The organism is Pseudomonas sp. dw_358 (assembly GCF_018449655.1).
GTDB lineage: Bacteria > Pseudomonadota > Gammaproteobacteria > Pseudomonadales > Pseudomonadaceae > Aquipseudomonas.
In genome coordinates this window covers 1-55,932 of record NZ_JAAVUX010000027.1, presented here as the reverse complement: position 1 = coordinate 55,932, position 55,932 = coordinate 1, and the positions used below count along the sequence as shown (strand labels likewise).

Here is a 55,932-nt window from a genome sequence, read left to right as displayed (position 1 = left end):
CTTCTACAGGAGGCAGGAACGCATCAATCACACCTATCACAAATCGTTTAACCCCCCGTGAGGACTCGGCGACCGACGCTCCCCTAATCTGCAAGCCATGGCAGTCACGCACGTTTGAGGAGATCAGCATGTTTTCACGGCGCAATTTTCTGGTAGGCAGCTTGTTCGTGGGCGGCGGCCTCGGTGTGGCGGCGCTGACCACTGGCATACCGACGGCCTTTTCGGCCACCCCGTTGACGGACGACCCCACCCAGACCTTCCCGGTGGCCCATACCGAGGCCGAGTGGCATGCAATCCTTAACCCGCAGCAGTTCAAGGTCCTGCGCGAACAGGACACCGAGCGACCGTTCACCAGCCCACTGAACGACGAGCACCGTAATGGCACCTTTGCCTGCGCCGGCTGCAATCAGCCGGCCTTTGCCTCGGCGACCAAGTTCGACAGCCATACCGGCTGGCCGAGCTTTTGGGCGCCAATGGAGAATGCCGTGGGCATTCATCAGGACCGCTCGTTCGGGATGCTGCGCCAGGAGGTGCATTGCTCGCGCTGCGGCGGGCACTTGGGGCATGTGTTTGACGATGGGCCCAAGCCCACCGGTCTGCGCTATTGCATGAATGGTGTGGCGATGACGTTCACCGCTCAGGGCTGAAAAGGGTGAGCCCCCCATGGCCGGGCCATGAGGGGTGTGGTTGTCAGAAATCGTACGCGACCTTGGTGTACCACGACCCGCCACCGGGGTAGAACGGCGGGTTGCCGTACGGCGCCAGGCCGAGGCTGCTGTAGACCGCGTTCTTGTCCGGGCGTACATCCAGGATGTTGGAACCGCCCAGGCTCACCGTCAGGTGATCGAAGAAGGTGTAGGACACGTCCAGGTCAGTGATCCATTTGGCGCCGAAACTGCGGTCGCCCGAGGGGTTGACCGCCAGAGTCGACACCGAGCCATAACGGGTGGTGGTGAGGTTGGAGTTCCAGTTACCGACCTTCCAGTTGGCGCCGAGGATCCATTTGGTCTTGGGCGTGGCGTCGGTGAGGTCGCCTTCGCGGTTGCGGCCCACCAGCACCACCCCGGAACTGGCTAGGGAGGCGGGGGTGTCCTTGGCGTCCTGGATGGTGGTCTTGTTGTAGTTGAAGCCCAGGCTCCAGCGCACGTCGCCATATTGAGCAAATGGCGTGGTGTGGTCGGCCACCACGTCCAGCCCACGGGTGCGGGTGTCGAAGGCGTTGGTGTAGTAGTCGACCCAGGTGCCGGCGGCCACGCCCTGGGAGGCGAGGATGCTGTTGACCACGCCGTTGCCGTTGTCATAGATGGCGCTGGTCAGGGCGATGCGGTTCTGGATGTCCACCAGGTAGGCGTCGGCGGTGACGGCGGTCAATGGGTCGGGTTGCCAGGTCAGGCCAAGCCCTGCGTTCTGTGATTTCTCCGGTTTCAGGGCGCTGCCGCCCAGGGCTTTGGCCAGGCTGCTGTCGGCGGCGGTGAGGCGGGTGGTGGCCGGCACCACGTTGCCGTTGGCGTCGGTGTTCACTCGGCTGTCGGTGGTGGTGTAGCCGCCTTGGGTCAGGGACGGTGCGCGCACGCCGGTGCCCAAGGTGCCACGCACGGCCACGGTGTCGGTCAGCTTGTAGCGGCTGTTGAATTTCAGGCCCAGCTTGTCCCCCGAATAATCATCGAAGTGTTCCACACGCGCGGCCACGTCGGCGTACCAGCGGCTGGTCAGGTCAAAGCCCAGGTCCAGGTAGGTCGCGTAGGTGTTGCGGATGAGGTCGACTTCGTCCTGGGGCCGGATGATCACCGAGGCTTGCGCCCCGACCGCCGCAGGGTAGCTGCCGGCTTCGTAGGAGTCGGCCTCGCCGGCGAACGTGCTGAAACGCTCCCATTTGTGCTCGACCCCGGTGGACACGGTCACCGGCACGCCCAGGTTGAAGGGGTTTTCGAAGCGCCGGGTGAAGTCCAGGTTGTTGACCCACTGGTCCGAGCGGAAGGTGGCCAGGTTGCCGAAGTGGGTGGGCGAGGCGTCACCCAGTGACGGGTTGAGGTTCAGGTCGCTGGAGTAGTGCAGGGTGTCGCGGCCATAGCTGGTGCTCAGGTCATAACCCCAGCCGGCGACCTCGCCCTTGCCGCCGAAGACGAATTGGTAGTCGGTGTCCTTGAGGTTGTTGAGGGGGTAGTAGCCGTTCGGATAGATGTCGGGCACCGAGGCGGTGCCGTTGGGGAACCGGTAGTAGTTCTGGATGACGGCCTTGCGCTGGCCGTAGGTGCCGAAGGAGTAGAGCGTCACGTCGTTCAACGGCAGTTCGGCGTTGTAGCCCAGGTTGAAAGCCTTGAGCTCGGGGTCGCCGTTCTTGATCGCCACTCGGTCCCAGGACGCTTGCTTGATCGGGTCGTTGTAGGCTTTGACGGTGCTGTCGGCCTTGCCGTCCCATGAGGCGTAATCGCGTTTGCGGGCGTCGGCCGACAGGTGCAGGAAACCGCCGTCGCCGAGCTTGAAACCTTCATCGGCGGCGATCTTCTTGGTCGCACCCTGGCCTGAAAACAGCTTGCCGTAGCTGCTCTCGACATGGCCGCCGGAGTCCTGGGACTTGAGCACGATATTGACCACGCCGGCCACCGCGTCCGAGCCGTAGCGGGCGGCAGCAGCGTCCTTGAGCACCTCGATATGGTCCACGGAGCTGACCGGGATCATGTCGATGTCCACCACGTTGGCGCCGCTGTTGTCGATCGAACCACTCTGGATCGCCGCGCCGTCATGTCGGCGTTTGCCGTTGACCAGCACCAGGGTGTATTCCGGGCCCAACCCGCGAAAGCTCAGGGGGCGGGTGGTGGAGTTGTAGCCGGCGATGTTGCTGCCGAAGTTGAACGAAGGCAGCAGCTTGGCGATGGCTTCCGACAACTCGGCGCGGCCGGTGCGGGTCAGCGCTTCATTGCTGATGATGTCGATGGGCGCGGAGCTGTCGGTGATCGTGCGTTGCTGGGCACGTGCGGCGGTGGCACTGGTGGTGACCGTGACCGTCTTGAGCTGTGGATCGGCGCTGGTGCTGCTGTCGTCGGCATGAGCCAATCCGGCGCTGGCCAGGAGCACGGCGGTGGCCAGGGTCGACAGCGGGAAGGCCCGGGCAGGCCTGGACAAGTGGGTGAGTGGCATGGCGGGCGATATCCATTGAATCTGGTACTGGCCCGTGGTGTGGGTACAGGTTCCATTCCTGAAAATAGGGGTGATGACGGCAACCGTGCCGTCGTGCTGAAGGATCCTATTTGCATAACAAATGAAACGGAAAGTCTATTTTGGAATAAGTTTATTATCACTTTCAGGTATATTAATTCATTTCAAAATGACTGGATCAGATGTTGGCTTTCGCCCTCGGTCGGGCCGCCAGAGCAGCCAGGGGCCTTGGGCAACGGATGACCCGACTGGCCTTCGAGCACGAAGTTGGCGCGTTGCCGGACTACGGTATCGCGCAGCGCCTGGTAAATCCGGCTGCTGGCGCAGCTGGCCGGTGACCGGGAGCAATTGAAGTGGTGCTGTCCCCGGGACGCCTGGCGCGCGCCGGGGGCAACAGGGTGGGTCAGGCGACCGCTGGGCGGCGTGCGTACCAGCCGTAGGAGGCAATGATCGCGTAGCACACGGCCGGCACGGCCAGCGACAGGCTCAGGGTGCTCAGGTCCGCCGCAAACCCGGTCAGCGGTGGCACGATGGCGCCGCCGACGATGGCACAGCAGATCAGTCCCGAGCCTTGCGCGGCGCGCTTGCCCAGACCTTCACAGGCCAGGGAGAAGATGGTGGGGAACATCACCGAGTTGAACAGCCCGATGGCCAGAATCGACCACCCGGCTACAGCGCCGTGGTTGTTCGCTGCGCTGCCGATCAGCACGATGGCGATCAGGGCCGCGCAGGCCAGCACCTTGCCCGGTGCGAAGGCGCGCAGCAAGGCCGCACCGATGAAGCGCCCGACCATGGCACCGCCCCAGTAGAAAGCCACGTGCTTGCCGGCCAGCTGTGCGTCGAAGCCGAAGGTGGTCGGCTGTTCGAGAAAGTTGGTCAGCAGGCTGCCGATGGACACTTCCGCGCCCACGTAGCAGAAGATGCAGGCGGCGCCGAAGGCAAAGCGCGGCTGCTTGAGCAGGCTCAATGCCGACAGCGGGCTGGTGCGCTCGGTGACGGCATCGTTGGCGTTGGCGCTGGTGCCCGGCATGTGCTTGCGTTGCTGCCAGACCAGCACGGCGACGACGATCAGCGCCACGGCAATGCCGGCGTAGGTGTTGCTGATGACCTTGGCTTCTTCGGCCAGGTAGCTGGCCAGCGCCGAGCCGCTCAGGGTGGCGGGATCGACGTGGCTCAGCGAACCGAGAATCAGCATGGCGCCCAGGTAGGGGGCGATGGTGGTGCCCAGGGAGTTGAACGCCTGGGCGAAGGTCACCCGGCTGTGGGCCGTGTTCGGTGCCCCCAGCAGCGAGATCAGTGGGTTGGCCACCACCTGGACCACGGTCACGCCGATGGCCAGCACGAACAGCGCGATCAGGAAGGCACCGAACAGGCCCGCCAGCGCGGCGGGGATGAACAGCAGGCAGCCCACTGCCATGGTCAACAGGCCGACGGAGGCGGCGCGCATGTAGCCGATGCGGTTGATCAGCTGTGCGGCCGGGATCGAAATGATCGCGTAGGCGAGGAAGAACGCTGACTGCACCAGCATGGCCTGGGCGTAGCTGAGGCTGAAGAGGCTTTTGAGTTTCGGGATGAGGATGTCATTCAGGCTGGTCAGACCGCCGAAAATGAAAAACAACGCGAAAACGAACAAGCTTAAACGTTGGACGTTGGCGATACCTGGAGGGGATTGTTCTTGTGTTGCTGCAACGGTGCTATCCGTCATGGCCGCGTCCTGTGTTCTCTGGGAATGGTTTTGTTTTGTGATCAACGCCGAGACGACCGGCGCCGACATTCACATGCCTGAGCCGGAACATCTTGAGATGAACTGAAAGCCTGCGTGCATGAAAGTTCACCCGCCAAGATGAAGAAATGGCTCTAACTCGCGGTTTTTGGCAGTGCTAGGGATTGGGTGACCGGATGAGACGGCGGTTTTTGGTTTGAAGACACGAAAAAAAGTGGCTTAGTGCCAGTGTGGAAGCTCGATGGACCATACCCTTGCGAACAGGCTGTCCAGGTCACAAGCCTGAGGGTGACTCTGCAGGACCGAGCTGCTCGGGAAGAACAGTGCACGGTGCCTGTTCCCGAGCAAGCTCGGTCCTGCAGGAAAAGCCCGGCGCGGTGATCGTTGTGCTCAACTCGCCCGCTCGAGACTCGTCAGCAAATCCACAAACTGCATCGACAGCTTGTGCCGCGGCGCCAGATGAATCAGCGGCGTGCACACTTCGTGGGACTCCCTGACCTTCACCGTGCTGCCCAGATACACCGGGAGCACCGGTACGCCTTCGGCCAGCAGTTGGTCGATCAGGTGCTGGTGCAGGTGGGTGCGCTCGACGAACTGGTTGACCACCACCCCTTCGATGACCAGCGACTCGTTGTGGTCGGCCTGCAGTTCGTTGACGTTGGCTATCACGCTGTACAGCGCCTGCCGGGAAAAGGTGTCGCAGTCGAAGGGGATCAAGACTCGGTCGGCTGCGATCAAGGCGCTGAACGAGTAGAAGTTCAGGGCGGGAGGGGTGTCGATGTAGATCCGCTCATAGTCTTCGGAGAGTTCCACCATCAGCCGCCGCAGCTTGTTGATCTTGAACTTGGCCTCCAGCCGCGACTGCAACTGCGCCAGTTCCGGGCTGGCCGTGATCAGGTGCAGGTTGTCAAAGCGGGTAGGGGTGACATTAACCCGGCTTTTCTTGCTGCCCGACGTGCTGGCCAAGGTCTGTTTGAAGAAATCGGCGATGCCCACCGGCGCCTCGTCCGGGGCCAGGCCGGTGAGGTAGTGGGTCGAATTGCCCTGTGAGTCGAGGTCCACCAGCAGCGTTCGGTAGCCCTCGGCGGCACTGACAGCGGCAAGGTTGCAAGCGATGGTCGATTTGCCGACCCCGCCTTTCTGGTTGAACACGACACGACGCATGAGAAGGACAGACCGCTGGAAAAGGGCGGGCACCATAGCAGTCAAATATGACAGTTTTGCTATCGGCCGGATTTATTTCAGAAATCGGATTCGATACTTGCGGTCTGCATGAAACCCTTGATCCAGAGCCTTGCGGCGACTTTCCAATGCACCAAAACCGAGCTACTCTTGCGCACCAAAATCGAACACGGATGAGAAGATGGACGTCAAGATCGAAGTCAATGGCCAGGGCAATGGGTGCAAAGTGTGGCTAGGCGAGAGCGCGGTGTCGTTTCAGAACCTCGACGACGCCCAGGCCTATGTGGCCAAACTGCAAGAGCGCATCCGGGCCACGCCGGTCTCCTTCGTCCCCGATGCGCCGTCCGGCGCTCAGGGCGACAGCGCATTGAAAAAGACCTTCTGCAACGCCTGAGGCGGCTGCCCGAACGCCCTCAGGAACGCCTGACGCAAGCGCTCGCGATCACCGAAGCCGGTCTCCCGGGCAATCACTTCGATGGGGTGGCGGCTGGTCTCCATCAAGGCCCGCGCAGCTTCGACCCGCAACGCTTCGATCGCCTTGGCCGGGGTCTGCCCGGTTTCCTCGCGAAACACCCGGCTGAACTGCCGTGGGCTGAGCCGTGCGACCGCCGCCAGGGCTTCGACGGACAGGTCTTCGCGCAGGTTTTCCCGGGCGTAGGCCAAGGCCAGTTGCACGCGATCGGATTTGGGGTCCAGTTCCAGCAAGGTCGACAGTTGCGACTGTTCGCTGCCCCGGCGCTGGGCAATCACCAGTTTGCGCGCCACCTGCCGGGCGAGGTCGTGGCCCAGGTCGTTTTCCACCATGGCCAGCGCCAGGTCCACGCCGGCGCTCATGCCCGCCCCGGTCCATACCTGACCGTCGACCACGAACAGCTTGTCCTCTTCCAGCTCGATCTCGGGGTAGCGTTTGCGAAACGCCGGCGCATGCAGCCAGTGGGTGGTCACTCGCCGTCCTTCGAGCAGCCCGGCGTCAGCCAGCACGAAAACCCCCATGCACAGCGACACCACTCGCCGTGACTGCGCGGCGGCCGCACGTACGAGGTCCAGCAGGCTGGCCTCCGGCAAGCGGAACTCCAGGTAACCACTGACGATGGTCGAGTCGTAACCTTCCGGGCGCAAGGTGGTGGTGTTGACCGAAAAGCCCTGGGAGGACATCACCGCGCCGCCCGTTTCCGAGACCAGATGAAACCCATAGGCCTGCTCGCCACGCAGCAGGTTGGCGCACTCGAACACCGAGCCGATGGACAAAGCCAGGGATTGGAAACCGGGGTAAACGATCAGCGCGACGCTGTGCATGGGGGACTCCGCTTGCAATGCCCGCGATTGTCGGCGTTGCCGGGTAGGCTGGCAACGATCTTGTCGTCGGCCGGGCCATGGCCGGAATCCTTGCGGATACGACATTGTGGCAGTCGGCTGTGGCTCCTACCATTCACTTCAACGCACTAGACGACTGGTCTACTGGCAGGAGAGGCAGGATGGTCACCCACGACAGCAAGCACGCCAGACAACACATCCTCGCCGTCGCCCAGCAGATCGTCGGCAGGAAAGGTTTTTCCGCCGTAGGCCTAAATGAGGTGCTGCAGGCGGCGCAAGTGCCTAAAGGTTCGTTCTACCACTACTTCAGCTCCAAGGACGCGTTCGGTCAGGCGCTGCTGGAGGATTATTTCGAAAGCTACTCGGCCGATATGCAGCAGCTGTTCAGCAGCGATCAGCCGGAAAGCCGCAAGTTGCTCCTGTATTGGCAAAACTGGATCGCCAGCCAGACCGCCCCCGGCGACTGTGGCAAATGCCTGGCGGTCAAACTCGGCGCCGAAGTCGCGGACCTGTCTGAAGCCATGCGCCAGGCCCTTGAGCAAGGCACCTCACGGATCATCGCTTGCCTGGCGGCGGCGTTGGCCCGGGGCCAGGCACAGGGCAGCTTGAACCTCGATCAGCCGCCAGAGCCTCTGGCCGCGCAACTCTATGCCCTGTGGTTGGGCGCCAGTGTGATGGCCAAGATTTCCCGTACCGATACACCGCTTCACGAAGCCTTGGCGCTGACCCGTCAAGTGCTGGGCAGCGCGACTGCCACCCTTCAAATCAATGCTTGACCCAGACAGCCCAGAGGAAACAGCAATGAAAATATTGATGGTATTGACCTCCCACGACCAACTCGGCGACACCGGCCGCAAGACCGGTTTCTGGCTCGAAGAATTCGCCGCGCCGTATTACGCCTTCAAGGATGCCGGCGCCGACGTGGTGCTGGCCTCGCCGAAAGGTGGCCAGCCGCCGCTGGACCCCAAGAGCGATGAGCCGGACTTCCAGACCGCACTGACCCAGCGCTTCAAGGCCGACCCCGCCGCGCAGCAGGCGTTGGCCAGCACCGTGAAACTGGACAGCGTCAAGTCTGAACATTTCGACACCGTGTTCTACCCCGGTGGCCACGGCCCGCTGTGGGACCTGGCAGAGTCCAAGGTGTCCATTGCGCTGATCGAAGCCTTCGAGCGGGCCGGCAAGCCCATCGCCTTCGTCTGCCACGCGCCGGGCGTGCTGCGTCATGTCAAGGCTGCCGATGGCCAGCCGTTGGTCAAGGGGCGCCGCGTCAGTGGTTTCACCAACGCCGAAGAGGCGGGCGTGGGCCTGACCGATGTGGTGCCGTTCCTGGTCGAGGACGAGTTCCTGGCATTGGGTGCCCTCTACGAGAAAGGCCCGGACTGGCAACCGTTCGTGGTCGAAGACGGCCTGCTGATCACCGGGCAGAATCCGGCCAGCTCGGAGCCGGTGGCCCACGCGCTGCTCAAGCGCCTGGCGTGACCTGACCCCGCGATCTATGCCCTCGTGACAGTTGCTGTTCACTCATTCGAGGACGGTGTTGATCAGGAAGCAAGCGTCACTGCTGCGCCAGGACGGCACTCAGCAAGCCGGGAAAGCGGCTGTCCAGCACTTCCCGGCGCAACGAATTCATGTGCGTGGTGCCCACGCTGCGGGTGTGCACCAGGCCGGCATCGCGCAACACCCGAAAGTGATGGGACATGCTGGACTTGGGCCGGCCGCCGTCCAGTTCGCCGCACGTGGCTTCGGCGACGTCGGCCAGGCAGCGGACGATTTCCAGGCGCACAGGGTCGCTCAACGCATAAAGCAGGCGTTCAAGGCTGAAGTCGTCAGGGTCAGGATGAAGAAAGTTTCGCATACCGCGAATGATAACAAGGCTTTCGCTGATTACCATAGTTCGATTAAGATCGAACAATATTTTACGGTCATCACTGGAGTGCTCTTATGTCGGCCCTGTTCCAACCCTACACCCTCAAAGACGTGACCTTGCGCAACCGCATCGCCATTCCGCCGATGTGCCAATACCTCGCCGACGACGGCGTGGTCAACGACTGGCACCACGTGCACCTGGCCAGCATGGCCCGTGGCGGTGCCGGGCTGGTGGTGGTGGAAGCCACGGCGGTCGCCCCCGAGGGCCGTATCACCCCGGGCTGCGCCGGGATCTGGAACGATGCCCAGGCCCAGGCCTTTGTGCCCATGGTCAAGGCCATCAAGGCCGCCGGTTCCGTGCCGGGTATCCAGATTGCCCATGCCGGGCGCAAGGCCAGCGCCAACCGTCCCTGGGAAGGCGACGACCACATGGCCGCCTCCGACCCGCGCCACTGGGAAACCCTGGCACCGTCGGCCATCGCGTTCGGTGCCAACCTGCCCCAGGTGCCCCGTGCCATGAGCCTGGACGACATCGCCCGGGTCAAGCAGAACTTCGTCGATGCGGCGCGTCGGGCCCTTGAGGCCGGTTTCGAGTGGATCGAGCTGCATTTCGCCCACGGCTACCTGGCCCAGAGCTTTTTCTCCGAACACAGCAACCAGCGCACCGATGCCTACGGTGGCAGCTTCGATAACCGCAGCCGTTTCCTCCTGGAGACCCTGGCCGCCGTGCGCGAAGTCTGGCCCGAGCATCTGCCGCTGACCGCACGCTTTGGTGTGATCGAATACGACGGTCGTGATGAACAGACCTTGGCCGAGTCCATCGAGCTGGCGCGTCGCTTCAAGGCGGGCGGCCTGGACCTGCTGAGTGTCAGCGTCGGCTTCACCATCCCGGACACCAACATCCCGTGGGGGCCTGCGTTCATGGGCCCGATTGCCGAGCAGGTACGCCGCGAAGCCGGCCTGCCGGTGACGTCGGCCTGGGGCTTCGGCACCCCGCAATTGGCTGAAGACGCGGTCAAGTCCGGACAGCTGGACCTGGTCTCCGTGGGCCGCGCCCACCTGGCCGACCCGCACTGGACCTATTTCGCTGCCAAAGAGCTGGGCGTGGACAGAGCCTCGTGGACCTTGCCGGCGCCTTACGCTCACTGGCTTGAGCGGTATCGCTGAAGGCCGGATTCAAGCCTGAGGCCCAGCCTGTGCGCGATTCCAGGGTTGCCTGCGATGGCATCACTGCGCAATAGCGGCGGACCGGGTCGCAGCATCAGCCCTGCGGGTTCGGGTTTCAGGTCCCCAGGGTGTGATCCACCAGGCGCACGCTGTTGCGCCCGCCGCGCTTGGATTCATACAGTGCCGCGTCACCTCGTTCGAGCAGGTCCGCCAGGCTCTCTGGTGGCTGGTCGAACAGGTTCGCACCGACGCTCAAGGTCACCGCCTGCGGGGTCTCGAAGGCCTCGGCAGCGGCTTGGTGAAACTGCTCGCGCAGTGCGGTGCTCAAGGCGACGATGCGCTCGCTTGAGGCATTGCTCAACAAGATCACGAACTCGTCCCCACCCAAACGCGCCGCCAGCGCGCCTTCTGGCAGCCGCGCGCGGATGATTTCACTGAGCGCCACCAGAACCCGGTCCCCGGCCGAGTGGCCGTGCAGGTCGTTGACCGACTTGAAGTGGTCGATATCAATCAACAGCAAGGCGCCGGGTCGCGCGCTGGACACCTCCTCAAGCAGGCGCTGGGCGCGGTTTTCCAGTTCGCGGCGGTTGTACAGGGCGGTCAGCGGATCGCGGGCCGCCAGCCGGGCGATCTGCTGTTCACGCCGGTAGCGTTCGGTGCCGGTCATGGACAGGGCAATCAACATGATCGCCATGGACCCTTCGATCAACGATACCTGAATGATCTCGCCGCGAAAGGCCGTCAGGTCGATCAAACTGCCCGGCAACAGCGCCGGCAGCGTCTTGGCCATATAAAACAGCCCATGGGCCAGCAACACATAGCGCAATTGCACCGCGCCCACGCTCAGCGAGCGACCATGGGGCCGCAGCAGCAGGCTTGCCCTGAGGGTCAGCAGCGCCACCAGCAGCGAGTTGATCACCAGCAGGGTTCTGGACCAAGGCACGGGGCCCGGCAACAGCAACATTGTCAGCCACACCGCGAACACCAGGTACCAGGCCCGGGACAGCCGCGTCAGGGTGAACCGCGCCACGCCCCGCAGAAACAGCCAATGGGCGGTGACCAGCAGGCCGTTGGCAAACCAGATACCGATAAACAGCAGGCCGTTGCTGCGCAGCAGTGCCAGCAAGGAGCCGATGCTGATGGTGGCAAAGCCCGCACTCCAGCACAGCAACGGGGCTCCGCGCACGCTGCGCCACTCGACGGCCAGGTACAGCGCTGCTGCGGCCGCCAGGGCAATGGTGAGGATCAGCAGCGTAGGAGGGTCAAGCGCCATGGTCGGAGGGGTCTTCGCAGGTCAGTCAAAAACGCGATTGTAAGCGCCCGTTTGATTTTTTCGCAGCTGCCGCCGATCTTTAATCCATGTCGCTGTCCAAATAGCCACTGAAAAGCCGTGACCCGATGATCGGCTGAGTGTAAAAGTTCTGCCGCTACCATCTTGCGCGACTGGGGGTCGTTCTGGAACATCTTACCCGTGAGGAGCTAGAGGCCGAGGTCATGCGCCTACGCGCCGCCCTCGAACGTACCGCCATCGCCGACAGCGAGGTCCACCAGCGCGCCGTCGAGGAGACACGCGAGCGTTACCTCAGCCGCACCCGCAGCGCCGAAAATGCCCTGCGCCGCAGCGAAGCACGCTTCAGCAAGATCCTGGAGACCATCGAAGCAGCGTTCGCCATCGTCGAAGTCAAGTTCGACGCCGACGACCTGCCGGTGGACTACCGCTTCATCGAAGCCAACCCGGCGTTCGAGCAGCAGGCGGGGGTCAACCTGCGGGGCAAATGGGTCAGCGAATTTGCCCCGGACCTGGAGCAGTTCTGGTTCGACACCTACGGGCACGTGGCCAAGACCGGCGAGTCGGCCAACTTCGAAAACTACGCAAAGCACTTCGAGCGCTGGTTCGACGTGCGTGCCGTGCGGGTGGACGAACCGGCTGCGCGGCGCATCGCGATTTTCTTCAGTGACGTCACCGAGCGTCGCGCGGCCCAGGAGCGTCTGCGCATGAGCGAGGCGGTGGCCCGGGAAAACATCGAGCGGGTGCAGCTGGCGCTGGCAGCAGGGGCGATCATCGGCACCTGGCACTGGCACCTGCCCACTGATCGCTTCACCGTCGATGAGGCCTTTGCCCGGGTGTTCGACCTGGACCCGGCCCTGGGCCGCGAGGGCCTGAGCCTGGAACAGGTAGTCGCCACCGTGCATCCCGACGACAGTGCAGCGCTGATCACCGCCATCAACGAGGCGGTTACCCGAGGCGGCGCTTACTCCCACCAATACCGCGTGCGGCGCTCCGATGGTCGCTACTACTGGATCGAAGCCAACGGCCGCGTCGAGTTTGCCGAAGACGGGACGCCGCTGCGCTTTCCCGGCGTATTGATCGACGTCGAGGAGCGCCGCGTTGTCGAAGCCGAGCGCGACCGCGCCATTGCCGCCTTGCGCAGCCTCAATGACACCCTGGAGCAGCGCGTCAGCGAAGGCACGGCCGAACTGATGCGCGCTGAAGAACAGCTGCGTCAATCGCAGAAAATGGAAGCCGTGGGCCAGCTCACTGGCGGCCTGGCCCATGACTTCAACAACCTGTTGGCGGGGATTTCCGGTGCGCTGGAATTGATGAGCCATCGCATCGCCCAAGGACGTTTGCAGGACATCGACAAGTACATCGTCACCGCCCAGGGCGCGGCCCGGCGCGCGGCGGCATTGACCCACCGGCTGCTGGCGTTTTCCCGGCGCCAGACCCTGGACCCGCGACCCACCGACGTGAATCAGTTGATGGCCGGCATGACCGACCTGATCCAGCGCACGGTCGGCCCCAGTATCCACCTGCAGACGATACCCGCGCCTGGCCTGTGGCCGACCCGGGTCGACGCCAGCCAGTTGGAAAACGCCCTGCTCAACTTGTGCCTCAACGCCCGTGATGCCATGCCTGACGGTGGCAGTATCACCATTGCGACCGTCAATTGCTGGCTGGAGGCCGAGGCGGCCCGTGCACACGAACTGCCGGAAGGTGCCTATCTGGCCTTGTCGGTCACCGACACCGGTTCGGGCATGCCGCCGGACGTCATGGCCAAGGCCTTCGACCCATTTTTCACCACTAAACCCATTGGCCAGGGCACCGGCCTGGGCTTGTCGATGATCTATGGCTTTGCCCAGCAGTCAGGGGGGCAGGTGCGCATTCAGTCGCGCGAAGGCGAGGGCGCGACCCTGTCGATCTTCCTGCCCCGTTACCACGGCCAGGCGCCAGGCAGCGAAGGCGACCTGCATCCAAGCTCGGCGGTCCCGGCCAAGATCGGCGAAACCGTCCTGCTGGTGGACGACGAACCGACGGTGCGCATGTTGCTCACCGAAGTCCTGAGCGAGCTGGGTTACGCCGTGATCGAGGCCGCCGACAGCGTCGCCGGGCTCAAGGTGCTGCGCTCGAATGTGCGCATCGACCTGCTGATCACCGACGTCGGCCTGCCTGGCGGCATGAACGGCCGGCAGATGGCCGAAGCGGGGCGCGAGGTGCGGCCTCGACTCAAAACCCTGTTCATCACCGGCTACGCGGAAGCGGCGGTGATGGGCGAGGGCGATCTGGGGCCGGGAATGCAGGTGCTGACCAAGCCGTTTGCGGTGGATACGTTGGCGGCCAGGGTCAGCGAACTGGTGCGTGCGCAGCCTCAGGGCTGAGCCGCACCAGGGGTATCCACCGTAATCTCCACCGACATTCCCGGTCGCAGCCGATCAAACCAGTGCTGGTCCGCCGGGATATTGACCCGCACGCCGATCCGCTGCGGCACCTTGACGAAGTTGCCCGTGCCGTTGTCCGAGGTCACCGCGGAAAACTCCGAGCCGGTGGCCGGGGCGATGCGTTCCACCACGCCGTGGAAATCCTCGCCCGGCACGGCGTCGACGGAAAAGTGCGCACTCTGCCCCACGGCGATGCCATGGGTCTGGGCTTCTTTATAGTCGGCAATCACCCAACGCTCGGGGGACACCAGACTGAACAACGTGGTGCCGGAGCTGAGCAGCAAGCCCACATGGGCTTCGACCCGGCCCAGTTGCCCATCCGATGGCGCCCAGATTTTGGTCCGGGCCAGGTTGATGTTGGCAGAATCCAGTGCGGCCTTGGCCTGCTGGACCTTGGCAGCCAGGCCTTTGGCGGCCACTTGTTCCGAACGCACTGAGGCTTCGGCCACGCGCACGTTGGCCTGGGCTTCCCCCACCGAAGCCTTGGCTGTACGGAACGAACCCAGGTTGGTGTCGCGGCCCTGAACCGAGACGCCGCCGTCCGCCACCAGCGCCTGGGCGCGGCGCAAGTCGCCTTGGGTACGCTGGGCGTCAGCCATGGCGCTGGCCAGGGAAGCCTGGCGAGCGGCGAGGGTGGCCACCGCAGTGGCCTGGGACTGCACGTTGTTGTCCAGGTCGCTCTGCGCCGAGTCGACGTCCGCACGGGCCTGCTCGACGCTGGCCTGGTAGGTGGACGGATCGATCTCGGCCAATAGCTGCCCCTTGTGCACCCTTTCGTAGTCCTGCACATGGATCGCGATCAGCCGCCCCGAGACCTCCGGTGCCAGAGTCGTGACATAGCCGCGCACGTAGGCATTGTCGGTGTAGGGGCCGTTATCGCTGAACGGCGGCAGCCGCCAGATGTACAGCACCACCACCACGGCGATCACCGTCAGTACGGCAATGGCGGCAATCTGCAACAGGCCAGGCCGGGACGGCGCCCACACGTGGTCAGGATGATCGGGCTGCGCGGTAGCGGGTTCGGTCGCTTTGTTCAATGGGTTTTCTCTTCAGCTTGGGCTTGAGCGCGGTTCGTGTAGGCGGTGTAGAGGGCGGCGATCATCACCACGACCATGGCGGCCAGGGCGATGACCGTGACCAGCCGAAAGCTGTTCAGGTAGCCGATCACCGAGGCTTGTTGGCTGGCGGTACTGGACAGCGTGGACGAACTCCATTGTGCGATCACCGGGTTGGTCGCGGCGAAACGGTTATCGAAGCCGGCGATCGAGTATTTCTGGCTGACGAACTGGACGCTGCTGAGCAGCGCCGAGCCCACCACGCTGCCGAAATTCTGCGTGGCGGCGAACACCAGCACCGTGGGCACCAGCACCTCGGTGCCGCGCTTGAGCATCTGCGAAATGCAGAAGAACAGCGCAGGCCCGACAAACAGCGTGGTGCCGAAGCCGATCAGGCACTGGGAAATGATCAGGTCGTCGGGCCGTACCAGCTCATTGAAGGAGCAGGCGATCATTGCCCCCATGGCGATACAGCCCAGCGCCGCCATCATCTGGAACAGCAGCGATCTGGGGCTCAGGGTGCAGAGCATCACCAAGATGCCCACCACCATCGACAGCGCCACCATGGCGAACAGCGTGTGGTATTGATCGTTGTTCAGGCTGCGCAGAGACAGCAGACCGGGCACGCTGCTGCTCTGCACGCCGAGCGACAGGCGCTCCACCAGGGCGATGCCCATGAACGCGGCGATGTGCCCATTGGTCAGCCATTTGAGGTCGATCTCCGGGTGCGTGCGCCGGGATTCGATCAGCACCGCCAGGCCCAGGGTCAACGCACTGCCGATCAGCAGGTAGCCCAGAAACGGGGTCTCGGTCCACCAGTAGGTCTCGCCCGCAGCCAGGGCGCAGGCGAGCATGATGAAGCCGGCCAGCACCAGCGGCCCGGTGAGCAAGTCCAGGCGTTCGAAGACCTTGATGGTGTAGGTGCGCGGCAACGGGTTGAGGGCCAGCACGATGATTTGCAGCAGCGGCACCACGAGGATCAGCAGGTGCAACGTGGTGTTGCGGTCAGCCAGCAGGAAATCCACAGGCACTAGACGTGCCAGGGGCTGCGCCAATTGGACGCAGGCAATGGGCGTGGCCACGGCAAGAATTCGGCGGCTTTTGGGCAGCGCCGACATCATGTAGTAGACGCTGGCCGCCACCCCGGTGGAGGTGGAAAGACCGTTGGCGGCGCGGGCGAGGACGGCCGTGGTCAGACTGCCGAACACCGCATCGGCGGCTGCGGCAAGGACGTAGAGAATCAGCGAACCGAACAGCATCATCGGCAAACCGAGTTGCTGGCGGCCCTTGATCATGACGATGTTGGCGCTGGCGCCCACGCCCACGTAAGCGCCTATCAGCCAGACAGTATCGGCCGAATAGGACAAATAGCCCCCGGCGATCTGCGCCAGGTTGCCGGTCACCAGGCTGTTGCCAAAGATGCCCGAGATGCTCATGAAAATGGCCACCAGCACATAGCGAATGCGGCGTTGCAGCGCATGGGGCGGCAGATAGGGAGCGCCCGCTACATTGGGCCGTTCGCTCTCGGCAAACGGGTACTGGTTGTCTTCAACCTCTAGCACGAAGTGGTCCTGGCCCTGGTTAGATAGGGGGCTTAATTATCAGATAAATCGATTAAGCACTAATGAATATATTCAGTACTTACTATGGCTAAATAGATTGAACTTCCGTGCTTTTTTGCATGAGTCGATGGCCACCAAAAAAACGCGGCACGAAGCCTGCTTGCCTTTAACGCCTCTTTCGTCAGGTCTTGTTTCCCATGTCCGCCAGCCCCACCCGCCAGTACCTCGAACGCCTCGTCGCTTTTCCCAGCGTCACCCTCACGCCCAACGTGGCATTGATCGAATGGGTGCAAGGTCTTTTCCAGGCCCACGGCATCGACAGCACCCTGGTCCACAGTGATGACGGTACCCGTGCCAACCTGTTCGCCTCGGTCGGCCCCGCCGAGGTGCCCGGCGTGCTGCTCTCGGCCCACACTGATGTAGTGCCGGTGGAAGGGCAGGCGTGGACGCTGCCGCCGTTCGCCTGCACCGAGCGCGGCGGCCGCCTGTATGGCCGCGGCACCTGTGACATGAAGGGCTTTGTGGCCTGCGCGGTGACGGCCATGCTCGCGGCCGCCGACAAGCCGCTCCAGCGTCCGCTGCAACTGGCGCTGTCCTACGACGAGGAAATTGGCTGCGTCGGCGTGCGCCGTCTGCTTGACCTGCTGGAAGTGGCGCCGGTCAAGCCCATGGTCTGCGTGGTGGGCGAGCCGACGTCCATGCAGATTGCCACCGGGCACAAGGGCAAGGCGGCCTTGCGCGCGGCCTGCCATGGCGTGGAAGGGCATTCTTCCCTGGCGCCCCAGGCACTCAATGCCTTGCACCTGGCCTGTGATTTCATCGGCGATGTGCGCCAAATGCAGGCACGCCTGGCCCGAGACGGGGCACGGGACGACGCCTACGACGTGCCGTACACCACGCTGCACGTCGGCAAGCTCGAAGGCGGCAAGGCGCTGAACATCGTGCCCCACCTGGCGACCCTGGATTTCGAAATTCGCCACTTGGCCTGTGATGACCCGCTGCAATTGCTCGATGAACTGCAGGAGGGCGCCGCACGTCTGGTGGCCGAACAGCGCGAGCGCTTTCCCATGGCGAAGATCGAGGTCACGCAGGTCAACGCCTATCCGGGGCTGGACACCCACCCCACCAGCGCCGCGGTGCGCATGATCGAAGCGCTGCTGGCGCCGGACACGCGCAAGCTCAAGGTCGCGTTTGGCACCGAGGGCGGCCTGTTCGCCGGGCGCCTGGGAGTACCGGTGATGGTCTGCGGGCCGGGCTCCATCGAGCAGGCGCACAAGCCCGATGAGTATGTGGAACTGAGTCAGCTGGAGCTGTGCGATGCGTTTCTGGCGAAGTTGGTGCATTCGTTGACGGTGTGAAGCCCGCGATAGCCGTGACCCGGCTCTGTTAGACTTGCCCTCTTTACCCAGAGAGTGGCAACCCATGAGCGCACCGGTCCGTTTGACCCAATACAGCCACGGCGCGGGCTGCGGCTGCAAGATCTCGCCCCAGGTGCTGGAGGTGATTCTGGCCGGCAGTGGCGCGCAGAATCTCGACCCGCGCCTGTGGGTGGGCAATGCCTCGCGCGACGATGCGGCGGTGTACGCCATCGACGATGAGCGCGGCGTGGTGTCCACCACCGATTTCTTCATGCCCATCGTCGATGACCCCTACGATTTCGGCCGTATTGCGGCCACCAATGCCATCAGCGATATCTACGCCATGGGCGGCGACCCGATCATGGCCATCGCCATTCTCGGCTGGCCGGTCAACCTGCTGGCGCCGGAAATTGCCCGCGAAGTCATTCGCGGCGGTCGCGCGGTCTGCGATGCGGCGGGCATCCCCCTGGCAGGTGGACACTCCATCGACGCCCCCGAGCCGATCTTCGGCCTGGCGGTCACTGGCCTGGTGGAAAAGCGCTTCATGAAGCGCAACGACACCGCGACCCTGGGTTGCACCCTTTACCTGACCAAGCCCCTGGGCATCGGCATCCTCACCACCGCCGAGAAGAAGGGGCTGTTGCGCGATGCCGACCTGGGCGTTGCCTGCGAGCAGATGTGCACACTCAATACCGCCGGCAGCCGCTTCGGCAAACTGGAGGGCGTCACCGCGATGACTGACGTCACCGGTTTCGGCCTGCTGGGCCATCTGGTGGAAATGGCCGACGGCAGCCAACTGACCGCCCGCCTTGAGGCCGATGCCGTGCCGCGTCTGGCCAGTGTCGACCACTACATCGAGCAGGGGTGCATTCCCGGCGGCACCCTGCGCAATTTCCAGAGTTACGGCGAGCGCATCGGCCCGTTGAGCGAGGCGCAGCAAAACCTGCTGTGCGACCCACAGACCAGCGGTGGCCTGTTGGTGGCGGTCACCCCCGATGGCCAGGCGGCGTTCCTGCGCACGGCTGCCGAACTGGGCCTGGACCTCAAGCCCATCGGCACCCTGATCGAGCGACAGGCCTGCGCGGTCGAGGTGTTCTGATGCGCGACAACAGCGCCGACTTGCGGCAGATTTTTCTGGACGACATCCCGTTGATGGACGTTCGTGCACCGGTGGAATTCAACAAAGGCGCTTTTGCCCGCGCCCGCAACCTGCCGCTGATGAATGACGCCGAGCGCGAGGCGGTCGGCACGGCCTACAAGCAGCAGGGGCAGCAGGCGGCCATTGAACTGGGCCACCGACTGGTGTCCGGCGACGTCCAGCAGGCGCGTATCGACGCCTGGGTCGAGTTCGTTCGCCGCCAGCCCGAGGGCTATCTGTACTGCTTTCGCGGCGGCCTGCGGTCGCAGATCACTCAGCAGTGGCTCAAGGACGTTGCCGGTATCGTCTACCCCCGCGTGCTGGGCGGTTACAAGGCCATGCGCAGCTTCCTCATCGAAACCACCGAACAAGCGGCCGAGCAGTGCCCGCTGCTGTTGATTGGTGGCTTGACCGGCTCGGGCAAGACCGAGGTACTGGTCGAACTGGGCAACGGTGTGGATCTGGAGGGCCACGCCAACCATCGCGGCTCCAGCTTCGGCAAGCGCGTCAATGGCCAGCCCGGACAGATCGACTTCGAAAACGCCCTGGCCGTGGACATTCTCAAGAAGCGCGCGCGGGGTGCCGAGCACCTGGTGCTGGAAGATGAGGGCCGCGCCATCGGCAGCCGCGCCGTGCCGTTGGCGCTGTTCCGGCAGATGCAGGCCGCGCCGCTGGTGTGGCTGCAAGACCGTTTCGAGGACCGCGTCGCGCGTATTCTCAATGATTACGTGATCGACCTGTGCGCCGAGTTCGTCGCGGCCCACGGCGTGGAGGAAGGCCGGCAGGCGTTCGCTGAACGCCTGCGTCAGAGCCTGGCGAGCAATCTCAAGCGCCTGGGGGGTGAACGCTACCAGCGTCTGGCGGCGATCATGGACAGTGCGCTGGAGGTGCAGCTGGCCACCGGCAAGGTTGACGCTCACCGGCAATGGATCGAGATCTTGCTCGGCGAGTACTACGACCCGATGTACGCCTATCAGCAGGCGAGCAAGGCCGAGCGGATCGCGTTCAGCGGTGATCACGCTGCCGTCAGGGAATACCTGCAGCAACGTGCCTGACTCAGAGCAGCCAGGCCCCGACCGCGCCGCTGATGACGCCCACCAGCATGGTCAGCAGCGCCACCGTCGCCAGCACTCTTCGGTCAAAGGATTTGCGCAGCATCAACAGTGACGGCAGGCTGACGCTGGGCAGGGTCATCAGCAGCGCCACGGACGGGGCGAGGCCCAGGCCCAGGTTCATGAGGGTCTGCACGATAGGAATTTCCGCTGCCGTGGGGATCACGAACATGGTGCCGATGATCGCCAACGGTATCAGCAAGGCCCAGCCATCGCCCATGAGCCCGGCGCCATGGGGGAACAGCCAGACCCGCGCAGCGCCCAGGACCAGTACCGCCACGATGTAGATCGGAATGGTGGTCCAGAACAGTTGCCACAAGGTGCGCATCCAGCGCCCCAGCAGGCTGCCAGGATCAGTCTCGCCGGTGGCTTCGACGGCTTCCACAGCGGCTTCGGGAAGCGCCTCGGGCCGCGAGATGTGCTGGGCAAACAGCGAGACCCCGAGCACCAGCACGACCCCGGCCACCAGGCGCAGGGCGGTGAACTGCCAACCGAGCACGAAGCCCATGAAGATCAAGGTGGCTGGGTTGAGCACCGGGTTGGCGATCCAGAACGCCAGGGCCGCGCCCACCGACACCTTCTGCCGGCGCAACCCGGCCGCCACCGGCGCCGCGCAGCAGCTGCACATCATCCCCGGAAGGGCGAACAGGCCGCCGCGCAGGGTCGACCCAAAACCGGCCTTGCCGAACACCCGCAGCAACCAGTCGCGGGGGATCAGCACCTGCACCATGGAGCCGAGGATCACCGCCAGTACCGCCGCCTTCCAGATCGCCAGAAAATACACCTGGGCATAGGCCAGCGCCGCCATCAGAGGCGAGTCCGGGTGGTCATTGATGATCGAGCCGCCGATGCTGTGGCTGTCGGCGGCGACGAACGACTTGAGGTAATAAGGTGACCACTTGACATAGTACAGACCGATCACGGCCACCAGCACGAACAGCGCCGGCTTGTACCAGAAGGCCCAGGGGCGGGCAGGGGGATGCAAGGGTTGGCTGACCATGATGGCGTCCGTGGGGAAACGAACGCCTATGATACGTCATCGCACGTGACGCTGCGCTTCGAGCGCGCGCACGGTCTGGGCCGGCACCCAATAGCCCTGATCGTCCCGGCAGGCATGGGCGACAAAGCAGCTGATCGCTCCCGCCAGGCCCACCGCCGCCAGCCACCAGATGTGCCAGATCATGGCAAAGCCGAACAGGGTCAAGAGCGCGCTGATGATCAAGCCGGCCGAGGTGTTGCTGGGCATGTGGATGGCCTTGTAAACCGGCGTCGCGCGGGCCTGGCCGCTGCGCTTGGCCTCGGTAAACGCGTCGATACCGTCGACCTGCGGCAGCACCGCGAAGTTGTAGAATGCCGGCGGCGAGGCCGTCGACCACTCCAGTGTGCGGCCATTCCACGGATCGCCGCTCAGGTCCAGGTTGTCGCGGCGGTCACGCACGCTGACGTACAGCTGGATGAACTGGCAGGCGATGCCCAGCAGGATCAGCACCGCGCCGACCCAGGCGGCATGCAACCAAGGGGTCCAGTCCGGGTTATCGGTCTGGTTCAGGCGCCGGGTCATGCCCATGAAGCCCAGGGCATACAGCGGCATGAATGCACAGTAGAAACCCACCAGCCAGAATGTCACCGCCGCCTTGCCCCAGCCTTCATGCAGCTTGAAACCGAAGACCTTGGGGAACCAGAAGGTGAACCCGGCCAGGTAGCCGAACACGGCCCCGGCAATGATCACGTTGTGAAAGTGCGCCACCAGGAACAGGCTGTTGTGCAGCACGAAGTCGGCCCCGGGAATCGCCAGCAGTACGCCGGTCATGCCGCCGATGGAGAAGGTCACCAGAAAGCCCAGGGTCCACCACATCGGCGAGGTGAAGCGCAGGCGACCGCGATAGAGGGTGAACAGCCAATTGAACAGCTTGACGCCGGTGGGAATGGAAATGGTCATGGTCGCCAGGCCGAAGAAGGCGTTGACGCTGGCCCCCGAGCCCATGGTGAAGAAGTGGTGCAGCCAGACCATGAAGCCCAGGCAGGTAATCGCGCCGCTGGCGATGATCATCGAGGTATGGCCGAACAGCTTCTTGCCGCTAAAGGTCGACACCACTTCGGAAAACACACCGAAGGCCGGCAGCACCAGGATGTACACCTCCGGATGCCCCCAGGCCCAAAACAAGTTGACGTACATCATCGGGTTGCCGCCCAGCTCGTTGGTGAAGAAGTGAAAACCCAGGTAGCGGTCCAGGGTCAGCATGGCCAGCACCCCGGTAAGGATCGGGAACGAGCTGACAATCAGCACGTTGGCCCAGGTGCAGGTCCAGGTGAAAATCGGCATCTGCATCAGCTTCATACCCGGTGCGCGCATCTTTAGCACCGTCACCAGAAAGTTGATCCCGGTCAGGGTCGTGCCCAGCCCGGACAGCTGCAAGGCCCAGATGTAATAGTCAACGCCCACGCCGGGGCTGTACTGCAACCCGGATAGCGGTGGGTAGGCGACCCACCCGGTTTTGGCGAACTCACCGATGCCCAAGGACAGGTTGATCAGCACCACGCCGGCCACCAGCAGCCAGAAGCTCAAGGAATTGAGGAAGGGAAAGGCCACGTCCCGCGCACCGATCTGCAAGGGCAGCACCACGTTCATCAAACCGGTGAAAAACGGCATGGCCATGAAGATGATCATGATCACCCCGTGGGCGGTGAAGATCTGGTCGTAGTGCTCCGGCGGCAGGAACCCTGGCTGGCCGTCGGTGGCCACGGCCAGTTGCGTGCGCATCATCAAGGCATCGGCAAAGCCGCGCACCAGCATGACCATGGCCACGACGATATACATCACACCGATGCGCTTGTGGTCCACCGAGGTCAGCCATTCGCGCCACAGGTAGCCCCATTGGCGGTATTGGGTCAGGGCGCCGATGATCAGCAGGGCCAGCACTGCCACGCCGGCCAGGGTGATCATGATGATCGGTTCATGGTAGGGGATGGCCGACAGGCTCAGCTTTCCAAACATGGTGACTCCGGTTCAGGATTCTCAAGAGATCGTTCCCGACCGCGTCGGGGTCGCCATCATGAACCGGGGGCGCAGACAGTATCAGACTCAGATCAACGTGAAAAAACCGGATCAGATCATTCAGGCCCGAGTTGGCGCTGCAAGACCCGAGCGGGGATAATCCCCTCCTGACTCACTCCGTTCCTCAGCCAGTAGCCCGCCCAATGGATTTGCTCAACAGCCTTCGCGCCTTTGTCAGTGCGCCGGTCATGCACCGATTGGCATGAAAGGAGGGTCATTCGCACGGAGTGGATAAAGGCGGCGAACCGGCCGGATAGTGCGGCCCGGTGCACGGGCGTCAAATGATGGCAACCGTCATCCGCCCAGAGGTCCTCCCCATGACCCATAGAACGACCGCTCAATGGCAGCACTTCGTCGAAGGCTGCCTGGACTTTCGACCGGCCGAAGGCATCTACCGGGTCGACCGGGCGATGTTCACCGAGCCCGACCTGTTCGACCTGGAGATGGAACTGGTCTTCGAAAAGAACTGGATCTACGCCTGCCACGAAAGCCAGATCGCCAACCCCCACGACTTCATGACAATGCGCGCCGGCCGCCAGCCGATGATCATCACCCGCGACGGCGAGGGTCGGCTTAACGCCCTGATCAATGCCTGCCAGCATCGCGGCACCACCCTGACCCGGGTCGGCAAGGGCAACCAGTCGACCTTTACCTGCCCCTTCCATGCCTGGTGCTACAAAAGCGACGGGCGCCTGGTCAAGGTCAAGGCACCCGGCGAGTATTCCGAGGGCTTCGACAAGGCCACCCGAGGCCTGAAAAAGGCCCGCATCGAGAGCTACAAAGGCTTCGTCTTCATCAGCCTCGACGTGCAGGGCAGCGACAGCCTCAAGGACTTCCTCGGCGACGCCACCGTGTTCTTCGACATGATGGTGGCCCAATCACCCAGCGGTGAACTGGAGGTGCTGCCGGGCAAGTCGGCCTACACCTACGACGGCAACTGGAAGCTGCAGAACGAGAACGGCCTGGACGGTTACCACGTCAGCACCGTGCACTACAACTACGTGGCCACGGTGCAGCACCGCCAGCAGGTCAACAGCGACAAGGGCCTGAGCAACGCCGATACCCTGGACTACAGCAAGCTGGGCGCCGGCGACAAGGCCACCGACGACGGCTGGTTCTCCTTCCACAACGGCCACAGCCTGCTGTTCAGCGACATGCCCAACCCGGCCGTGCGTCCCGGCTATGCCAGCATCATGCCGCGCCTGGTCAGTGAGCACGGGCAGGGCAAGGCTGAGTGGATGATGCATCGCCTGCGCAACCTCAATATCTACCCCAGCCTGTTCTTCCTCGACCAGATCAGCTCGCAGCTGCGCATCATCCGCCCGCTGGCCTGGAACAAGACCGAGATCAACAGCTTCTGCCTGGGCGTGAAGGGCGAATCCGACGCCGACCGCGAGAACCGTATCCGTCAATTCGAGGATTTCTTCAACGTCTCCGGCCTCGGCACCCCCGACGACCTTGTCGAATTCCGCGAAGCCCAGCGCGGTTTCCAGGCGCGCCTTGAACGTTGGAGCGACATCTCCCGTGGCCACAGCCAATGGGTCGAAGGGCCCACCGCCAACAGCCAGGCCATCGGCATCTCGCCCGTGTTGACCGGCACCGAGTTCACCCACGAAGGCCTGTACGTCAATCAGCATGGCAACTGGCAGCGTTTTCTGCTCGAAGGCCTGGCCCGCAAGGCCGCCCACGAGCAAGCCCTTAACCTCAAGGAACTGTGATGATGAATGCCGAACTTCAGTACCGCGTCGAACAGTTCTTCTACCTACTGAGCGAGCACTGCGACAACCAGGATTGGGACGCCTACCTCGACCTGTTCAGCGAGGACAGCGAATTCCACCTGCCGCAGTGGGACTCCGAGCATGTCTACACCACAGACCCGAAGAAGGGCATGTCGCTGATCTACTATGCCAACCGCGGCGGCCTGGAAGACCGGGTGTTTCGCCTGCGCACCGGCAAGGCCGCGTCGGCGACGCCCTTGCCGCGTACGGTGCACCTGGTCAACAACCTGCGCCTGCAGGCGCTGCCGGACGGCGACCTGCAAGCGCGGGTCAACTGGCACACGCTGTTCCACCGCCTGCAGGTCAGCGAAGCGTTCTTCGGCTACGCCACCTACACCCTGAGAGCGGCAGGTGACAGCTGGAAGATCAGCCGCAAACACGTGGTGCTGCTCAACGACACCATCAATTCGGTGCTCGATTTCTACCATCTCTGATTGTCGGAACCGCCGCCCATGACCTACAAAGCCGCCCTCAGTTTTGCCGACGGCAAGACCCTGTTCTGCACCGTGCAGAAAAACGAACGGCTGCTGGACGCAGCGCTGCGCAGCGGCATCACCCTGCCGCTGGACTGCCGCGAAGGCGTCTGCGCCACCTGCCAGGGGCGCTGTGAAAGCGGCCTCTACACCCAGGACTACGTCGACGATGAAGCCCTGTCCGCGGCCGACCTGGCCCGGCACAAGGTGTTGAGCTGCCAGACCCGGTTGCTCTCGGATGCGGCGTTTTACTTCGACTACGACTCCACCCTGTGCAGCAAGGCCGAGCCTGGCCGCCACCGCGCGCGGGTCACGGCGCTGGAACGACCGTCGGCCCGCACCGCCATCCTCCATGTAAAGCTCGACGGCGAAGCGATCCTGGATTACCTGCCGGGGCAATATGCGCGGCTGCACATACCCGGTACCGAGCAGAGCCGTGCCTATTCGTTCGCCAACGCCTCGGGCACCGGCACCTTGCAGTTTCTCGTGCGGCTGCTGTCCGACGGGGTGATGAGCGACTACCTGCGCGAACGCTGCGAGGTGGGTGACCTGATCGAGTTCGAGGCGCCGCTGGGCACGTTTTACCTGCGCCATGTCGAGCGCCCGCTGGTAATGGTGGCGGGGGGTACGGGGTTGTCGGCGTTCCTCGGCATGCTCGATGAGCTGGCCGAGCAGGGCGGCTGCGGGCATCCGGTGCGGCTTTACCACGGTGTGCGCGACGTCGCCGACTTATGCGAGCTGGCGCGTATCGAGGACTACGCCCGGCGCATTACCGACTTCACTTTCGTGCCGGTGATCAGCCAGCCGGGAGCCGCCTGGGCAGGCCGGCGCGGCTACATCGCCGACCATCTGGATCAGGCAGCCGTGGGCGAACGTCCCTTTGATCTGTACGTGTGCGGGCCGCCGCCCATGGTGGAGTCGATCAAGGCCTGGCGGGAGGCTCAGGCCGCGCAAGATGCGCGGCTGTACTTCGAAAAATTCATCGAGAGCCATGCCTGACAGGGCGCGCTTGCCGGGCCAGGGTTTCGGAAGGGTATTCGCCGAAGGCCCGCTGGTAGTCGCCGGAAAACCGCCCCAGGTGGCTCAGGCCCCAGCTCAAGGCCACCTCGGTGACGTTGCTGCTGGCGCCGTCTTCCAGCAAGGTGCGGCGGGCCGCCTCCAGGCGCTTGTGCTTGAGCATCTGCATCGGCGTGCATTGGTAGTGCAGACGAAACCCTTCGAACAGCCTCGCCCGGCTGACCCCGGCGGCCTGGGCGATGTCGTCGGGGTTCAGGTCGTCGCGCAGGTGCTGCTCGATGAAGTGACGGGCGTTCTTCAGCGGCTGGGGAATGCGTCCCTGGCTGGCCTCGCGCAATTCGCTGGAGTAATTGTTCGGCTGGCTCACCAGCAGCGTCTTGATCAGGGTTGCTTCAAGGTCGCGGGCAATGCCGGGCTGGCGATAGAGGGCGTCGCTGAGGGTCAGTTCGCGCAAGTGAAAATCCACCAGCCGCCACCAGCCCGCGCTGCTGCCGCCGAGGGCGTCCATCAAAGGATCGAAGCGGATCGGCGTCGACAGGGGGCGCTGCAGCATCTGCTCGGCGACGCTGTTCATGGCCGCCACCGTGATCGCGATCTGGACCTTGCGGCAGTCGCCGGAAATGCTCAGTTGCTGGCTGTCCTCTGGGGCGATGATCAGCGCGCGGGTGCTGTCCGAGAGCAGGTCGCGGCCTGCGGTGCGCAGTTCCTGGCAGCCGCTGAGGGGCAGGCTCAGGCTGTAGCTGTTCAGGCGGTGTTGCGATTCCACCCCGACGGTAACGTCGGTGCCGTACTGGATGTGCCCCAAGGTGGTCGCCAGTGCGCCCAGGCGGTGCCCGCTGTGGGCAAAGGCGACCTGGCCCGGACGCCGGGCCTGCAACGAGTGGGGCCCGCAGATATCGCCCATCCAGTGCTGCGCAGCGGCCAGCGGCTGGCCGGCGGTGCGCATGTGGCAAAGGTTCATGGGGCTCTCCCGTTCAGGCTGTGCCGGGATCAAGCAAGCTTTGTGCCCGGCACTTCTTAAAAGGGAAAGTCGCGCTTGCCCATCTGGATCGTCACCCACTTCACCTCGCTCATTTCGTCCATGGACGCCTGACCGCCTTCGCGGCCAAAGCCGCTGCCTTGATTGCCGCCGAAGGCGATATGGGGCTCGTCGGAGATCGTCGTGTCATTGATGTGCACCATGCCGGCGGTGGAGCGGCGGGAGAAGTCCATGGCCTTTTGCAGGTCGTTGGTGACGATCGCCGCGCTCAGGCCGTACTGGGTGTCGTTGGCCAGCCGCAAGGCGTGTTCGTAGTCGCGGGCACGGTAGATCGAGGTCACCGGGCCGAAGGATTCTTCATCGTAGATGGCCATGTCCGGGCGGACGTCCACCAGCACGGTCGCGTCGAAGTAGGGGCCTCGATGGCTGCCCCCGGCCAGCAGCCGCGCGCCTTTGCCCAGGGCATCGTCCAGTTGCGCCAGGATGAACGCACACTGCTGCTCGCGAATCAGCGGGCCGATCACCGTGGCCGGGTCGCGCGGGTCACCGACCTTGATGGTGCCGGCCTTGGCGGCGAAGGCGGTGCAGAACCGCTCGTACAGCGCGTCTTCGACAATGATGCGCGAGTTGGCCATGCACACCTGGCCCTGGTGATAGAACACGCCGAAGGCGGCCGCGTCCACGGCGTAAGCCAACTCGGCATCGGCCAGCACCACCAGCGGGCTCTTGCCGCCCATCTCCAGGCAGACCTTCTTCATGTGCTTGCCCGCTTCGCTGGCAATCAGGCGCCCGACCTTGTTGGAGCCGGTGAAGGTCACCATGCGGATGCGCGGGTCGCTGACCAACCGCTCGCCGACGGTCTGCGCCGACCCCGGTATCACGTTGAACACCCCGGCAGGCAGGCCGGCCTGCTCGAATATCTCGGCAATGCGCAGACCGGTCAGGGGCGCGAGTTCCGATGGCTTGAGGATGAAGGTGTTGCCGGCAGCGAGGGCAAAGGCGATCTTTTTCATCGACAGCAGCAGCGGCGAGTTGAAGGGCGCAATCCCGGCGATCACCCCCAGTGGCTGACGGACCGTCATGCCGATCTGTCCCGGTGAGCAAGTCGGGAAGGTCTGGCCGTGGGCCTGACGGGTGCAGGCCGCCGCGCTGCGCAGGCAGGCTACGGCGTAGCTCACTTCCCACGGGGCCTTGAGCCAGGTCGAGCCGGTCTCTTCGATGAGCAGGTCGCGCAGCTCATCGGCACGGCCCTGGATGATATCGGCAGCCTTGAGCAACAACGCCTCGCGATCGCCCACCAGCCTCTGCGCCCAGCTCTCGCGCGCGGCGTAGGCGGCGGCGATGGCGTCTTCCACGTCAGCCGGGCTGGCTTGCGCCACCAGGGCGAAACATTGGCCGGTGGCCGGGTTGATGTCCTGATCGATCTGCCCGTCACTGCCCGGGCGCCATTGGCCGTTGATGTACAGGGGGTGGACGCGCAGGTCGGCGGCTTGCAGGGCAATGTTCATCGGCTGGGCTCGTGGATGGCTGGGATGCACGGGGCGATGCACGAACCGTACCGTCGGCTTTTACCCAGTGTTTGCGAAGCAGCGAAGGCGCGCAGTGCTCATATGAGGGGCATGCCACGCAATATGTGCTGTGATCGGGCGCATGGCCTTGCGCGTTTGATCGCCCCCGTTATACAGCCGCTGGAGCGCGGTGTGGCGGTGCGGTGCAATCGGCGCTTCGGCGGCGGCTTGATCGGCCGCTTGCAGAGCCTGCCACTGCCTGCCTGGGCAGGGCAGGTGCAGGTGGGCCGGTATTGACGCCGCAGCAGCGGGCCGAGTGGGTGGCGCTGGTGGGCTGAGACCTAGCGGGTGGCCAGTGCCAGCAAGACCAGCATGAGCAAGCCGATGTATACCCGTGCATGAAGCGTGTCTGAAATCTTCCCGGCAAGCGGCAGTGCCAGGCGCACGCCGACCCAGGCACCCAGGGTCAACAAGCCGAACGCTGGCAGGTAGATGAACCCGAGAAATCCTTGGCTCAGGCCCGTCGAATCGAGGTGGCCCGTGAGCGCATACATCAGCGAGCCGATCAGCGCCACGGGCAGGCTCAGCGGGTTCGCCAAGGCCGAAGACTGGGCCATGCTCAACCCTGCCCGGCGCAGCAGGGGGACCGTCATGACGCTGCCGCCCACCCCCAGCAGGGTGGCCACGGTGCCGATGGCGACGCCTTTGAGCGGTGATCCGCGCAGGGTTGTTCGGGGCTGGCCGGCTGGCTGTAGAAAGCCCTTGCGCAACAGGCAGTCGGCAATCGTGAGCCCTAGATAAACCATGAAGGCGATGCGGATGCCCTCGCTGCTCATCGCCTGCGCCAGGAGTGCCCCGAGCATCGCGCCCAGGGCAATGTAGCCGGCCAACGGCCAGAAATACCCAGCCACCCATCTGCCGGCCCGGTACTGTTTGCCACTGGCCAGCGACGCACTGATCAGCATCACGGCGGTGGAGGTGGCCACGGCTATCTGCATCGTCGCGTCATGGCCGGCGTTGCCTTGAACAGGGTTGCCGATCATCAGGTGATAGACCAGAGGCACCACGACAAAGCCGCCGCCAAAACCGAACAAGACCGTGGTCATCCCGCTCAGGCAGCCAAACGCTGCCAACATCCAGAGGCTCATACCGTATCATCCACCGCTCATTGTTGATCGAGCAGGCATCTTAATGACGTGCCCCCTGAGCGGCCTTGGCGTTCGCGCCAACTGTGTTTTCGTTTCGGCCAACGCCTCCTGGGTGAGCCACGATGCGCAACGCTAGCATCGCAACGCTGGACGCCACGCCCCGCGCCATGGTCGCCATTGCTACCGAGTACGATCACGGCCATCGCCTGGCGACTCACACCCACCGCCGCGCGCAATTGCTCTATGGCGCCACCGGCGTGATGCAGGTCACCACCGCGCTCGGCACTTGGGTGGTGCCGCCGCAACGCGCCGTCTGGATACCCGAGGGCGTGCCCCATGAGGTGCTGTTTCTCGGCGTCACTACCCACAGTCTGTACATCGAGCCTGACGACAGCCTGCAGATGGAAGGGCGATGCCGGGTGATCGAGGTCAGCCCGCTGATGCGTCATCTTCTTCAGGAGGCGGTGAGTCTGCCTTTGGAGTACGACCAGCAAGGTCGCGACGGCACGTTGGTCCAACTGCTGTTGCATGAAATTCAGCGGGCCCATGAACTGCCCCTGCACATTCCGATGCCGTCCCACGAGCGTTTGCTTGCCAGTTGTAAAAACTTCCTGGCGGCGCCGGACATCAACCGCACCGCCCGGCAGTGGGCGGACTCGCTGTTCATCAGCGAGCGCAGTTTCAATCGTCTGTTTCGGGAACAGACTGGCCTGAGTTTCGGCCAGTGGCGACAACGGGCCTGTGTGGTGCTGGCCCTGTCCCGGCTGGCGGGTGGGCAGCGTGTGACGCGCATTGCGCTGGACATGGGCTATGCCAGCCCGGCGGCGTTTGCGACGATGTTTCGACGGGTATTGGGGAAAGCGCCTTCGGCGTATTTCGGCGGTTGACGGGTGGAGCGTGGGCGAAGCGCCTTGGGCACGACGGCGTCACCGCGCAACATCAAACCGACCGCGTCGCGATGCAGGCAACGCGGTGTGGCGGTCATGCGCGGTGATGCCATCGCAGGCCAGCCTTGCTCCCACCGGGTGCAAGGCCAGCCCAGGCGCTTGCAGGCAACCCTGGATCTCCCGCCCTGATCATGCGCTACGGTGCCGGCGCCTCGTACTCGACCACCCCCGCCGCATGTCGCGCGGCCACGTAGCCAAAGGTCAGCGCCGGCCCCAGGTTGATCCCGCCTGACGGATAGAATCCGCCCATGACGCTGGCCATGTCGGTGCCTACGGCATACAGCCCGCCGATAGGGTGGCCGCTGGAGTCCAGCACCTGCGCGTGGCCGTTGGTCTTCAAACCGGCGAAGGTGCCGAAGCTGCCCGGGCGGACTTTCACCGCGTAGAACGGCCCGGTCTCGATGGGCGCGACGCAGGGATTGCCCCGGGTGATCAGCGGGTCGCCCATCTTGCGGTTGTAGGCGGTGCTGCCACGGCCAAATTCCGGGTCTTCGCCGTTGCGGGCGTGGCGGTTGAAGTTGTCCACGGTCTGCATCAGGTTGACGACATTGATGTCACAGGCGGCCGCCAGCGCCTGCAGGGTGTTGCCGGTTTTCAGGTAGCCGCTGCGGATGGCCGGGCCCACCGGCAGGGGAAAGGGCCGCGACATGCCCAGGCCGAAGCGGCGCTGGAAGCGGTGGTCGCAGATCAGCCAGGAGGCCACCTCCTCACCCTCGGGGGCGGCGGCGACCATGGCGGCGGTGTAGTCGTAGTAGCCGTCCGCTTCGTTGCAAAAGCGCTTGCCCGTAGACAGTACGCCGATGACGCCGGGCTTGCCGCGCTCGATGATGTGAGGGAAATGCCCGCTGCTGCCGTCGGCGTAGACCACCTGCGACACCGGTGCCCAGGCGGCGGGGGAGGCGACGTCGGTGTCCAGCACGCCACCGGCCGATTCGCCCAGGCGGATGCCATCGCCGGAGCAGGATGTGGGCGGCAAGGCCAGATGCTCTTCGCCAGTGGGCGTGCGCGGGAACAGCTGCTTGCGCCGTGCAAGGTCGTTGGGAAAGCCACCGGCGGCGAGCACCACGCCCTTGCTGGCGCGAATCTCGGTGAGGCCTTGGGGCGAGTCGACCCGGGCACCGATCACCCGGCCGTCGGCCTGCAATAGCTCCCGGGCCGGCGCCGATTCGATCAGCAGTACGCCCAGGTCTTCGGCCGACTTGGCCAGCCGTCCGGTCAGCGCCACGCCATTGACCAGGTGCATGGCACGGCCGTGCACGGCCAGGTCGCGCAAATGCAAAAGAAAGCGCTTGCTGACATGCAGGAAGGACTTGATCGAGCGCGTCATGCTCAGAAACGCACCCAGGTCGGCGCCGGCCATGATCGGCATGCCGAAGAATGAGGTCTCCTTCATGGTCTTGCGCATGCGTTTGATCAGGCGTCCCATTGCCCGGCCGTCGTAGGGCGCGGCGATGACCTGATGGCCCTGGGTCGCGGCGCCGGGCACCTTGTCGTGCATGTCGGGGATGGCGTTGCCGTCCGCCCATTGCAGCGCCGTGTGGTTCTCGAAGAAGGCGACCATGTGCGGGCCGTTGTCGAGGAAAGCGTCGACCCGTTCGGCGTTGTAGCGCTCGCCCAGCTGGTGCTTGAGGTACTGGCGCGGTTGTTGCGGGTCTTCATGGATGCCGGCCCGTTGCGCCAGAGGATTGCCCGGCACCCAGGCCCAGCCGCCGGACCAGGCGGTGGCGCCGCCGAAGGTCGGGTCTTTTTCCACCACTACCACGCGCAAGCCATGGAAGGCGGCGGTCACGGCCGCAGACAAGCCGGAGGCACCGGAACCGATCACCAGAAGGTCGCAGTCGATGACGCGGTTTCGTTGCTGAGCAATAGACAAGTCTTTTACCTGCGGGGTAGTGGGCATGGAGGTCGAAAAACATTCATTTTGGCAGTGGTTGCGAAAATATGGAACTTGGTTCTAAATAACGCAACCGTTTTTCACGCCGTCATTACTCCTCCAGCGAGCCCACCATGAGCGAACAGATCTTTTCCCTGGCAGCCCTGACCGTCCTCGAACTGTCGCCACCGGCCATGGTGGAAGCGGCCGCGCGAGCGGGTTACAGCCACGTCGGCCTGCGCCTGGAGCCGGCCACGGCCGAGGAGTATCACTTCCCGCTGATGGCCGACCTCGACCTGCGCCGCCAGACCCACAAGGCCTTGAGCGACACGGGGATCAAGGTGCTGGACATCGAGATCCTGCGCCTCAAGCCCCATACCCGTGTGCAGGATTTCAAGGCGTTTCTGGAAGTGGGCGCCGATTTCGGTGCTACTGAACTGCTGATCGCCGGCAATGACCCGGACGAAGCCAGGGTCACTGAAAATTTCGCCGAACTGTGCGACCTGGCCAAACCTTTTGGCATCTATCCCCACCTTGAGTTCATGCCCTGGACCGACTCGCCGAACCTCAGTCACGCCCTGCGCGTGGTGGGAAACGCTGGGCGCAGCAACGGTTGCGTGCTGGTGGATGCCTTTCACCTCAATCGTTCGCGTTCATCCCTGGACGAGCTGGCCGCTGCGGTCAAATCCAACCCGCAACGCTTTCGCTACGCGCAACTGTGTGACGTGGTCGGTCCGGTGCCCGACGACATGAGCGAGATCCTGCGCCAGGCGCGCAACGAGCGGCGTTTTCCTGGTGACGGCGACTGCGACCTGACCGGTCTGCTGCGCGCCTTGCCCCGGCAGATTCCTATCAGCCTCGAAGCGCCGACCCGTGAACAGCCGCCGCTGGATGGCTGCCAGCGTGCGCAGGTCGGTTTGCAGAAAATGCGCGCGGTGCTCGGTCAGGCATGACCCGCTCGCTCACGGCGCGGTGCTGACGACCTCGCCGGTGCGCGCCGCCTGGGCAATGGCTTCGACAATCAGCAGGTTACGCAGGCCGTCGCGCACACTCACCAGCGGCTGCGCCTGTCCACGGATCAGCGCGCAGAAATGCTCCAGTTGTACCTCCAACGGATCGCGCCGCTGCACGTCGGCAACGCTGCGGGCCATGGGCGTGAACCAGGAGCGGTCCTCGGCCCGCTCATGGATTTTCAGGCGCAGGGTGGGCACCGACAGCGAGCCTTTCTTGCCGCTGATCACATAGCAATCTTCGTCATCGTAGCTGGCGTAGTCGGGATTTTCCCGGGAAGTCTGCTCCCAGCTGCGGGCGCTGGCGGCGCTGTCCGACAGCAGAAAACTGCCCAGGGCACCGCTCTCGAAACGCAGACCGATACTCACCGTATCCTCCACCGCAAAGCCCCGCGCGGCACTGGACTGCATGGCCTGCACGGCGACGATCTCGCCGCACAGCGAGCGCAGGTTGCCGATCTCGTGGATCAGGTTGATCAGGATCGGGCCGCCACCCGCTTCCCGGCGCCACGGGGCGGCGTCGAAGTAGTCTGCCGGCTTGTAGAACAGCGCGCTGCCTTGCACGGCCACCAGGTCCCCCAGCAAGCCATCGCTGATGATCTGCCGGGCGCGGGCGAGAATCGGGCTGTGGGCGCGGTGATGGCCCACCAGCACCCGAGCCTTGTGTTGCTCGGCCACCTCGCACAGGCGCAGGCCCTCGGCGACGCTGTGGGCCACCGGTTTTTCCACCAGCACGGCGACGCCGGCCTCGATGCAGGCAATCGCCTGTGGCACATGCAACGGGTTGGGTGTGGCGAGGATCACGCCGTCGGGTTTGTGGTGGGTGAACAGTGCTTCGAGGGTCGCGTACTGCACCACCCCCAGGCGGGCCAGATAGTCGGGAGGGGCGGGAATCGGATCGACCACGGCGATCAGCTTGCAGAGGTCGCTGGCCTGCACCCGCTCGACATGATGGCGGCCGATGGCGCCGATACCGGCAATGGCGATGCTGACTGTGGACATGCAGGGCTCCTCGTTCTGTGGCCCTTCCCCGGAGGGTCGAGGCGATTTTATTCTAGTTATTTAGAACTTGGTTCCATTTATAAATCAAGTGTGATTTTTGGGCGGCTGGCGCGGGTTCTCGGCACAGAGGCAGGCGGTACGAAGAGGGGCAAGCCCGACGAGTGTCGGGCTTGCGTCGAATCAGGCGCCGAAGCCACCGTCGATGGTCAAGCTGGCTCCGGTGATATAGCCGGCCTTGGGGCTGGCGACAAAGGCCACCAGGTCGGCGATTTCTTCGGCCGTGCCATAACGGTCCAGGGCCATCAGGCCGAGCATGCCGGGGGCCATTTCGCCGTCGGCCGGGTTCATGTCGGTGTCCACCGGGCCTGGCTGGATATTGTTGACCGTGATACCGCGCGGGCCGAGGTCGCGGGCCATGCCTTTGACCAGGCCCACCAGCGCCGATTTGCTCATGGCGTAGGTGGCGCCGCCGGCGAAGGGCATGCGGTCGGCGTTGGTGCTGCTGATGTTGATGATGCGCCCGCCGTTGCCCATGTGCTTGAGGGCGGCCTGGCTGGCCACGAACACACTGCGCACATTGATCGCCAGGGTGCGGTCGAAATCCGCCAGGGCCAGTTCTTCCACCGAACCCAGGGCCAGCACGCCGGCATTGTTGACCAGAATGTCGACCGTGCCAAAGGTTTCGGCGGCATGGGCGACGGCCCGTTGTACGGCATCGGCGTCGACGCTGTCAGCCTGGATGGCCAGCGCCTTGCCGCCGGCGGCAATGATTTCGTTCTGCAGGGCTTCGGCCTTGCTGGCCGAGCTGACATAGGTGAAGGCCACGCTGGCGCCGTCGGCGGCCAGGCGCTTGACGATAGCGGCGCCGATGCCGCGTGAACCGCCTTGGACCAAGGCGACTTTGCCGGTGAGCGGGAGGGAAGTGGACATGATCTTTCTCCTGAAGGGGCAGGGCGGATCGCCCTGGGGTGATGGGAGTATCGGCTGTGGATTACCTCTCGAATAGACCCCGATAGGCAGTGTCTGTATAAACTCCTAGTTTATAATGAGCGGTGTCAAATCAATCGGAGTCGAGGGGCAGGCATGGAAACCTTTGGCAGTATAGAGAGCTTTATCCGCAGCGCCGAAGCGGGCAGCTTCGCCGAAGCGGCGCGGCGATTGAGCCTGACCCCTGCTGCCGTCGGCAAGAACGTTGCCGGTCTTGAAGCCCGCCTTGGGGTGCGCTTGTTCCTGCGCAGCACCCGACGCCTGACGTTGACCGAAGCCGGCCAGCGTTTTCTCGACGAAGTGGCCGGCAGCTTCGGCGTGATCCAGAACGCCGTGGCCAACCTGGCCAGCGCCGAGGGGCAACCAGCAGGCACCCTCAAGGTGAGCATGGGCCTGATGTTCGGGCGCTTGTACATCGTGCCGCTGCTGGGGGGCTTTCTCGGTCGGTACCCGGACATTGTCGCCGACTGGCATTTCGACAATCGTCAGGTGGACCTGATCGGGCAGGGCTTCGACGCGGCCATCGGCGGTGGCTTCGAGTTGCCGCCGGGAGTGGTGGCGCGACGGTTGGCGCCGGCCCATCGAGTGCTGGTGGCCGCGCCCGGGTACCTGAGTGGCCGGCCGGCGGTGCAGCATCCTGATGACCTGCGCACCGCCGAAGGTATCTTGATCCGTTCGCCACAGACCGGGCGGATCCGTCACTGGCCCCTCAGCCACAGCATCCTGGAACAATGCCCGCTGCGCCTGAAGACGCGCATGACCTTGAGCGATTCCGAAGCCGCCTGTGCGGCGGCGGAGCAGGGGCTGGGGATTGCCCTGGTCAGCCTGCCCTTCGCCTTGCCCTGGTTCGAGCGCCAAAGCCTGGTGCGGGTGTTGCCGGAATGGTACGTGGACGACGGCGATATCTCGCTGTACTACGCCGAGCACAAGCTGCTGCCGGGCAAGACCCGGGCATTTGTGGATTATGTGATCGAGCGGTTTCGGGAACAGGGGTTGATGCAGCGGTTCAGTGCGGTCCAGGGGCGGTCATGAAACCTCGGCCCACTCCCTCGACACCGCCCCACTCTAGGGTGTGAAATCCCCCTGACCCCTTTGCGCCAAGGAACCCCTTCATGCCCCACCACACCCCCGAGACCCTGCTCGAACAGCTGGACCAATGGCAAATCCCCTACGCTCAGACCCACCACGCCGCAGTCTTCACCTGCGCCGAAGCCGACCTGATCGACCTCGGCCTGCCGGGCCTGTCTGCCAAGAACCTGCTGGTCTGCGAAAGCGGCGGCACGCGTCCGACGCTCGTGCTGCTGCGTCCCGAACAACGCCTGGACCTCAAGGGCCTGTCCAGCCTCCTGGGCACCCGGCGCCTGCGCTTTGCCAGCCCCGACACCCTGTACGAACGCCTCGGCGTGACCCCCGGCGCGGTGTCGCTGCTGAGCCTGTGCAACGACCGCGAACGGCAGGTCCAGGTGGTCATCGACCAGCAACTGTGGGACGCCGAACACCTGCTGTGCCACCCGTTGGTGAACACCCGGACGGTGTCCCTTACTCAGGCTGGCGTGCGGGGGTTCTTGCAGGCGGCGGGGTATGAGGTGCGAGTGTTGGCGATGGACCTGGCCAGCGTCTGACAGGGGCCAGCAAGGGAGCGGAAAGACAACGGGAATGTAACAGGATGAATCAGGGTACCGACGCCTGCTGTTCCTTGAGCGCCCGGGCCTTGCCGAAAAAGTGATTGAAGCATTTGCCGAAATCGAATCGATCCTGGCTCAGGCACACCTGGTTGGTGGGCTGGAGGCGACTGCTCAACTGATCATCGCGCAGGGATTTGCTGGCGATGGTTGCGATCAGGCTGATGACGTTGGTGTTGAACACATCGTTGTGGTCCTTGATGAAGGTGGCGGGCACGCGAAACACCGCCATGGGCTCGTCCACGGTGCAGGGCAACTGCACCGGTCTGTCACTCGTGGCAGGCGGCGCACAATAGGAGCTGTGCTGCCAGGTGCCCAGGCCACTGGCCGAGGGCTGCGCGAGATCGGTCAGGCGGTCGGTCCAGAACGGCGCGTAATTGCCCACCGTGGTGTTGTCCAGTTGCGATTCATCCAGCACGTAGTCCCGATGGCCGTAGCGCCGGTGCAGGCCGACCTGGCTCCAGATCAGGTTGGTGCCGATGTCTTGGCCCAGGCGAAAGGGGGTGGTGGTGGCCATGTCCCCTTCCGAGCTGACGACATACAGCAGCCCCGGGATTTTCACGCCGGTGAGGCCCAGTTTCAGGCTGTTTTCCTTGAGGGCCAGGCCCTTGTCGGCTTCGATGGCCGGGTTGAGCAGGATCACGCCGTTGCCGAAGGATTTCACCTCCTGGCCGTATTGGGCCGACACCATGCGGTCCAGCAGCACGTTGTTGAGCGCCGACAACACCAGCGCGCCGCCAAAGCTGTGGCCGACGGTGAGCATGAGGTTTTTCGTGTCGCTGCGGTCGATGTGTTCCAGGTTCAGCAATAATTGGGTAACGCCGGCCCGGCCCACCTGTTCGGCGGTGGCCTTGCGGTCCCAGTAGGTCAGGGCTTCGCTTTGCAGGCCGTGCAGGGTCAGGCCGCGCCAGCCGACATAAACCCCCACCAGCTTGCGTGGGCCGAGGATATCGAGCTGAGCGATGGTTGCCAGCGCCTCGTTGAAGCTCTGGACGTTGGCATCGTCTTCGGCGGCGTTGTGGCGCCAGCCGTGGACGAAGACGATGATCGCCACACCATCGCTGTTGGCGTAGGTCTTGATCTGCGCCAGCAGGGCGTTGGTGCGCTCGGGATAGAAGTCGTTGCCACGCTCGGTGTATTCGACAAACCCGAGGTCGTAGCGTGGGTGCGTCTCGTAGAAGCCGACGCCGCAACCGCCTTTCTGCTCGGCCGGACAGCTGCGTTTGTCCAGGCTGCGAAACGGCGCGTTGGGGGTGCAGCCCGCGACCATCAGGAGGACGACGACCAAAAGTGTCTTCATGGCGAACGCCTCCAGGTGCGAGATCAGGCCATGGAGGGTATAGCCGAGGTCGCGGCGTAGTTCAAACCGTCGCCGGGGCCAAGGCCGAGCGGCGGGTGCGCAACAGCAGCAGGGCGGCAATGGCCAGGCTGGCAATGGCGATGGCCAACGCCGCGATGCCCCGGTTCAGGCCCCAGCCGTCGATCAGGTAACCGGTGATCACCGGAATGGCGCCGGCGGGGATGTACCCGCCCATGTTGAACACGGCGTTGGCCTGGGCGCGATGGTGTGCCGGTACCTGATCGGCGATCAGGGTCAGCCCGCCCAGTTGCCCCAGTCCCTGGCCGGCGCCTGCCAGCAACGCGGCCGCGATCAGCCAGGGCGCCGATTGGGCTTGCAGGGCCGCCCACACGGTGCCCATCGCCAGCAGCGTGGCCAGGCCGCTGACCCAGAACACGCGCCGGCTGCCCAGGCGCCTGGCGGCAAACTGCACCGCCACGGCAACGATGAACATCGCGAAGGCCATGGCGCCGCTGATCAATGGGCTGTTCACCCCGAGAAAGGTGGCGATCAGCTTCGGCCCCAAGGACAGGACAAAGGAAGTCGAGGTGATACCGGGGCCGAAAAAGGCCACGCCCAGGAGAACGATTCCCAGGTGTTCCCGTGCAACACGGGGCAGCCTTGGCGTGAAGCGTCCGTTGCCCAGCTTGTGGCTTTTCTGCTTGAGCAGCGCGAGCAGCGCCAGGCACAACACGCCGATTTCGATGTGGAAGACCGGTGGGATCGGCGTCGCCGAACAATGCGCGACGATCCCGGCCAGCAACGGCCCTGTGCCCGCCCCCGCGACCATGGCCACGGAGGCCATCAACGAGGCAAAGTGCTTTCGCGCCGGCGGCGCATGCTCCACCACATTGGCCATGCCGCCGGAGACCACCAGGCCCACCGAGATGCCGCTCAGCAGCCGGGCGAGCATCAGCATCGGCACGCTGGTGGCCACATCGAAGAGCACGGCGGCAATGATGGCCAGGCCCACACAGGGCAGCAGCAAGGCCTTGCGTCCGTAGTGATCGGACAGCTGCCCGGCCACGGTCAGGGTCAGCAGCAGGCCGAGGATGTAGCAGGCGAAGATCACCGTCAGCACCCCGGAGGTGAAACCCAGGGATTGCTGCCAAACGCCGTACAGGGGGGTCGCGGCGTTGGACAGCATGAAAATCGCGGTCACGATCCAGGCGCTGCGGTACACCGCCAGGGTGCCTTGTTCGGGAGAATGGGTGCTCATGGTCAGGTCTCTTGGGCGTCAATCAGGTTGCCGCTCACGGTAGGGAAATGTTCGGGTCGCGCCCATTGGCCATCGGTGAACACGGCATGTGAAAGAATTCACAAGCCCTCTTTGACGCTCTCCATGAGGAAGTCGAGCACCACGCGGATTTTCAGGGAATCGCGCAGGTCCTCGTGGAACGCCAACCAGACTTCCAGTTGCAGGGGTGACGGTACCAACTCCATGCGCACCAGCCCGTATTCCTGGCCGAGAAAGTCCGGCAGGTAAACGATCCCGGCCTGGCCCGCTGCCGCCAAGGCTTGCAGACGCAGGTCATTGCTCGTGACGGCGAGGGGTCGCCCGGCCAGATGCTGCAACAGCCACTGCTGCTGCGGCGAGTCCTCCTGGCTCTGGTCGTAGCCGATGAAGGCGTAGGCGTCGGGCTCGCACTGCTCAAGATAATCCGGATGCGCATACGCAAAGAAGTGCAGGTCGCCCAGGCGCCTGGCAACCACGCTGAGTTCCTGCGGGCGGCTGAATGCGATGGCGATGTCGGTTTCCTTGCGAGCCAGGGACGCCATGGATTTGGCCCCCACCAGGCGCAAGCGCAGGCGCGGGTGCCGCTGGCGCAAGGCCCCCAGGCGCCGAGCCAGCAGGGCACCGAGGTAGGCGGGCGGCGCCGAGACAATCACTTCGCCTTCCACCCGGCTGTCTTCGCCGGCGACGAAGCGCTCCAGCGCAAACGAGGCGGCTTCCATCTGCGCAGCGTATTCGCTGACCCGCAGGCCATCGGCGGTCAGCTGATAGACCCGGCCGCGACGGTCCACCAGTTTGAGGTTCAAGTCAGCTTCCAGCGCGGTGATGCGCCGCGCCACCGTGGCGTGCTCCACGCCCAGAACACGGGCAGCGGCGGCCAGCGAGCCCTCGCGTGCGAAGGCGCAAAAGAAACGCAGGCTATCCCAATCGAGCATGTCGGAACGTCTAGTGGTGGAGGGGGGCCAGCTTACACGATGCCTGCACTGAATCTATCACGCCCCAGTGCTGTGACAGGTCAGCCCGCCACCGGCGCCGATTGAGTCGAGGCGTGACGCCCGGACATCAGCACCAGGCCCAGCGCCATCAACGCCAGCACCCCGCCCACTGGCGCAATCGAGGCATAGCCCAGGCCTAGGCTCAGGGCGGCACCGCCAGCGGCGGCCCCCAGTGCGTTGCCCAGGTTGAACGCGCCGATGTTCACCGAGGAGGCCAGGGCCGGGGCATCGTGGGCTTCCTGCATGACTCGGGTCTGTACCGGTGCCGAAACGCCGAAGGTGGCGGCGCCCCACAGCAGCAGAGCAATGGTCGCCCCCGTCCCGGTAGTGGCCACCAGCGGAAAGACAAAGCTGACCACGGCCAGCATGCCGAGGAAGCCGATCAAGGTACCCTTGAGCGAGCGATCCGCCAGACGGCCGCTGATCGCGTTGCCCAGGGTGAAGCCGACGCCGATGGTCACCAGCATCGCGGTGACGAAGCCTGCCGAGGCCTGGGTCAGGTGCTGCAAGACCGAGGCGATGTAGGTGTACAGGGTGAACATCGACCCGGCGCTGAATGCGGTGGTCAACAAGGCATTGACCACCGCCGGCTGGGTCAGCACCCGCAGTTCGTTGCCTACATGGGGGCGCGGGTGGGTGTCACCGCGAGGCAGGCTGAAAAACAGCGCCAGCCCCGCTACCAGGCCCAACACGGAGATAGCGGCAAATGCCATCCGCCAGCCGATGGCATGTCCCAGCCAGGTGGCAGCGGGTACCCCGCCGATGTTCGCCACGGTCAGGCCCATGAACATGATCGATACCGCCGAGGCGCGTTTGTCCTTGGGCACCAGGCTGGCCGCGACAATCGCCCCCAGGCCAAAAAACGCGCCATGGGAAAGGCTGGTGACCAACCGCGCCGCCAGCAAGGTGTAATACCCCGGTGCCACGGCGGACATCAGGTTGCCCAAGGTAAACAGCGCCATCAACCCCACCAGCGCCGAGCGCCGACGCGAGGAACTGAGCAGCAAGGTGATCAGCGGTGCGCCTATCATCACGCCCACGGCGTAGGCGCTGATCAGCATGCCGGTGGCGGGAATCGAGGCGTCGACGCCCTGGGCAATGGAGGGCAGCAGCCCCATGGGGGCAAATTCGGTTACACCGATGGCAAAGGCACCCAGCGACAGCGCGAGCAGTTGAGATTTCATCAGGGTCACCTGGAACAGAGTCAGCGATGCCCCGAGAGTACTGAGCGGTAACCCTATTAGCAAGTAGCTTTTAGCTGTCGGTACGCCGCCAATGCCCGTCGCAGAGCAGTAGCGCGCAGGCATGGGCGGTCTCGGTGCGTTGCTCGGCGTCCATCGGATCGCGCGCCATCTGGTCGATCATGCCGACGAAACACTTGCCGATCAGGGTCGAGGAGATGTCCGAACGGAACAGGCCGATGGCTTGTTCCTTGGCAATATTGCGGCCGATCCAGGAGGCCAGCCCGGCCTTGGTCTGGGTGCAGCCCGGCGGCTGAAAGAAGCCGATCTGGGTAAGGTCGTTGTCTTCGGCGAGGAAATCGAAAAAGCGCAGGAAACTGCGGGCGACGCTTTTGAGCAGGTCCGGCTGGCTCATGGAAGTTTCGATGAGCAGGGTGCCGGTCAGGTCTTCGAGGCGTTTGCGAAACTCGCCGACCAGTTCTTCGTAGGCGGCTTCCTTGCTTTCGAAATAGGCGTAGAAGGTCGGCTGGCTGAGCCCGCTGGCCTGCACGATGTCACTGACCTTGGTGTTGTGAAAACCTCGCTGAGCGAATTCGGCTGCGGCGACCGCGCGTAAGCGCAGGTGCGTCTTTTCGCCTTTGGTCAGCAGCTGACCGGACGCTTTTTCTTGGTTTGACATGACAATACCTCTGCAGCGCTGCGTGGCGATGACCACGGCTGTTGACACACCGAGTTGAGATGAAGGCGGGACATGGTGCCTGCAGGCCAGTCTGCAGGCAAATATTACTCGGCAGTAGAGGCCGTCACGGCTCGCCGGTCCATGCCTGGTGTGTACAGCTGCCAGTTGTTGCGTCCCATTGCCTTGGCCACGTACAGGGCGATGTCGGACAACCGCAGCAGGTCAGTCGGCGAGGTGGCATCGGTGGGCGCTGCGGCCACGCCGATACTGACCCCCACGCCCAAGTGCTTGCCGGCGAGTGCCATGGGCCTGGCCACGCTGCGGCACAACGCTGTGCACAGCATCTGGATGTCCAGGTTGGCGCCGCTGACCACCAGCACGAACTCATCACCGCCCAGGCGTGCCACCAGGTCCGGTTCTCCCACCAGAGCGATCAGGCGGGTGGCGACTTCGCACAGCACAGCGTCGCCGATGGCATGGCCATGGACATCGTTGATGGGTTTGAAGAAGTCCAGGTCGAGGCTGATCAGGTACAACGGGGCATCGGCCGAAAGGCCGAGGCTCAAGGCTTGCTCCAGGTGTTGTTGCAGATAAGTGCGGTTGGCCAGACCCGTGAGCGGGTCATGCCGGGCCAGGTATTCGATGTGTTGCCGCGTGCGGTCGAACATCAATGCCGAACGCACAGCCGAGCGATAGAAATAGCGGGCGATGGCGCCGAAACTCAACATCACCAGCGCCAGAATCGGCAGTGCCGTGCGCAGCAACACGTCACCGGGGCCTTCGCCCTTCCAGCGCAATTGCAAGGTGCCGCCAGCGGCTCCCTGGCTGGAAAAGTAGCTATGGTCCGGCCCGGGCTGGCTGGTCATGAGCGCCTGAAGTTGTTCCAGCGCGTAGTTGTCCTGCCAGCGGAGCAGATGTGCCTGATCGATCACATCGACGAAGACCAGCAGTGACAGTTGCTCATTGGCCCTGTCGGCAGCGCCCACGGCCGGTTTGAGCACGGCGGCGTAGACCACGGCGGGTAGCCCGTCGACGGTATAGAAGCCATGACTGACGCGATCGGTATCATTGTCGGCCAGCCGGCGGGCGGCGCGGAACAGGGGCAACAGGTTACCGGTCACGTACTGATCGATCGCCACCTGGCGCCAGACTCCGCTGATCAAGGCGTAGCGGGTCAGGCCGTCGCTGGCGACGATGAAGGCGGCCTTGATGGGATAGGTCTGAAACAGCGTGGCGCCAAGGTTGTCGCGGGTGTAGGCCCAGTCCAGATCAATCGTGGCCCCGCCCAGGTGCAGGTAGGCATCATTCCAGAAGGCGTAATCGCGCAAAGCGCGTCCGATCAACTCTTGCTCGGCGCTCAAGGCCTTTTGCGCGTCGCTGATGCTGTGTTCCAGAAAGCGCTGATTCTCGCTGCTGGCGATGTACATGAGCGCGCCGATCGCGGCAATGAACAGCAATACCATGAGCGTGGCAAGGCCCAGCATCGAACGGCGAGCTGCCTGAAGGTGAGAACGTGGCTTGAGCAGGGCGACCATGGGATTCAGCCGTTGGATTATGAAGGCTGTATCGGCTTGGCCAGGGCAATCTGGACGGTACGCGACCGGCGGTTGTCAGCGCGCCGCCGGCTTGTGGCGACGGCAACGTTCGGAGCAGTAGCGCACCTGGTCCCAGCTGCGTGCCCACTTCTTGCGCCAGCTGAAGGGCAGGCCGCAGACCGCGCAGGTCTTGACCGCCAGCTCGGCTTTTTTCATATCGGCGCCCCTTTCATAACGGCTCGTTGGCATCCAGCCGAGCCAACAGTGTCTGCCCGCGCTCCCACAAGGCCTGCTGTTTGGGCTCGGGCATGCGCGCCAGGTTCTTGTAGACCATCGCCAGCCGCTGATTGCGGCCCAGGGTGTTGCGGTGGCGCATGAGGAAATGCCAATACAGCGCGTTGAACGGGCAGGCGTCCTCGGTGGTGCTTTCGCTGACCTTGTAGGCACAGTCGCGGCAGTAATCGGACATGCGCTTGATGTACTGGCCGCTGGCGCAATAGGGTTTGGACCCCAGGTAGCCGCCATCGGCGTGCATGACCATGCCCAGCGTATTAGGCAGTTCGACCCAGTCGAAGGCGTCCATGTAGATGGCCAGGTACCACTCGCAGATGTCTCTCGGGACAATGCCGGCCAGCAGGGCGAAATTGCCGGTCACCATGAGCCGCTGAATGTGATGGGCATAGGCGTGTTTCAGGCTCTGGCCGATGGCCTGGCGCATGCAGTTCATGCGGGTGTCGCCGGTCCAGTAGAATTCGGGCAGGGCCCGTGTGTTGCCGAACAGGTTACCCTGGGCGTAGTCGGGCATCTTCAGCCAGTACACCCCGCGCACGTACTCGCGCCAGCCGATAAGTTGGCGGATGAAGCCCTCGGCGGCGTTCAGCGGCACGGTGCCCGACCAGTAGGCCGCTTCCACATCGCTGCACAGTTGGCGCAGGTCCAGCAGGCCGATGTTCAGCGCGGCGCTGATACGGGCGTGGAACAGGTACGGCTCGTCACTGGCCATGGCGTCCTGATAGTCGCCGAAAGCCGCCAGGCCGTAGTCCAGAAACGCGGCCCATAGTTGCTGGGCATCCCCATGGGTGACGGGGTAGTCGAAGGTTGTCAGGGCGCCGTAGTGATCGGTGAAGCGCTCGGCCACCAGTGCCAGCACCCGCTGGGTGATGGCGTCGTTGGCAAAGTGCAGCGGGTAGGACGCAGTGATCTTCTTGGGCAGCGGCTTGCGGTTGTCCGCGTCGAAGTTCCAGCTGCCGCCCACCGGCGTGCCGTCACCGTTGAGCAACAGGCCGCTCTTGCGGCGCATCTCGCGGTAGAAAAACTCCATGCGCAGCTGCTTCTTGTCGGCCGCCCAACGCTGGAAGCCTTCGCGGCTGCACAGGAAACGCGTGTCGGCATGCCACTGAATCGGCACGCCGCTGTCTTTCAGCGACTGTTCCAGCCGCCAGTCACCGCACTCGGTCAGGTGCACTTCGCCGGGACCGAGCAAGGCCTGCCAACGTAGCAGTTCGCCGGGGACGCTGGCGCTGTTATCCGCGTCATCCAGCTCGACGTAGTGCACCTCGACGCCGCGCTGGCGCAAGGCCTCGGCAAAGTGGCGCATGGCGCTGAAGATCAGCGCGATCTTCTGCGGATGATGCGGTACATGGCGGGCTTCTTCCATGACCTCCACCAGCAGGACCCGGTCGCGGCTGGGGTCCAGGCCCTCTAGCGAAGCCAGGTCAAAGGACAACTGATCACCGAGGACCAGGCACAGCCGCCGAACATCGGCCATCGAGCAGGCCTCCTGTTTAATCACTAAAACTTGTACTGATGGTAAGGTTTTGTATAAGTTTTTCCCAGTGCTTTGATTTTCATCTTGCGGTCGAGGGCCAGACGGCCACTTCAGCGGGCGGTTCAGGTAAGGTTGGCCTTGCCCTTGAAACCGCCACTGGAGAGATTCCGGCCCATGTCAGATCGTCAAGTCATCATCCCTGCATCAATGAACAAGACCCCCGAGGAAATCAGCTACGCACCGGCGGTCAAGGTCGGCAATATGCTGTTCTGCGCCGGTCAGATCGGCCGTACGGTGGACCGCGTGATTCTCGAAGACCCGGAGCAGCAGTTCGTCGCCGCCTGGGAAAACCTGCGGGACGTGCTGCAAGCCGGTGGCTGCACTTTCGAGGACGTGGTGGACATGACCACCTATCATGTCGATCTGGCGACCCACATGGACCTGTTCCTGGAGGTCAAGAACCGTATTTTCCCCCGTGGCCTTAGCACCTGGACCTGTATCGGCGTGCACTCGCTGGCATACCCGGCCTTGTTGGTGGAGATCAAATGCACGGCGGTACAGCGCTCACGCTGAGTCGCCCCCCATTGAAGGACGCTTTGATGAACCGTGATATCCCTCTGATTCTGATCACCGGCGGCAGTCGTGGCGTCGGCGCGGCCACCGCCCGTCTGGCCGCCGAGCAAGGTTATGACGTGGCCATCAGCTTCGTCTCGGACGAGGCGGCCGCCCTGGCGGTGGTGGCCGACGTGCGGGCACGGGGGCGCCAAGGCCTGGCGGTGCGCGCCGACAGTGCCGACCCTCAGCAGGTGCTGCATTTGTTCGCCGAAATCGACCGGGCCTTCGGGCGCATCGACGTGCTGGTGAACAACGCCGGCGTGTTGGCATTGCAATCACGTCTGGAGGACCTTGAGTTCGAGCGGATGCAGCGCATCTTCGCCGTCAACGCCATCGGCCCGATCCTCTGCGCCCAGCAGGCTATCAAGCGCATGTCGACGCGTCACAACGGGCGCGGCGGCTCGATCGTCAATATCTCTTCGGCGTCGGCCCGGCTCGGCAGCCCCGGCGAGTACATTGACTACGCCGCCTCCAAGGGCGCGCTGGAAACCTTTACCACGGGCCTGGCCAAGGAAGTGGCTCGCGAAGGCATCCGCGTCAACGGCCTGCGCCCCGGGCACATCTACACCGAGATGCACGCCAGTGGCGGCGAGCCGGGGCGGGTGGACCGGGTCAGAGAATCCATTCCCATGGGCCGCGGTGGCCAGCCCGAGGAAGTGGCGCGAGGAATCCTCTGGCTGGCGGGTCCCGAAGCGTCATTCGTGACGGGGACTTTTCTGGATGTGACAGGCGGCAAATAAGCCCCCCTCACACCGCCTCTTGAAAATCCATCTCCGGCGGCTGGCGGCGAAAGCCTCCGGTCAACCACGCCAGGTACACGCAACCCACCGCCAGCCAGCCGACCCCGAGCATGATCGCCAGGTGATCGAGACTGATCATCAGCCAGAGGTCTGCGACCAATCCGATCAACGGGAACAGGAGAAACAATACCCACGCGCGCACGCCGCGTTTTTCGCCGCCGATCCAGTAGTGGAAGATCACCGACAGGTTGACCAGGCTGAAGGCCAGAAAGGCGCCGAAGTTGATGAACGAGGTGGAGGTAGTCACGTCGAGCTTGAGCGCGAGCAAGGCCACCACCGCGCACAGCACGATGCTGTTGATCGGTGTGCCAAAGCGGTCGCTCAGGGTACCGAAGAAGCTTTTCGGCAGCACGCCGTCTCGTCCCATGGCGTACAGCAGGCGAGAACCGCTGGCCTGGGCCGACAGCCCCGAGGCAAACTGGCCGACGATCAGGCCCACCAGGAACAGGCTGACAAACAGGTCGCCACCGATGTTGCGGGCGATTTCATAGGCCGCCGAATCGACGCTGTCAAATTGCGACGAAGGGTGCGCCAACTGCACGAAGTAGGATACGCCCACGAAGATCAAACCACCGATCAAGGTGATCAGCATGATCGCTCGTGGAATGGTGCGGCGGGGGTCACGGGTTTCTTCGGTCAGGGTGCTGACCGCATCGAAGCCCAGGAACGAATAGCAGGCAATGGCCGCACCGCTCATGATCATCGGCATCTGCATCTTGCCGTCGAAAAATGGCGCCAGAGTCCACAGCGGTTTGCTGGCGTCACCGCCGATGTAATGAATACACAGCACCACGAACGCCACCAGCACCAGCGCCTGGACCACCATCAGCAAGGCGTTGACGGTGTTGGCCAGTTTCAGCCCGACCACGTTGATCAGCGTGGTGATGACGATAAAAGCCAGCACCCACACCGGTTGTGGTATCGACGGGAATGCCGTGCCCAGGTAGGCGGCGCCGATCAGCCAGATGGCCATGGGCAGGAACAGGTAGTCGAGCAGCACTGCCCAGCCGGCGAGGAAGCCCAGCTTCGGGCTGATGGCCTTGCGCACATAGCTGTAGGCGGAGCCAGCCACGGGAAAGGCCGCCGCCATGCGCCCGTAGCTCAGCGCCGTGAAAAACATCGCCACCAGCGCGGCCAGGTACGCCGCCGGCACCATGCCGTTGGTGCTCTGAGCGAGAATGCCGAAGGTACCCAGCACGATGATGGGGGTCATGTAGGCGATGCCAAACAGCACCACCGAGCCCAATGAAAGGGTGCGTTGCAAGCGAGCCATGAGCAAATACTCCGAATTTATAGGTGTTATGGCAGAGAAAAGTTCGGCAGTGAAAGCGCGTTTCTTATAGAGGGACAGCCCGTCTCTGGGGACGGATCGGTCGATTACGGGTGGTTCGGGATCAGCAGCTCGCGGCGGCCATCGGCGTGTTCCAGCACGTCTCCCGGCAGACGCAGGCGCTGGTCATCCAGGTAGCGATAGTCACGGCGCGCGGCAGCCAGTTGTGTCAGGTCCAGCTCGACACTGAAGCAGCGTTCTTCGCGGCCGGCCTCTTCGAGCAGGCTGCCGAAAGGGTCGACCAGGGCGCTGCCGCCGGCGAATACCAGGTCGCCATCGCCGCTGCCGACGCGATTGACCATCAGGGCGAATGCCTGATTTTCCTGGGCGCGGGCCATGATCGCGGTGCGGTGGGTGGGGCCATAAGGGTCCATGTTGCCGTTGGTGACGATGATCAGGTCGGCACCCAGCTGCGCCAGGGCGCGGGCCGATTCAGGGAATTCGATGTCGTAGCAGATCAACAGGCCGACCCGCAGGCCTTGCCACTCACAGGTAACGTAGCGATCACCGGCGCTGAACACGCCACGGTCCGAGGCCCACAGATGGGTCTTGCGGTAGCGCAGGGCGATGCCTTCAGGGGTGATCAACAGGGTGGTGTTGAAGTATTGGCCGGCGTCCACCTCGGCAAAGCCGATGACCACGGACACTTGATGGCTGCGCGCGGCGTCCATCACCGCCTGCACAGTCGGCCCGTCAAGGGGTTCGGCCACGCCGGCGACGGTATCGCTGGAGGGAAAACCCATCAGGTGGGTCTCCGGAAACACGATCAGCGTGGTGCCGTGGGCGCGCCTGGCAATGACCTGCAACGCCCGTTGCAGGTTATGGGCGGTGCCGTTGTCGAGGCCTTCCAGCTGCGCGAGTTCAACCTTCATGGGGTGTCCTTATGAGTAAAATCACTGGCCTGAGGATCGGCTCTGCGGGCAGTATGCGCAGGCATAGTTGTAACTGGGTATTACGCAGCTGTAGTAACCCTATCGGAGTAGTGGATGACGGACGCACTGCAAGCCATTGCCTGGCACCGCTCGGTGGGCCAGTTGATCGAATCCCTGGACAAACCCAACTTCTGGGCGCAGCTGCTGCGCCTGGTGAACCAGTACGTGGACTTCGATAGCTGGGTGGTGTTGCAATTCAGCACGCGGCAGCGGCCCGTGGTGTTTGCCGAATCTCCGGGGGAGGATGGCAGCCTCGATCAGCTGTTTCAGGATTACCTCAAAGGGATCTACCTCCTTGATCCGTTCTACATTGCCAGCCGCGAGCAGTCGCAGTCCGGGCTGTACCCGTTGCGCGACGTCGCCCCCGAGCACTTCGAGCTGACCGAGTACTACCAGCGTTACTTCCGCTTGAACGTGGTGGCCGATGAAATTCAGTTCAACTGCCAAATCGACGCCGATCGCACCCTGTGCCTATCCTTGGGCTCGACCCGGCCCTTTGGCCCGGAGCAGGTGGCGCTGTTGTCGTTGATCGAGCCCTGGGTGGTGGCGCTGCTGCGCCAACGCTTGCCCCATGAGCGTGCCGAAACGATGCATGACGATGATCGGGTGCCTGCGGCCGCCGCATCGAGCGACTGGCGCAGCCAGCTGGAAGCCTCGGTGCAGCAGAACCGCGGCGCCCAGTTGACCGGGCGCGAGCTGGACGTGGGGCGCTTGATGCTCAGTGGCTGCTCCAGCAAGGAAATCGCCCGCAAGCTGGACATCTCCGCCGAGACCGTGCGGGTGCACAAGCGGCACATGTACAGCAAGCTGGGGATCCGCTCGCAGTCGGAGCTGTTTTCGATCTTTTTGCAGGCGCAGGGTGGCTGAGCCCCTCGCCATAGAGCGTGCTATGGCCGCTTGACCGGCACCGGCAAGCTCACCAGCCCCACATACTCGTCCCAGAACTTTTTCTGATTCACGCCAAACACCAGCGTGGCTTTCTGCGTGCCCACGGGAGGGTTCTTCTTGTAGGCCAGCGCACGGCCGTAGTCCGGGCCGAACTGAGTGTCGACATCGACCCACTCCTGACGCGATTCGGTGACGATCCCCGGGTCGACCAGAAACAGCGCCGGCAGGCTGTCCCAGGTGAAACTGTGATAGCCCGGATCCTTGTCGAACAGGGGCTGGAACTGATGCTTGTAGAGGTCGGCAATGGCCCCGGGGTGGGCAATCACGCGCTTGTACACCGAGGCATCGAAGGTGACCTTTTCACACACGTCGTTGGGAAAGATCACGTGCTCGATGGGCGAGCGCAGGACGATCTTCGCCGCTTCCGGATCGAACCAGAAGTTGAACTCGGCCGCCGGCGTGGTATTGCCTGGAATTTCCATCGCACCGCCCATGTACACGATGCGCTTGATCAGCGGCACGATGTCCGGCGCCATGCGAATCGCCGTGGCCAGGTTGGTCAGGGGGCCGGTGGCCAGCAGCGTCACTTCATGGGGGTTGGCCCGCACGCTGTCGACGATGAACTGCGCGGCGGGTTCCTTGCGCAGCGGGGTATGGCTGGCCAGCCCGTCAGGCGGCGCCTTGAGTTGATTGGCCGAGGTGGGCCGCGGTGCCTGGAACGCCCCGGCATAGCCTGAGCCGAACAGCGCCTTTTCCTGAGGGTAGGTGGTGACGTTGTGAAGCAGCGGATAGGCCGCGCCGGAGTAGACGCCGATGTCCTTTTCCACGCCCATGCGCTCCACGGCCTTGAGCGCCTCGACCTGCTCCTGATCCACCCACTCGTTGCCACTGACCAGGGTCATGCCCAGCAGCTCGATACGTTTCTGGGCGTGCAACTGGGCCAGCATGATGAAGGCCTGGCCATCGTCGTCGAGGACGTTGAAATCGGTGTCGAAGATGACCTTTTCAGCGGCGCTTGCCGACGCGGCGGCCAGCACCAATGCACTGAACAGCGCGCATTTTTTCCAGACGTTGTGCATGGAACCTTCCTTGTTTGCGGGGATGCGTTTCGTACAGAGCCTAGGGGCTGAGCACAGGGTCATATTGATGCTGGATGCGTGCCAACTGGCCCGACTGGCGCAGTTGTTCCAGGGCACGGGACCAGGCCGCGACCACCTTGTCATCGGAGTCGCGGCTGAAAGCGATGTACAGGGAGGAGCGGTAAAGCTCGACCGGTATCCGGCGCAAGGTGCCGGGAGGCACTTGCAGTTGGCGACTGTAATAGGCCACGCCCGTGGCGGTGTCGCCGACGATGATGTCGGTACGCCGGGCCAAAAGCATCCGGTACAGCTGCAGGTTGCTGCTGGCGCTCTTGTCCAGGTTGGTGAAGCCCTGTGCCTGCAAGACCTGAGGGATCAGGCCGTCCTGGCGGGTGGTGATCTGCGCGGCCTGACGCAGCTGCTCCAGGGTGTTGACCGAGGGCTGGCCGTGGCCGAGTTGATAGGGGTAGATGGACTCTTCCACGATCGGCCCGACCCACTTGTACAAGGGTTCGCGCTGTGGCGTGCGGAACATGGAGTACATGATGGTCTTGGGACGCGTGTCGAGGGCACGGGTGGTGCGCATGCTGGGCATGAGCAGCATGTCGAAATGATCGCCGGTCAACGCCATGATCGCGCGGACGATGTCGGTGGTGATGCCGGTGAGCTGGTGGTTTTCCTCGTAGTTGTACGGGGCCCATTCTTCGGTGACGACCTGGTATTGCTCGGCTGCGGCTGGGCCGCAGAGCAGTCCAAGCCATAGACAGAGAAAGGCTGAGGTCAGGGTCGAAGGTCTCAAATGGTCCGCCTGATGTGCGAGGGCAACACCAGTATAGACACAGGATGGCGCGCGATGGCGTCATCACGCCACTGTGCTCAAAGCGCCGCACACACCGACTTCACCACGGTGTCATTGCTGATCGCCTCGGCCCCTTGCTCGCAGCCAGACCCCCCAGGAACTGACGGGCTGCGCGGGTGAGCAGGGACAGAGCAGGGTGAATCCCTCATGTAGAAACTCCCGTACGGGCAGGGGTGGATCTGAGATCTTCGGTCGTCAAGCCGTAAGCGCTGCGCAGAATCTGGCCAGCCCGTTCGCCGATGATGACGGTGGGCGCCATGGTGTTGCCGGTGGTGATCTGCGGCATGATCGAGGCGTCGGCGATGCGCAGCCCGTCGATGCCATAGACCTTGAGGTGGGCGTCGACCACCGACTGTTCATCGCGGCCCATGGGCGCCGTGCAGCTTTCATGGAAGTAGGTGCCGGCGGCGTTGCGGATGAAGTTCTCCATGTCGGCGCCGCGCAGGTTGCCGGGCATCACTTCACGTTTGCGAAAGGGGGCCAGGCCCGCCGAATTGCCGATGTCGCGGCACATTTCAACGCAGCGCAGCATGGCGCGCATGTCGCTGTCGGTGCTGAGGAAGTTGGCGTCGATCAACGGTGCATCGGCCGGGTTGGCGCTGGCCAGGCGCACCTGGCCGCGGCTGTCGGGGCGGGCCAGGCCGGGGGCGAGGGTCCAGGCCGAGGCGGTGCTCACCGGCAGGTCGTACTGGGTGGCGGTGACCTCGCTGGCGAACGGGCACTCTTCGAGCACCGGCATCAGGTCAGGGGTCTTGAGTGACGCATCGCTCTTGGCGTAGAAGATGAATTCGGCGGCGTTGTTGCGCGGCGGCTCCGGAACGATGTATTCCCAGACGCAACCGGCCAGCAGGATGTGGTCCTGAAAGTTCTTGCCCACCCCTGGCAGGTGCTGGACCACGGGAATGCCGTGGCGCTGCAGTTCGGCTTCGTCGCCGATCCCCGAGAGCATCAGCACCTTGGGCGTGTTCATCGCGCCCAGGGAGAGAATCACCTCGCTGCCGGCACGCACCTGGTAGCGCTGGCCGCGGCGGGTGAAGGCGACGCCGACAGCACGTTTGCCTTCGAGGATCAGCCTGTCGACTTCGGCGCACAGCAACACGTCCAGGTTGGGCCGGCCCAGATAGGGGTGCAGGTAGGTGGCGGCCATGGACACCCGCTGGTTGCCGTCCTGCACCAGCACGCTGGGCAGGCCGCAGCCGCCATTGCCTTCCATGGCGGCGCCGTTGATGTCCTCTACATAGGGAATACCCAGGGCGCTGGCGGCTTCGATCAGGGCCGGGACCAAGGGGACGGGGTTGTCCGGTTGCAGGATGTTCAGCAGCCCGCCGGTGCCACGCCGCAGCGGGTCGGCAGGGCCGTGCCAGTCTTCGATCTGGCGGTAGATGGCCAGTACCGATTCGTAGTTCCAGGCCGCGTCGCCGCTGACGTCGGCCCACAGGTCGAAGTCGTGCTTGTGGCCCCGCGCCCAGATCGAGCCGTTGATGCTGGAACCGCCGCCCAGCACCTTGCCCATGGGCAGCGGCGGGGTCCGGCCATTAAGGCTGGCTGAGGGCTGGGCCTTGTAGCACCAGTCCCGCGAGGTGCCGATGTTCCACATCCACTGGGTCGAGTCCAGTACCTGGGGGACCCGGTCGCTGCCCCCGGCTTCGAGCAGCAACACCGTGACGTCGGGGTCTTCGGCCAGGCGCCGGGCCACCACGCAGCCGGCCGCGCCACCGCCGCAGACAATGAAGTCGTACTGCGGACGGATCGATTCACTGAGGATTTCGCGATCAGGCTTCAAGTGTTCAAGAGAGCTGTACATGCATGACTCCAGAAAGGTCAGGTTGATTTCCGACAGCGTTGGCTCGGGGGTGCAGGGCAACCCGGTCACCGAACCGGTGCAAGGGCCTGTCGAGTCACTCCAGCGCAGGGCGGAGATAGGGGGTATGGCACCTATCTCTGCACGGGCTGTTCCACTTTTTGCAGGTGGCTTGAAGATTATGGGTATCTGGTTGATTGGTATCGATTAAAAAATAGGGGTGGGGCTGTGAAGCCGGTCTGGATCGGCCTGCCGAGTGCCTTGATTTGGGTCAATGGGTCGCGTTGACTCGGCCAGTCTGGGCTGCGGTGGGCAGGGGCGGGCTTGATTCCCCGGCGGGTTTGCCGGAGGGTGGCGCACCGACAATCGCCTTCATAAAGGATCAGGACGATGCTCAATGGACAGTGCCTCTGCGGGGCCGTGATGTTTTCTCTGGCTCAAGCACCCGCCACCTTCTATCGCTGCCATTGCTCGTTATGCCGCCGACAAACCGGCACGGGCCACAACTGCGCGACGATCGTTGCCCAGGCGCAATTTCAATGGACAGCGGGGCAAAGCGAGATCGGCAGCTGGCAAAAGCCTAGCGGCTACCGCAATGATTTCTGCCGACAGTGTGGTTCGACGGTGCCTAACGCCTTGCGCGGTACGGCGTTTGTCTGGGTACCGCTGGGGCTGCTGGATGATGTGGGGGGCATGACCTGTGTCGGGGATTTCTCCCTGAATGACGCGATGCCCTGGGACACGGTGCGTGGAAGGCATGGCTTCGACAGGCCGGTGCAGTCGCTGGAGGGCTTGTTGGGGCTCATTCTCACGACCCCAGGGAGCGACGCGCGCAATGGGGTGTGCCCCGATCGCGAGGGGGAAAGCATTTGAAAAATTCAGGCCTATCCTGATCAACTTTGGGAATTTTCCTACAGACCGCAGCTTGCCCACCTCCTTACGCTTCGGCTTCCAGTTGATTCGCACGGAAGCCGTACCTTATGTTCACTGCGTCACCGGTCTTTTTCGACCCCACTCGCCACAAGCTCGAGATCGATGAGGTGGCAGCGCCCCTCGATGTCCTCGTATTCGAGGGCCGGCACCACCTG

The 55,932-nt window shown here is 63.9% G+C and carries 49 protein-coding genes; 20 read left to right on the top strand and 29 right to left on the bottom strand.

Annotated elements, in window-relative coordinates; translation table 11 throughout:
- The first annotated feature begins 128 nt into the window (after nt 1-128).
- Nucleotides 129-647: a peptide-methionine (R)-S-oxide reductase MsrB gene (msrB, locus tag HB675_RS24995; protein WP_213881843.1), complete on the top strand. Its 519-nt coding sequence runs from the start codon at nt 129-131 to the stop codon at nt 645-647.
- A 43-nt stretch (nt 648-690) separates the two neighbouring features.
- Here msrB and HB675_RS24990 read toward each other — a convergent pair whose 3' ends face one another.
- The 3 genes from HB675_RS24990 to HB675_RS24980 form a co-directional block, all read right to left on the bottom strand.
- On the bottom strand, nt 691-3,138 hold the full coding sequence (locus tag HB675_RS24990) for a TonB-dependent receptor (protein WP_213881842.1): 2,448 nt from the start codon (nt 3,136-3,138) through the stop codon (nt 691-693).
- A gap of 421 nt (nt 3,139-3,559) precedes the next feature.
- Nucleotides 3,560-4,861: a sugar MFS transporter gene (locus HB675_RS24985; RefSeq protein ID WP_213881841.1), complete on the bottom strand. Its 1,302-nt coding sequence runs from the start codon at nt 4,859-4,861 to the stop codon at nt 3,560-3,562.
- Nucleotides 4,862-5,269: 408 nt separating this feature from the next.
- Nucleotides 5,270-6,043 (bottom strand): ParA family protein, encoded by a 774-nt coding sequence (locus HB675_RS24980; RefSeq protein ID WP_213881840.1) that lies wholly within the window; start codon nt 6,041-6,043, stop codon nt 5,270-5,272.
- Between the two features lie 199 nt (nt 6,044-6,242).
- Here HB675_RS24980 and HB675_RS24975 point away from each other — a divergent pair, with 199 nt between their 5' ends.
- Nucleotides 6,243-6,455, top strand: coding sequence for a hypothetical protein (locus tag HB675_RS24975; RefSeq protein ID WP_213881839.1), 213 nt, complete (start codon nt 6,243-6,245; stop codon nt 6,453-6,455).
- On the opposite strand, the gene HB675_RS24970 is transcribed toward HB675_RS24975, so the two are convergent.
- A complete protein-coding gene (locus tag HB675_RS24970; protein WP_213881838.1) occupies nt 6,413-7,357 on the bottom strand; it encodes a GlxA family transcriptional regulator in 945 nt (314 codons plus the stop codon). The genes HB675_RS24975 and HB675_RS24970 overlap by 43 nt on opposite strands.
- 179 nt (nt 7,358-7,536) lie before the next feature.
- Here HB675_RS24970 and HB675_RS24965 point away from each other — a divergent pair, with 179 nt between their 5' ends.
- Nucleotides 7,537-8,151 carry a TetR/AcrR family transcriptional regulator gene (locus HB675_RS24965; RefSeq protein WP_213881837.1) on the top strand — a complete coding sequence of 205 codons (615 nt, stop codon included), beginning with the start codon at nt 7,537-7,539 and terminating at the stop codon, nt 8,149-8,151.
- Between the two features lie 25 nt (nt 8,152-8,176).
- Nucleotides 8,177-8,854 (top strand): type 1 glutamine amidotransferase domain-containing protein, encoded by a 678-nt coding sequence (locus HB675_RS24960; RefSeq protein ID WP_213881836.1) that lies wholly within the window; start codon nt 8,177-8,179, stop codon nt 8,852-8,854.
- 76 nt (nt 8,855-8,930) lie between these two features.
- On the opposite strand, the gene HB675_RS24955 is transcribed toward HB675_RS24960, so the two are convergent.
- On the bottom strand, nt 8,931-9,266 hold the full coding sequence (locus HB675_RS24955) for a helix-turn-helix domain-containing protein (RefSeq protein WP_213881835.1): 336 nt from the start codon (nt 9,264-9,266) through the stop codon (nt 8,931-8,933).
- Between the two features lie 50 nt (nt 9,267-9,316).
- Here HB675_RS24955 and HB675_RS24950 point away from each other — a divergent pair, with 50 nt between their 5' ends.
- Nucleotides 9,317-10,408: an NADH:flavin oxidoreductase/NADH oxidase gene (locus tag HB675_RS24950; RefSeq protein WP_213881834.1), complete on the top strand. Its 1,092-nt coding sequence runs from the start codon at nt 9,317-9,319 to the stop codon at nt 10,406-10,408.
- Between the two features lie 115 nt (nt 10,409-10,523).
- On the opposite strand, the gene HB675_RS24945 is transcribed toward HB675_RS24950, so the two are convergent.
- Complete coding sequence (locus HB675_RS24945) at nt 10,524-11,681, bottom strand: GGDEF domain-containing protein (protein WP_213881833.1); 1,158 nt, start codon at nt 11,679-11,681, stop codon at nt 10,524-10,526.
- A gap of 221 nt (nt 11,682-11,902) precedes the next feature.
- Here HB675_RS24945 and HB675_RS24940 point away from each other — a divergent pair, with 221 nt between their 5' ends.
- Nucleotides 11,903-14,065, top strand: a complete 2,163-nt coding sequence (locus HB675_RS24940) for an ATP-binding protein (RefSeq protein ID WP_213881832.1) — start codon at nt 11,903-11,905, stop codon at nt 14,063-14,065.
- On the opposite strand, the gene HB675_RS24935 is transcribed toward HB675_RS24940, so the two are convergent.
- Nucleotides 14,056-15,162: an HlyD family secretion protein gene (locus HB675_RS24935; protein WP_213881831.1), complete on the bottom strand. Its 1,107-nt coding sequence runs from the start codon at nt 15,160-15,162 to the stop codon at nt 14,056-14,058. The genes HB675_RS24940 and HB675_RS24935 overlap by 10 nt on opposite strands.
- Nucleotides 15,159-16,742: a hypothetical protein gene (locus HB675_RS24930; protein ID WP_213881830.1), complete on the bottom strand. Its 1,584-nt coding sequence runs from the start codon at nt 16,740-16,742 to the stop codon at nt 15,159-15,161. The genes HB675_RS24935 and HB675_RS24930 overlap by 4 nt, the downstream gene beginning before the upstream one ends.
- 197 nt (nt 16,743-16,939) lie before the next feature.
- Here HB675_RS24930 and argE point away from each other — a divergent pair, with 197 nt between their 5' ends.
- The 3 genes from argE to mnmH all read left to right on the top strand — a co-directional run bounded on the left by argE (nt 16,940) and on the right by mnmH (nt 20,293).
- Nucleotides 16,940-18,100 carry an acetylornithine deacetylase gene (argE, locus tag HB675_RS24925; protein WP_213881829.1) on the top strand — a complete coding sequence of 387 codons (1,161 nt, stop codon included), beginning with the start codon at nt 16,940-16,942 and terminating at the stop codon, nt 18,098-18,100.
- A 64-nt stretch (nt 18,101-18,164) separates the two neighbouring features.
- Nucleotides 18,165-19,199 (top strand): selenide, water dikinase SelD, encoded by a 1,035-nt coding sequence (gene selD, locus HB675_RS24920; RefSeq protein ID WP_213881828.1) that lies wholly within the window; start codon nt 18,165-18,167, stop codon nt 19,197-19,199.
- Nucleotides 19,199-20,293, top strand: coding sequence for a tRNA 2-selenouridine(34) synthase MnmH (gene mnmH / locus HB675_RS24915; RefSeq protein WP_213881827.1), 1,095 nt, complete (start codon nt 19,199-19,201; stop codon nt 20,291-20,293). Before selD ends, mnmH begins: the two co-directional genes overlap by 1 nt.
- A 1-nt stretch (nt 20,294) precedes the next feature.
- Here the strand turns inward: mnmH and HB675_RS24910 are convergent, their stop codons facing one another.
- Together HB675_RS24910 and cyoB are read right to left on the bottom strand one after the other, a co-directional pair.
- Nucleotides 20,295-21,350: a permease gene (locus HB675_RS24910; RefSeq protein WP_213881826.1), complete on the bottom strand. Its 1,056-nt coding sequence runs from the start codon at nt 21,348-21,350 to the stop codon at nt 20,295-20,297.
- 36 nt (nt 21,351-21,386) lie between these two features.
- Nucleotides 21,387-23,345, bottom strand: coding sequence for a cytochrome o ubiquinol oxidase subunit I (cyoB, locus tag HB675_RS24905; protein WP_213881825.1), 1,959 nt, complete (start codon nt 23,343-23,345; stop codon nt 21,387-21,389).
- Nucleotides 23,346-23,722: 377 nt separating this feature from the next.
- On the opposite strand from cyoB, the gene antA reads away from it, so the two are divergent.
- From antA to antC, 3 genes are read left to right on the top strand one after another with little or no spacing between them, the layout of a single operon-like run.
- Complete coding sequence (gene antA, locus HB675_RS24900) at nt 23,723-25,123, top strand: anthranilate 1,2-dioxygenase large subunit (protein WP_213881824.1); 1,401 nt, start codon at nt 23,723-23,725, stop codon at nt 25,121-25,123.
- Between the two features lie 2 nt (nt 25,124-25,125).
- Entirely contained in the window at nt 25,126-25,617 is a 492-nt protein-coding gene (antB, locus tag HB675_RS24895; RefSeq protein ID WP_213881823.1) for an anthranilate 1,2-dioxygenase small subunit, read from the top strand.
- Between the two features lie 18 nt (nt 25,618-25,635).
- Entirely contained in the window at nt 25,636-26,655 is a 1,020-nt protein-coding gene (gene antC, locus HB675_RS24890; RefSeq protein ID WP_213881822.1) for an anthranilate 1,2-dioxygenase electron transfer component AntC, read from the top strand.
- On the opposite strand, the gene HB675_RS24885 is transcribed toward antC, so the two are convergent.
- The 3 genes from HB675_RS24885 to HB675_RS24875 form a co-directional block, all read right to left on the bottom strand.
- Nucleotides 26,636-27,634, bottom strand: coding sequence for an AraC family transcriptional regulator (locus tag HB675_RS24885; protein ID WP_213881821.1), 999 nt, complete (start codon nt 27,632-27,634; stop codon nt 26,636-26,638). The genes antC and HB675_RS24885 overlap by 20 nt on opposite strands.
- Nucleotides 27,635-27,690: 56 nt before the next feature.
- Complete coding sequence (locus tag HB675_RS24880) at nt 27,691-29,160, bottom strand: aldehyde dehydrogenase family protein (protein WP_213881820.1); 1,470 nt, start codon at nt 29,158-29,160, stop codon at nt 27,691-27,693.
- A 341-nt stretch (nt 29,161-29,501) separates the two neighbouring features.
- Nucleotides 29,502-30,308 carry a sulfite exporter TauE/SafE family protein gene (locus HB675_RS24875; protein WP_213881819.1) on the bottom strand — a complete coding sequence of 269 codons (807 nt, stop codon included), beginning with the start codon at nt 30,306-30,308 and terminating at the stop codon, nt 29,502-29,504.
- Between the two features lie 122 nt (nt 30,309-30,430).
- On the opposite strand from HB675_RS24875, the gene HB675_RS24870 reads away from it, so the two are divergent.
- Nucleotides 30,431-31,195, top strand: a complete 765-nt coding sequence (locus HB675_RS24870; RefSeq protein WP_213881818.1) for a helix-turn-helix transcriptional regulator — start codon at nt 30,431-30,433, stop codon at nt 31,193-31,195.
- A gap of 196 nt (nt 31,196-31,391) precedes the next feature.
- On the opposite strand, the gene HB675_RS24865 is transcribed toward HB675_RS24870, so the two are convergent.
- Nucleotides 31,392-33,128: an FAD-dependent oxidoreductase gene (locus tag HB675_RS24865; protein ID WP_256737673.1), complete on the bottom strand. Its 1,737-nt coding sequence runs from the start codon at nt 33,126-33,128 to the stop codon at nt 31,392-31,394.
- 134 nt (nt 33,129-33,262) lie between these two features.
- On the opposite strand from HB675_RS24865, the gene HB675_RS24860 reads away from it, so the two are divergent.
- Nucleotides 33,263-34,081: a sugar phosphate isomerase/epimerase gene (locus tag HB675_RS24860; RefSeq protein ID WP_213881816.1), complete on the top strand. Its 819-nt coding sequence runs from the start codon at nt 33,263-33,265 to the stop codon at nt 34,079-34,081.
- Between the two features lie 9 nt (nt 34,082-34,090).
- Here HB675_RS24860 and HB675_RS24855 read toward each other — a convergent pair whose 3' ends face one another.
- Both HB675_RS24855 and HB675_RS24850 read right to left on the bottom strand, forming a co-directional pair.
- Nucleotides 34,091-35,140 (bottom strand): Gfo/Idh/MocA family oxidoreductase, encoded by a 1,050-nt coding sequence (locus tag HB675_RS24855; RefSeq protein WP_213881815.1) that lies wholly within the window; start codon nt 35,138-35,140, stop codon nt 34,091-34,093.
- Nucleotides 35,141-35,320: 180 nt separating this feature from the next.
- The gene (locus tag HB675_RS24850; protein WP_213881814.1) at nt 35,321-36,070 is read right to left on the bottom strand and encodes a 3-oxoacyl-ACP reductase family protein; all 750 of its coding nucleotides are present in this window, start codon (nt 36,068-36,070) and stop codon (nt 35,321-35,323) included.
- 153 nt (nt 36,071-36,223) lie between these two features.
- Here HB675_RS24850 and HB675_RS24845 point away from each other — a divergent pair, with 153 nt between their 5' ends.
- Together HB675_RS24845 and HB675_RS24840 are read left to right on the top strand one after the other, a co-directional pair.
- Complete coding sequence (locus tag HB675_RS24845) at nt 36,224-37,159, top strand: LysR family transcriptional regulator (protein ID WP_213881813.1); 936 nt, start codon at nt 36,224-36,226, stop codon at nt 37,157-37,159.
- A gap of 80 nt (nt 37,160-37,239) precedes the next feature.
- Nucleotides 37,240-37,749, top strand: a complete 510-nt coding sequence (locus tag HB675_RS24840) for a prolyl-tRNA synthetase associated domain-containing protein (RefSeq protein ID WP_213881812.1) — start codon at nt 37,240-37,242, stop codon at nt 37,747-37,749.
- A 49-nt stretch (nt 37,750-37,798) separates the two neighbouring features.
- Here HB675_RS24840 and HB675_RS24835 read toward each other — a convergent pair whose 3' ends face one another.
- The 8 genes from HB675_RS24835 to HB675_RS24800 all read right to left on the bottom strand — a co-directional run bounded on the left by HB675_RS24835 (nt 37,799) and on the right by HB675_RS24800 (nt 46,540).
- Nucleotides 37,799-39,109, bottom strand: a complete 1,311-nt coding sequence (locus HB675_RS24835; RefSeq protein WP_213881811.1) for a hypothetical protein — start codon at nt 39,107-39,109, stop codon at nt 37,799-37,801.
- A gap of 61 nt (nt 39,110-39,170) precedes the next feature.
- Nucleotides 39,171-40,367, bottom strand: a complete 1,197-nt coding sequence (locus HB675_RS24830) for an MFS transporter (RefSeq protein ID WP_213881810.1) — start codon at nt 40,365-40,367, stop codon at nt 39,171-39,173.
- A gap of 98 nt (nt 40,368-40,465) precedes the next feature.
- The gene (locus HB675_RS24825; RefSeq protein WP_213881809.1) at nt 40,466-41,317 is read right to left on the bottom strand and encodes a LysR family transcriptional regulator; all 852 of its coding nucleotides are present in this window, start codon (nt 41,315-41,317) and stop codon (nt 40,466-40,468) included.
- A gap of 80 nt (nt 41,318-41,397) precedes the next feature.
- A complete protein-coding gene (locus HB675_RS24820; protein ID WP_213881808.1) occupies nt 41,398-42,561 on the bottom strand; it encodes an MFS transporter in 1,164 nt (387 codons plus the stop codon).
- Between the two features lie 70 nt (nt 42,562-42,631).
- Nucleotides 42,632-43,237, bottom strand: a complete 606-nt coding sequence (locus tag HB675_RS24815) for a TetR/AcrR family transcriptional regulator (RefSeq protein WP_213881807.1) — start codon at nt 43,235-43,237, stop codon at nt 42,632-42,634.
- 104 nt (nt 43,238-43,341) lie between these two features.
- The gene (locus HB675_RS24810) at nt 43,342-44,772 is read right to left on the bottom strand and encodes a diguanylate cyclase (RefSeq protein WP_213881806.1); all 1,431 of its coding nucleotides are present in this window, start codon (nt 44,770-44,772) and stop codon (nt 43,342-43,344) included.
- Between the two features lie 75 nt (nt 44,773-44,847).
- Nucleotides 44,848-44,988: a DUF2256 domain-containing protein gene (locus HB675_RS24805; protein ID WP_213881805.1), complete on the bottom strand. Its 141-nt coding sequence runs from the start codon at nt 44,986-44,988 to the stop codon at nt 44,848-44,850.
- A 13-nt stretch (nt 44,989-45,001) separates the two neighbouring features.
- Nucleotides 45,002-46,540 carry a cryptochrome/photolyase family protein gene (locus HB675_RS24800; RefSeq protein ID WP_213881804.1) on the bottom strand — a complete coding sequence of 513 codons (1,539 nt, stop codon included), beginning with the start codon at nt 46,538-46,540 and terminating at the stop codon, nt 45,002-45,004.
- A gap of 174 nt (nt 46,541-46,714) precedes the next feature.
- Between HB675_RS24800 and HB675_RS24795 the strand changes: the two genes are divergently transcribed.
- Together HB675_RS24795 and HB675_RS24790 are read left to right on the top strand one after the other, a co-directional pair.
- Entirely contained in the window at nt 46,715-47,113 is a 399-nt protein-coding gene (locus HB675_RS24795; RefSeq protein ID WP_213881803.1) for a RidA family protein, read from the top strand.
- A gap of 26 nt (nt 47,114-47,139) precedes the next feature.
- Nucleotides 47,140-47,895 carry an SDR family oxidoreductase gene (locus HB675_RS24790; RefSeq protein ID WP_213881802.1) on the top strand — a complete coding sequence of 252 codons (756 nt, stop codon included), beginning with the start codon at nt 47,140-47,142 and terminating at the stop codon, nt 47,893-47,895.
- Between the two features lie 7 nt (nt 47,896-47,902).
- Here HB675_RS24790 and HB675_RS24785 read toward each other — a convergent pair whose 3' ends face one another.
- Together HB675_RS24785 and HB675_RS24780 are read right to left on the bottom strand one after the other, a co-directional pair.
- A complete protein-coding gene (locus HB675_RS24785) occupies nt 47,903-49,228 on the bottom strand; it encodes an APC family permease (protein ID WP_213881801.1) in 1,326 nt (441 codons plus the stop codon).
- A gap of 104 nt (nt 49,229-49,332) precedes the next feature.
- Entirely contained in the window at nt 49,333-50,157 is an 825-nt protein-coding gene (locus tag HB675_RS24780) for a carbon-nitrogen hydrolase family protein (RefSeq protein WP_213881800.1), read from the bottom strand.
- 114 nt (nt 50,158-50,271) lie between these two features.
- Between HB675_RS24780 and HB675_RS24775 the strand changes: the two genes are divergently transcribed.
- A complete protein-coding gene (locus tag HB675_RS24775; protein WP_213881799.1) occupies nt 50,272-51,084 on the top strand; it encodes a helix-turn-helix transcriptional regulator in 813 nt (270 codons plus the stop codon).
- Nucleotides 51,085-51,104: 20 nt separating this feature from the next.
- On the opposite strand, the gene HB675_RS24770 is transcribed toward HB675_RS24775, so the two are convergent.
- From HB675_RS24770 to HB675_RS24760, 3 genes are all read right to left on the bottom strand, one after another.
- Nucleotides 51,105-52,184: a nucleoside hydrolase gene (locus tag HB675_RS24770; RefSeq protein ID WP_213881798.1), complete on the bottom strand. Its 1,080-nt coding sequence runs from the start codon at nt 52,182-52,184 to the stop codon at nt 51,105-51,107.
- A 40-nt stretch (nt 52,185-52,224) separates the two neighbouring features.
- Nucleotides 52,225-52,983, bottom strand: a complete 759-nt coding sequence (locus HB675_RS24765; RefSeq protein ID WP_213881797.1) for a transporter substrate-binding domain-containing protein — start codon at nt 52,981-52,983, stop codon at nt 52,225-52,227.
- A gap of 205 nt (nt 52,984-53,188) precedes the next feature.
- Nucleotides 53,189-54,847: a GMC family oxidoreductase N-terminal domain-containing protein gene (locus HB675_RS24760; protein WP_213881796.1), complete on the bottom strand. Its 1,659-nt coding sequence runs from the start codon at nt 54,845-54,847 to the stop codon at nt 53,189-53,191.
- 387 nt (nt 54,848-55,234) lie between these two features.
- Between HB675_RS24760 and HB675_RS24755 the strand changes: the two genes are divergently transcribed.
- Entirely contained in the window at nt 55,235-55,717 is a 483-nt protein-coding gene (locus tag HB675_RS24755; protein ID WP_213881795.1) for a GFA family protein, read from the top strand.
- Nucleotides 55,718-55,932: the final 215 nt, after the last annotated feature.

Coding starts and splice junctions, on each gene's coding strand:
- msrB (WP_213881843.1), top strand. CDS start 129: ATGTTTTCACGGCGCAATTTTCTGGTAGGCAGCTTGTTCGTGGGCGGC.
- HB675_RS24950 (WP_213881834.1), top strand. CDS start 9,317: ATGTCGGCCCTGTTCCAACCCTACACCCTCAAAGACGTGACCTTGCGC.
- HB675_RS24770 (WP_213881798.1), bottom strand. CDS start 52,184: ATGCACAACGTCTGGAAAAAATGCGCGCTGTTCAGTGCATTGGTGCTG.
- HB675_RS24825 (WP_213881809.1), bottom strand. CDS start 41,317: ATGCTCGATTGGGATAGCCTGCGTTTCTTTTGCGCCTTCGCACGCGAG.
- cyoB (WP_213881825.1), bottom strand. CDS start 23,345: ATGTTTGGAAAGCTGAGCCTGTCGGCCATCCCCTACCATGAACCGATC.
- HB675_RS24805 (WP_213881805.1), bottom strand. CDS start 44,988: ATGAAAAAAGCCGAGCTGGCGGTCAAGACCTGCGCGGTCTGCGGCCTG.
- HB675_RS24870 (WP_213881818.1), top strand. CDS start 30,431: ATGCGCAACGCTAGCATCGCAACGCTGGACGCCACGCCCCGCGCCATG.
- HB675_RS24860 (WP_213881816.1), top strand. CDS start 33,263: ATGAGCGAACAGATCTTTTCCCTGGCAGCCCTGACCGTCCTCGAACTG.
- HB675_RS24880 (WP_213881820.1), bottom strand. CDS start 29,160: ATGAACATTGCCCTGCAAGCCGCCGACCTGCGCGTCCACCCCCTGTAC.
- HB675_RS24975 (WP_213881839.1), top strand. CDS start 6,243: ATGGACGTCAAGATCGAAGTCAATGGCCAGGGCAATGGGTGCAAAGTG.
- HB675_RS24885 (WP_213881821.1), bottom strand. CDS start 27,634: ATGAACCTTTGCCACATGCGCACCGCCGGCCAGCCGCTGGCCGCTGCG.
- HB675_RS24840 (WP_213881812.1), top strand. CDS start 37,240: ATGCCCCACCACACCCCCGAGACCCTGCTCGAACAGCTGGACCAATGG.
- antB (WP_213881823.1), top strand. CDS start 25,126: ATGAATGCCGAACTTCAGTACCGCGTCGAACAGTTCTTCTACCTACTG.
- HB675_RS24960 (WP_213881836.1), top strand. CDS start 8,177: ATGAAAATATTGATGGTATTGACCTCCCACGACCAACTCGGCGACACC.
- HB675_RS24795 (WP_213881803.1), top strand. CDS start 46,715: ATGTCAGATCGTCAAGTCATCATCCCTGCATCAATGAACAAGACCCCC.
- HB675_RS24845 (WP_213881813.1), top strand. CDS start 36,224: ATGGAAACCTTTGGCAGTATAGAGAGCTTTATCCGCAGCGCCGAAGCG.
- HB675_RS24815 (WP_213881807.1), bottom strand. CDS start 43,237: ATGTCAAACCAAGAAAAAGCGTCCGGTCAGCTGCTGACCAAAGGCGAA.
- HB675_RS24945 (WP_213881833.1), bottom strand. CDS start 11,681: ATGGCGCTTGACCCTCCTACGCTGCTGATCCTCACCATTGCCCTGGCG.
- HB675_RS24810 (WP_213881806.1), bottom strand. CDS start 44,772: ATGGTCGCCCTGCTCAAGCCACGTTCTCACCTTCAGGCAGCTCGCCGT.
- HB675_RS24990 (WP_213881842.1), bottom strand. CDS start 3,138: ATGCCACTCACCCACTTGTCCAGGCCTGCCCGGGCCTTCCCGCTGTCG.
- HB675_RS24800 (WP_213881804.1), bottom strand. CDS start 46,540: ATGGCCGATGTTCGGCGGCTGTGCCTGGTCCTCGGTGATCAGTTGTCC.
- HB675_RS24940 (WP_213881832.1), top strand. CDS start 11,903: ATGCGCCTACGCGCCGCCCTCGAACGTACCGCCATCGCCGACAGCGAG.
- HB675_RS24875 (WP_213881819.1), bottom strand. CDS start 30,308: ATGAGCCTCTGGATGTTGGCAGCGTTTGGCTGCCTGAGCGGGATGACC.
- HB675_RS24785 (WP_213881801.1), bottom strand. CDS start 49,228: ATGGCTCGCTTGCAACGCACCCTTTCATTGGGCTCGGTGGTGCTGTTT.
- HB675_RS24980 (WP_213881840.1), bottom strand. CDS start 6,043: ATGCGTCGTGTCGTGTTCAACCAGAAAGGCGGGGTCGGCAAATCGACC.
- HB675_RS24850 (WP_213881814.1), bottom strand. CDS start 36,070: ATGTCCACTTCCCTCCCGCTCACCGGCAAAGTCGCCTTGGTCCAAGGC.
- HB675_RS24910 (WP_213881826.1), bottom strand. CDS start 21,350: ATGGTCAGCCAACCCTTGCATCCCCCTGCCCGCCCCTGGGCCTTCTGG.
- HB675_RS24780 (WP_213881800.1), bottom strand. CDS start 50,157: ATGAAGGTTGAACTCGCGCAGCTGGAAGGCCTCGACAACGGCACCGCC.
- antA (WP_213881824.1), top strand. CDS start 23,723: ATGACCCATAGAACGACCGCTCAATGGCAGCACTTCGTCGAAGGCTGC.
- HB675_RS24985 (WP_213881841.1), bottom strand. CDS start 4,861: ATGACGGATAGCACCGTTGCAGCAACACAAGAACAATCCCCTCCAGGT.
- HB675_RS24955 (WP_213881835.1), bottom strand. CDS start 9,266: ATGGTAATCAGCGAAAGCCTTGTTATCATTCGCGGTATGCGAAACTTT.
- HB675_RS24835 (WP_213881811.1), bottom strand. CDS start 39,109: ATGAAGACACTTTTGGTCGTCGTCCTCCTGATGGTCGCGGGCTGCACC.
- selD (WP_213881828.1), top strand. CDS start 18,165: ATGAGCGCACCGGTCCGTTTGACCCAATACAGCCACGGCGCGGGCTGC.
- antC (WP_213881822.1), top strand. CDS start 25,636: ATGACCTACAAAGCCGCCCTCAGTTTTGCCGACGGCAAGACCCTGTTC.
- HB675_RS24965 (WP_213881837.1), top strand. CDS start 7,537: ATGGTCACCCACGACAGCAAGCACGCCAGACAACACATCCTCGCCGTC.
- HB675_RS24855 (WP_213881815.1), bottom strand. CDS start 35,140: ATGTCCACAGTCAGCATCGCCATTGCCGGTATCGGCGCCATCGGCCGC.
- HB675_RS24755 (WP_213881795.1), top strand. CDS start 55,235: ATGCTCAATGGACAGTGCCTCTGCGGGGCCGTGATGTTTTCTCTGGCT.
- HB675_RS24970 (WP_213881838.1), bottom strand. CDS start 7,357: ATGCACAGCGTCGCGCTGATCGTTTACCCCGGTTTCCAATCCCTGGCT.
- HB675_RS24790 (WP_213881802.1), top strand. CDS start 47,140: ATGAACCGTGATATCCCTCTGATTCTGATCACCGGCGGCAGTCGTGGC.
- mnmH (WP_213881827.1), top strand. CDS start 19,199: ATGCGCGACAACAGCGCCGACTTGCGGCAGATTTTTCTGGACGACATC.
- HB675_RS24820 (WP_213881808.1), bottom strand. CDS start 42,561: ATGAAATCTCAACTGCTCGCGCTGTCGCTGGGTGCCTTTGCCATCGGT.
- argE (WP_213881829.1), top strand. CDS start 16,940: ATGTCCGCCAGCCCCACCCGCCAGTACCTCGAACGCCTCGTCGCTTTT.
- HB675_RS24760 (WP_213881796.1), bottom strand. CDS start 54,847: ATGTACAGCTCTCTTGAACACTTGAAGCCTGATCGCGAAATCCTCAGT.
- HB675_RS24775 (WP_213881799.1), top strand. CDS start 50,272: ATGACGGACGCACTGCAAGCCATTGCCTGGCACCGCTCGGTGGGCCAG.
- HB675_RS24830 (WP_213881810.1), bottom strand. CDS start 40,367: ATGAGCACCCATTCTCCCGAACAAGGCACCCTGGCGGTGTACCGCAGC.